This window comes from Polaromonas sp. AER18D-145, from assembly GCF_002379095.1.
Taxonomy (GTDB): domain Bacteria; phylum Pseudomonadota; class Gammaproteobacteria; order Burkholderiales; family Burkholderiaceae_C; genus Polaromonas.
The window spans coordinates 56619-97785 of the sequence record NZ_NBZV01000012.1 but is presented as its reverse complement, the minus strand read 5'-3'; the positions used below and the strand labels follow the sequence as shown (position 1 = coordinate 97785).

The following is a 41167-nucleotide window of genomic DNA, read 5'->3' as shown; positions in this document are numbered from 1 at the left end:
GCCACGGCCTTGGTCACCTCGGCGATGTTGCGCACCTGCGCCGTCAGATTCGAACCCATGGAGTTGACCGAATCGGTCAGGTCTTTCCATGTGCCGGCCACACCCTGCACGTCGGCCTGGCCGCCGAGTTTTCCTTCGGTCCCGACCTCTCGTGCGACACGTGTCACTTCCGAAGCAAACGAACGCAGCTGGTCCACCATGGTGTTGATGGTGTTTTTCAGTTCGAGGATCTCGCCCTTCACGTCCACCGTGATCTTCTTGGACAGGTCACCGGCCGCCACCGCGGTCGTCACCTCGGCAATGTTGCGCACCTGCGCCGTCAGATTCGAACCCATGGAGTTGACCGAATCAGTCAGGTCTTTCCATGTGCCGGCCACACCCTGCACGTCGGCCTGGCCGCCCAGCTTGCCTTCGGTCCCCACCTCGCGCGCCACACGGGTCACCTCGGCCGAAAAGGTACCGAGCTGCTCGACCATCTTGTTGATGATCATGGCCGTGCGCAAAAACTCGCCCTCGAGGGCCCGGCCTTCCGCCTCCAGTGCCATGCTTTTGGAGAGGTCGCCCTGCGCAACGGCGCCGATCACACGCGCGACTTCGCTGGTGGGGTGCACCAGGTCGGCAATCAGGGAATTGATGGACTCGGCCGACTCGCGCCAGAAACCGCTGGCATTGGGCACCCGGGCTCTTTCCCTGAGTTTTCCCTCCTTGCCAACGACGCGGCTCAAGCGGGCCACCTCTTCGGCCATGCTGACGTTTTCGGCAACCACGTCGTTGAATGCGTCGGCCAGCTTGCCGGGAAGACCGGTCCAGTCCTGCGGCAAGGCCGCTTTCACATCACCCTTGCGCAAGGCCACCAGGGCCGACAGAAAAACCCGGTGCTGTTCTGCCGCGGCCTCGGTTTCCGCGCAGGCGCTGTCGACCGCGGCGACGCTGTCCTGCCAGAAGCCCGACAACGCGGGGGGCTCCGGCCGTTGCGACGAGCGCTGGCCTGTCACTTTGCGTGTGTGGCGCGCCTTCAGCCTGCTGGCGGTAAAGCTGCTGACAGCCGCCAGCTGGTTGAATTCTGCAGCCAGCTTGCCGTAAATACCTTCCCACTCGGTGGGCAAACTGACTTTGGCATCGCCGCGACGCAAGGCACTCAGGGCCTGAAGCAATGTCTTGAGTTCGGTATCCCGCTCGACCAAGGGCCGTCCTGCTAGTGCCTCCATGGAAGTGTCCCTTTTTGAAGTAAATAAGTCTGGTTACCGCACCACGAATTTACCGTTCAGAACAAGGGGAGACAACAGAAGCAAACGCCATTTTCAAAAAAACACAACCAGGTGTTGGGTGGGGCCAGCAAACCTTCCAACTATGGAAAAAGGACTACAAAAAGAAACAGGCGGCTGATTTATATTGATTGATTTTTCTGAAAATTCTGGTGGGCACGGCAGGCCGTGGCCGCCATCAAGCATGCTGGCAGTCCCATGCAAAAAGAAGAAAGGCCGCCAGGCGATCGAGGGCGCAGGCTAGGGTACAGGCGCAAGCCTGACGTCGATGTAAAGCTCTTCCAGCGCACCGGTGTAGCCCTCGAAAGCGAGCAGTCGCGCTGCAGCTTCCGCACGCTCCCAGCGCACGATGGCCTGCTTTTCTTCCAGTGAGAGATCTGAGCCCGTCGCCTCGTCCTCCCGGGTCTTGGCCTGCACCCAGGCGCGGCGCGCCTGCGCCACCTCCTCCGGACTGCCGAGCTGCTGGACCAGGGCTCGGTCATACCGCTGCTCGATGAGGCGGCATTGTTCCTCCGGAAATCCCTCGTTGTCCACCAACCGTATGAGGTAATTCATCACATCCTCGTTTCCCGGGAAGCTGCAGGGACGTTTATCCATCACGGCAGGCCCGTTGCCGCCGTTTGCACAACACCCAGTGCTTGAATTTAGACGCCTTGTGGAGGGCGTGCAGCAAGACCCCTGTCAACTCTGACAGGGGTGGCCGGTAAACACGGACAATTTCTGCAGGCTAAAGAGCGACTGGGTTTGCAACAGGCGCCGCGCCTCGTGCGCGGTATTGGCCCGGCTATCTATCAGCCCGGGCGCGGCCAAACCGGCTAAAACGCCTGCGTTTTTAAGTAAAAATGGCCTCCAGCCCATATGGGACGGTCGCAGGAAGCTATGTTATTCATAGCAATGAAATGACGCTTCGGCGCAGCCGCCAACGTCAGGGCGCCGCGCAGTTCGCCATCATCTCCCCGAGCCGGACCGCTGCGCCCGGTGCCCAGTCCGGATTGAAGCGGCAGGGCCCCCGGGGAAACAGCATGACCACGGTGGAGCCGAGCAAAAAGCGGCCCATTTCGTCACCCTGCGCAAGCTCCACCGGCGGTTGCCCGTCGTAGCGCCACTCTCGGACCTGTTTCGTCCGGGGCGGGTTGACCACGCCGTGCCAGACCGTGGCCATGCTGCCAACAATGGTGGCGCCCACCAGCACCAGCACAAACGGCCCGCGCGCCGACGCGAACACACAGACCACACGCTCGTTGCGCGCAAACAGCCCGGGCACGCCGCGCGCCGTGGCCGGGTTGACCGAAAACAGCTCACCCGGCACGTAAATCATGCGCAGCAGGCGCCCGCCCATCGGCATGTGGATGCGGTGGTAGTCCTTGGGGCTGAGGTAAATGGTGGCGAAACTGCCGCCTTCGAACTGTGCGGCCAGCTCGCGGTCGCCGCCGACCAGGGCGGTGGTCGAGTAGTGGTGGCCCTTGGCCTGGAAAATCCGGTCGCCCTCGATCGCGCCGAACTGGCTGATCGCGCCGTCCACCGGACAGACCAGGTCGGCTGCAGCCAGCGGACGGGCGCCCGGCTTGAGCGCCCGCGTGAAAAATTCGTTGAACGTCGGGTAGCTGCCGAGGTCAGGGTTGGCAGCCTCGGCCATGTTCACGCCGTATTTGCCGACAAACCAGCGGATGATGCGTGTCGTGACCGCCCCGCCCTGCATGGAGGCAATGTGGCTGCCGAATTCCGTCAGAGCCTGCTTGGGCAGGAGGTATTGCAAAAATACATCAAATCGTTCGGACACGCGGGCTCACTGTGGTCTGGAGAAACGCCCATTCTATAGAGGCACGCCCTGCATCAGCCGGGCTGCAGCCGCAGCAGGCGGCCGCGCGGGCTGTCGGTCAGCACATAGAGCAGGCCGTCCGGTCCCTGCCGTACATCGCGAATGCGTTCACCGCCGCCATCGAGCAGCTTGTGCTCGCGCACGACCTGGCCCTTGAAAGGCGCGGTCAATTCGATGCGGTTGAGGTAGCCGAACTTCAGCGAACCGACAAACAGGTTGCCCTGCCAGGCCTGGCCATAACGCCCGCTCGTCAGAAACACCATGCCCGAAGGTGCAATGGACGGCACCCAGTAATGCAGCGGCTGCGCCATGCCGGCCTTGGCGGTGATGCCCTCGCCCATCTTGCCGCCACCGTAGTTTTCGCTGTAGGTGATGACCGGCCAGCCGTAGTTGCGGCCGGGCTGCGGCAGGTTGATTTCATCGCCGCCCTGCGGGCCGTGCTCGTGGGTCCAGTAGGTACCGTCTGGCGCCAAGGTTGCGCCCTGCATGTTGCGGTGGCCATAACTCCAGATTTCCGGCAAGGCACCCGCCCGCCCGACAAAGGGGTTGTCTTTCGGAACGGTGCCGTCCTTGTTGATGCGGATCACCTTGCCGTGGTGGTTGTCGAGTTTTTGCGCGTCCTGCATGCGCGAATAACGATCACCCAGGGTCAGGAACAACGTGCCGTCGGGCTTGCCGTCCTGGTGGGCTTCGACGATGCGGCAACCAAAATGCGCGCTGCTGGAAAACTTGGGCTTCTGGCTGAAAAGCACCTGCACGTCCTCGAGCCGGCTGTTGTCAGCGGCCAGGGTGGCGCGGGCCAGCGCCGTGCTGTTGCCGCCGCCCGAGGCAGCCGGTTCGGAAAAGCAGAAGTAGATCCGGCGGTTGACCGCAAAGCTGGCGTCCGTGATGACATCGAGCAGGCCGCCCTGCCCGCCGGCGTCAATGGCGGGCAGCCCGGGCACGGGCGGACCGAGCCAGCCATCGGCCTCCACCACACGCAGGCGGCCGGGCCTTTCCGTGACCAGGAAGCGCCCCTGCGGCAAAAAAGCCAGGGCCCAGGGGTTTTGCAGGCCCGTGGCGACGGCCTCCGGTCGAACCGTCTGCGCCTGTGCCTCCACACCTGAAAATGCTATCAAAACAGTAGCATACAGAGCAAACGACATAAGGGGTAAGTGCATATTTCACTCCTGGATTCAGACAAGAGATCTGCGCCAGGGAGGGCGCCGGTCCATGTGGCAATATGCCACTGTCGCCTTGCGGATATCGGCCTGTGGGTTTTCCCTGAGGAAGACGCTGCCTTTCAGCCTCAAAGACGCTAATTGTCGTAAATCGTTACAAATCAATGGCTTACCAACGCAATCTAGAAAAAACTTTAGCTTGACGTAGGACTTGTCCTTCAAGTACCCTTGCGGCCATGCGTATCCCCCTGCTCCTCACCTGCCTTCTGCTGGCTGCCACTGTGCAGGCTGCGCCCGGTCATTCTGGTGACGACATGGACAAATTCCTTGCCGACAAGGGTCTGCTCAACAGGATGGACCAGGTGCGGCAGTCGGTCAGCCACAAGGCCTCCGAGCTGGTGGTCAATGCCATGGGTTTCCTGGGTGTGCCTTACCGGCGTGGCGGCAACACGGCCGAGACCGGGGTGGACTGCAGCGGTTTTGTGAAAGCCATCTACGAGCAGACCGTGGGCTTGGTGTTGCCGCGCCGCGCCGAACAGCAGGCCGCCGCCACACAGAACATCGACAAAACCGAGTTGCAGCCCGGCGACCTGGTGTTTTTCAACACCATGAAGCGGGCCTTCAGCCATGTCGGCATTTATGTCGGCGAGGGCAAATTCATCCATGCGCCCAAGCCCGGTGCCGAAGTGCGGGTTGAAAGCCTGAGCGTCGCTTACTGGGCCCGCCGCTTCGACGGTGCGCGCCGCGTCCAGCGCACCGCCCAGGCCAACGCGACCGGCGAATAAGCGGCCGTCCGCGGCCCTCTTCTCGCCCTTCCTCGCTCTTCTTCTCTTTTCCGTCTTTTTTCCTGCCTGCCCTGCTTCGGCAGGCCGGCCTCAATCGGCCTTGACGCCGGCCTCCCGGATCACCTTCGCCCATTTGGTCGTCTCCAGCGCAATAAAGGCGTCGAACTCCTCCGGCGTGCTGCCAACACCGAAAGTCCCCATGGCATCGAGCCGCGCACGTGTTTCATCGCTGCGGATGATGCGTCCGACTTCGTCCGACATGCGCCGGACAATGTCCTTCGGGGTGGCCGCCGGTGCCAGCATGCCGGCCCAGGTGCTGCCGGTGAAGCCGGCAAAACCCTGCTCGATGAAGGTCGGGACGTCCGGTACCGCCGGCAGGCGGCGGTCGCTCGCGACGCCGATCAGCCGCACCCGGCCTGCCTTGCCCTGGTTGATCAGCCCGGTCGGTGCGTCAAAAAACAGCTGGATCTGCCCGCCTATCAAATCCGTCAGGGCCGGCACCGCGCCGCGGTAGGGAATGTGCACCATGTAGGTCTTGGTGATGGACTTGAGCAGCTCGCTGGTCAGGTGGGCGGCTGAACCGTTGCCGGAAGAACCGAAGCTGACTTTGCCGGGGTAGGCACGCGCGTAGCCAATCAGCTCTTTTGCCGTCTTGAAGGGGGCGTCGTTGTTGACGGCAGCCAGCAGCGGCGACACGCCCATCAGGGACACGCCGGTCAGGTCCTTGCGCGGGTCGTAGGGCAGCTTGGGGTACAGCGTGGTGTTGGCGGCATAGGCGGCAATCACCACGGCAAAGGTGCTGCCGTCAGCCGGCGCCTTGGCCAGCAAGTCCACCCCGATGATGCTGTTGGCGCCCGGCTTGTTGTCGATGGTCACGGTTTGCTGCAAGCGGTTCTGCAGGCCCACCTGCACAATGCGCGCCATCTGGTCGGTGAAGCCGCCCGGCGTGTAGGGCACGATGATGCGGATCGGCTTGTTCGGCCAGGCGCTCTGGGCCAGCAGGGGCGCGCAGACGGTGGCCGCCCCGGCCGTGATGGCCAGATTGAAGCGGCGGCGAGATACAACGCGGGGGAACTTGAGTTCAGACATGGCTTCTCCACAAGAGGAAACCCATTCTGGGCTATCTGTCCAGCGTCAACCCCAGGGTTTGCCCCGAAGACATGCGGCTGCAAGGCCCGGATGGACACCTGCGCGACACTCGGAATTCTGCAAAGCGGAACAGCGTCCCCCTAAAAAATCAAGACCAGCCCCAGACCAAGCGAAAGGCCTGAGTAGGCATATTCATAAATAAAGCCACGTATTGACTTGATAAGTTTGACCACGTATGGCATCGTGCTGCAATCTTTCGACCAGGAGTTGCACATGCCAAGGAAGAGCCCATTTTATATCGAGTTGTCTGTGGATGAGTCCACCGAGTTGAATCGTCGTGCCACCAGATATACGTTGCCTTATTTCGAAGTGTTTCGAGCCAAGATGATCTTGATGGCCGCCAAAGGCATGGACAACGACGAGATCGCCGCGCGGCTGGACACCCGACGCGAGGTGGTCAGCCAGTGGCGCCAGCGCTTCTTCAAGGAGCGATTGGCGGGCCTCCAGGAGAGGGTTCGCCCGGGACGCCCTCGGGTCTTTCCCCCCAGAGCTCACGGTTGAGATCCGGGCGCTCGCATGCGAGTTGCCCACAACATTGGGCTTGCCGCTGTCGCGACTCAGCGTCGCCGATGTGGCGCGATACGCGCAGCGCTCGGGTCTGGTAGCCAGCATCAGCGACAGCACGGTTTGGCGTTGGTTGCACGAGGACGCGATTCGCCCTTGGCGGCACCGTTGCTGGATCTTTCCGCGAGATCCGCACTTCCAGGTCAAGGCCGGGCGGATCCTGGACCTGTACGAGCGGCGCTGGCAAGGACAGGCACTGCGCTCCGACGAGTTCGTCATCTCCACCGACGAGAAGACCAGCATCCAGGCTCGCTTGCGTATCCATCCGAGTCTGCCCACCGAGCCTGGCAAGTCGATGCGCGTTGAGCACGAGTACGCGCGCGGTGGCGCCTGGGCGTACTTGGCTGCACTGGATGTGCATCGAACCAAAGTGTTCGGTCGCTGCGAAGCGACCACCGGCATCGCGCCCTTCGAGCGTTTGGTCGAACAAGTCATGAGCCAAGCGCCGTACAACACCGCTCGCCGCGTCTTCTGGGTCATGGACAACGGCTCGTCACATCGTGGCCCGGCGTCGGTGCGCCGCCTCACACAAGCCCATCCCACATTGGTTCCGGTTCACGGCCCAGTCCATGCAAGTTGGCTCAACCAGATTGAAATCTACTTCTCGATCGTGCAGCGCAAGGTGCTGACCCCGAACGACTTTGCTTGCTTGGAGGCGGTCGCCGAGCGGCTGGCGAACTTCGAGCGCCACTTCGAAGGCATCGCGCGTCCATTCGAGTGGAAGTTCACCCGCGCTAATCTCAATGCGTTGGTCGCACGCATGCGTGATCGATGGGCTCAAAGCCAGCCCCTGAAGCTGGCCGCGTGAGCAATACGTGTGCGAATTTCTGAAACGGACTTCTTAGCCAACGGATACGCCTCAGGGAGGTCCGCATGCCCAACAGATTCGGGCGCCTGATTTTGCAGCGCAAAGGTGCCGGCCTCAGGCAAGGCGTGTTGCCATCCCGCGTGAACACCAGACGCTGCCGTCCGCATCGACGATCAGCGCATCGAGTCCCGGTGTCTGCGCCACCCTGGCACGCCCGGCCTCGGCGCCGGCCACCATGATGGCCGTGCCCACGCCGTTGACCGCCTCCAGTCGCTCGCTGATCAGCGCCACCCCATGCGGCCCCCGGGTTGGGTAGCCGGTCCGGGGATCGAGGACGTGGTGCAGGCGCCGGCCCTGGTGCATCACGAAGCGTTCGTAATCGCCGGACGACGCGACGAAGCCCTGGGTCAGGGACACCACGCCCAGCAAGCGGTCGGGCTGGCGCGGGTCGCGCAGTCCCACCCGCCAGGGGCGTCCGTTCAACTGCCCCATCACCAGCACGTCGCCGCCGCCGTTGATCATCGCGTTGGCCATCCCGAATTCCTGCAGCTTGCGCATGCCGGCTTGCAGGATGGGGAGTTTGGCAATGCCGCCCAGATCCAGGCGCATGCCTCTTGTCGCAAGGTAGGCGGTGCCGGCGCGTTCATCAATCACCAGCCCCTTGGGATCGACCAGAGGCAATTGCTCCGCTATCTGTCGCGCAGAGGGGATGGACGGGTGGCCGGGATCGAAATTCCAGTCCCGCAGGGCTCCGACCGTGGCATCGAAATCACCACCACTGGCCTGCGCGGCCTGGCGCGCCATGAGCAGCACCCGCAGCAGCTCCGGCGGCACCGGCACCGGCTGCAGTCCGGCCGACAGATTGATGGCACTGAGCACGCTGGTGCTGCGGTAGCGGCTCATCATGTTCGCCTGCCGCGTCATTTCGGCGAACGCTGCTTTGGCCGCGGCAGCCAGGGCCGAGGTGTCCGGACCTTGCAGTGTCAGGTCCACGCGCGTCCCCATCAATGCCTGCGCGGACTGGTGCACGCCCGCTTTGGCCTGCACGGGCGCAACGAGCAGTCCAAAGGCCATGAGCGGCAAGGCCAATACCACGCGGCGCCGGCCGGGCTGAACGGGATTAGGGAGATGAGAACGCATGATGTCTCCCGCCAAGACAGATCAGCGCGACTGATCCACCATATACGCCACGGCGGCCTTGACCTCGTCGTCGGGCAGCGAGGCGGCGCCGCCCCGCGCCGGCATCTGGCCCTTGGCGCCCGTGAAACCTTCGAGGGCATGCTTGTACAGGACATCATCACCCTGGGCGATGCGTGGGCCCCAATCGGCCTTGTCGCCCGGCTTGGGCGCACCGGCTGTCCCGGCCGCATGGCACAGCGCGCAAGTCTTCCCGTATACCGTCTTGCCCAGCGTGTTTTCGGCGACAGGTGCGGCGGCGGGAGCAGGCGCTACGGTGGTCGCGGGCGCCGGAGCCGCGGCATCCTTTTGCCCGCAAGCGGCCAGCAGCGCCAAGCTCAATGTGGCCAACAGCAGGGTGGGTTTGTTCATTGCTTCTCTCCTGGAAATTGAATAGGCATAGTCATACGAAATTCGACAGACCGATATTCGCACACCGGGTCGTCATCGGCGTAGGTGCACCAGGGTTTTTACCGGCTGATTAATCTATATCAAACGAATCTTTTCATTCGTCGCTCAGTATTCACCTTGGTAGCGACAGTAATTCCAACCAAGTGTGCCTGTTCCGACAAGGCCATTCAACGAGGACCTTCTCATGAGCCAAGACAAACAAGTAAAACCCGCTGCAGAGGCAGGCATCGGCCGCCGCCGGTTCATCAATTCTGCTGCCCTGGTCGGCGTGGCAGGCCTGGCGGCCTGCACCGACAAGCCAACCAGCGCTTTTGCGCCCGCCGCTTCGGCGCCCGCTGCGGGGGGCAAGAGTGGCGACAATGCCACGCATCTGAAGCCGGGCGAGCTCGACACCTATTACGGCCTGTGGAGCGGCGGCCATACCGGCGACATGCGGGTGCTGGGCCTGCCCTCGGGCCGCGAGATCCACCGCATCCCCTGCTTTGTGCCCGATGCGCTGGTGGGCTGGGGCATCACCAATGAATCGAAGAAGGTGATGGGCACCAAGGCCGACGGCAGCCTCAGGTACACGGTGGGCGACTCCCACCACACCCATGCCTCCTACAAGGACGGCAACTACGACGGCCGCTACGCCTGGATCAACGACAAGATCAACAGCCGCATCGCGCGCATACGCCTGGACTATTTCGTCTGCGACAAGATCACCGAGCTGCCCAATGTGCAGGGCTTTCACGGCATCTTCCCGGACAAGCGCGACCCGGTGGACGAGAAGATCAACTACACCACGCGCGTGTTCTGCGGCGGCGAGTTCTCCATCCCCCTGCCCAACACCGCCACCGAAGACGCCAGCAAGTACCGCTCGCTGTTCAGCTGCGTGGACGCCGAAAGCATGGAAGTGCGCTGGCAGGTGCAGATCGACGGCAACTGCGACCTGGTCGCCACTTCCTATGACGGCAAGCTGGCCGCGGTCAACCAGTACAACACCGAGATGGGCGCCAAGTACGAGGACATGATGTCCGCCGAGCGCGACGCCTGCCTGTTCTTCAACGTGGCCCGCATCGAGGCCGCCGTCAAGGCCGGCAAGTTCAAGACCATTGCGGGCTCCAAGGTGCCGGTGGTGGACGGCACGCACGAGGCCAACAAGGACCCCAAGACCGCGCTCACGGCCTATGTGTCGGTGCCCAAGAACCCGCATGGCGTGAATGCCAGCCCGGACGGCAAATACTTCATTTGCGCCGGCAAGCTCTCGCCCACCGGCACCGTGATCGAACTCGCCAAGGTGCTCGACTGGTTCGAAGGCAAGCTGGAGAAGCTGGACTCGGTCATCGTCGCCGAGGTCGAGTTGGGCCTGGGCCCCTTGCACACCGCCTTTGACGGCCGCGGCAACGCCTACACCACGCTGTTCCTGGACAGCCAGGTGGTGAAGTGGAATGTGGAAGCCGCCATCAAGTTCCACAAGGGCGACAAGAGCGCCAAGTACGTGGTCGATCGCCTGGATGTGCATTACCAGCCGGGCCACATCAACGCCTCGCAGTCCGAGACCAAAGCGGCCGATGGCAAGTACCTGGCCGTGGGCTGCAAGTTCTCCAAGGACCGCTTCCTGCCGGTGGGCCCGCTGCACCCCGAGAACGAGCAGCTCGTGGACATTTCTGGCGAGAAGATGGTGCTGCTGGCCGACCACCCGGTGCGCGGCGAGCCGCATGACTTCATCATCTTCAAGCGCGATCTGGTGCGTCCCAAACAGGTCTATACGCTGGACGAGTTCCCGTTGGCCATCAAGGACCCCAAGGAATCCGGCGTGTTCCGCAACGGCAGGAAGGTCACCGTCAAGCTGACGTCGCAGGCGCCGGCCTTCAGCATGCGTGAGTTCAAGCTCAAGAAGGGTGATGAGGTCACGCTGATCCTGACCAACCTGGACAAGATCGAGGACCTGACGCACGGCTTCGCGATTCCCAACCACAACGTGAACTTCATCGTCAATCCGCTGGAAACCGCTTCGGTCACCTTCGTGGCCGACAAAGTCGGCGTGTTCTGGTGCTACTGCACCCACTTCTGTCATGCGCTGCACCTGGAAATGCGCACGCGTATGATCGTTGAAGCCTGATTTGACGGGTTGAACCTTGCAAGCGCCGCATCCGCGCGGCGCTTGTCCTTCAGGGAAGATATGTATTTGAGATGCCGACAGTTGGCAGCCAGGGGGTATGCCTGCCTGGCCGCATTTTTTCTCGTGCTCGCCATGTCGGCGGGCGGCGCGCGCGCAGGCGCCTATGAGGCGGCGCTGCCGCCCGAACTCAATACCGCCAGGGACATGTGCGCCCTGGTGCCTTGCGCCGAGGTATTCCCCGGCGCAACGAGTTTTTCCGAGCGCAAGGGCCAGCCGCCTTACGTGGAGGCCTACGACAACGCCAGCGCGCAAAAGAAACTGCTGGGCTATGTGATGCTGTCCACCGACATCACCGACACGCCGGCCTATTCGGGCAAGCCGGTGGTGACGCTGATCGGCATGGACAAGGCCGGCCGTTTCGTGGGCGTCAAGGTGCTCAAGCATTCCGAGCCGATTTTGCTGCTCGGCATTCCCGAGTCAGCGCTGCTGCGCTTCAATGCGCAATACATCGGCAAGTCGGTGGCCGACAAGATAGAAGTGGGACAGTCGCGCCCCGATGAAGGCGTGCTGGGCCTGGACGCGATTTCCGGCGCTACCGTCACCGTGATTGCGCAAAACCAGGTCATGATGGCCTCCGGCACGGTCGTGGCGCGCCAGGTCGGCATTCTGGCGCCCACCGTGCGGGAACCCGCGCGTTATCTTGTTGGCGGTAAGCGCTCCACATGGGACGAGTTGGTCAAGCAGGGAACCGTGCAGCGCCTGCGGGTCTTGCCCGAGCAGGTGGGGCTGGAGCGGGGGCCCGAGCCCTTCATCGAACTGTGGTTTGGTGACCTGAACCACCCGGACATCGGGAAAAGCGTGCTCGGCGAGAACAGCTGGAATAACCTGCGCATGCAACTCAAGGACGGGGAGCACGCGGTCTTCGTGATCCGCACCCGTGGCGCCGAGTCGTTCAAGGGTTCGGGTTTTGTGCGAGGTGGCCTCTATGACCGCGTGCAGGTGCGTCAGGGGGCTGATGCCTTTACCTTTCGCGACCTCGACGCATTGAACCTCTACGGCATCGAGGCGGCGGGTGCGCCATCGTTCAACGAATCGGTCATTTTCATCATCCGCTCGAAATCGTTTTCGCCTTCGTATCCATGGAAGCTCAGCTTCCTGGGTAACCGCGTCAATCGCGCCACCGGCGCACGCAGCTTCACCAGCTTTGACGCTCCTTACTGGCTGCCTGCGGCTACTCTGGAAGGTGGGCGGCCGAAGATTGAGGAGTCGGACGCACCCTGGGTGCGAATCTGGAAAGGGCGGGCTCTCGAGATTGCCTTGTTCGCACTATTGCTGGTCGTCGTGACCGTCGTCTACGCTTACCGCGAAAAACTCACGCGTCTGTCCACCCACAAGAACAAGTGGCCTGTCAACGCCTTCAAATACAGCGCTTGGGCCATCAGTATCGTATTTGTCGGTTTTGGTGTTATGGCCCAGCCGTCCATCACCCAGGTGCTGACCTGGTTCCACGCCCTGCTGTTCCAGTGGACCTGGTCGCTGTTCCTGTCGGACCCGTTCATCTTCCTGTTCTGGATCTTCATCATCGTCACTGTGTTCCTCTTCGGACGCGGGTTATTTTGTGGGTGGATGTGTCCGTTTGGCTCGCTTTCCGAGGCGATCTACAAGGTGGCGCGCGTCGTCGGATTCAAGCGCTTTCAGACAAAGTTGCCACAGGTGTGGCACGACCGCCTCAAGTGGCTGAAGTACGTGGTGTTCTTCGGCCTGATCACGGTGTCCATGTTCTCGATGGGATTGGCCGAGAAGCTCTCCGAGGTCGAGCCGTTCAAGACCACCTTCCTGGTCGGCATCAGCAACCGCACCTGGCCCTATGGCCTGTTTGTGGCTGTGCTGCTGGGTTTGTCGATCTTCATCGAGCGGCCCTACTGCAAGTACCTGTGCCCGCTGGGCGCGTCGCTCGCCATGCCCAGCACTTTCCGCTGGTTTGGTCTCAAGCGCAAGCAGGACTGCAATAGCTGCAAGGCCTGTGCCGTGGGCTGCGGGGCCCAGGCCATCGATGTCGACGGCCGCATCGATCACCGTGAATGCCTGCACTGCCTCGACTGCATGATCCTGTATACCGACACCAAAGGTTGTCCGCCGCTGGCCAAGGAGCGCAAGCGTCGTGAAAAGGACGGTCTGGAGATCACGCCGATTGGCGTCAATGGCTACTTCATTCCGATTTATCCGGCCAGCAGCTTCACCGAGCAGATCAGCGCCAAGGCCGCCAAGGGCCCGGACCCACGCATGCCCACGGACCCCGCCTTGCCTCCGCACAAGGCAGGCGTGCGCGGCCTGCAGTGGCTGTGGCTGGAATTGCGTGACCACCTGTGGCCCTGGAGCAGCGAGGGCTGGCACTCGCAGCGTGCGCTGCAGGTGGCCGGTTTCTCGCTGGCCGTGGCTGTCGGCGTGGCCTGGGTGATGACGGCGATGGGTACCCTGTCCTCGGGCGCCATCATTGGCTGGTGGTTTGGCTGGAGCGTCTACGAAGTGCTGATCCGCCTGTCGGGCCGGCGTTATGTGAAGGATGGCCCGTGGTGGCGTGATCAATATCGCGTGGCCGGCGTGATGGACATGGTGAGCTATGTGGGATTCAAGAACCTCCTGATCGGCGCGACGCTGTTCCTTGCGCTCAAGTCGCTGGGTTGGCTGATTTTATGAGGGGTGCGCTACGCCGCTTGGCGAGCATCGGCTTGCTGGGTCTGGTCGCGGCACATGCTGCCAGCGCTGCGACTGCAACGGTGCAGCCCGGACAGGATTTGCAGGCGGCCATCCGGGCTGCGGCGCCCGGCGATGTGATCGAGGTGCAACGCGGCTTCTACCGCGCCAACCTGCTGATTGACAAGCCTCTCACCTTGCGTGGCATCGGCCGCCCCACGTTAAGTGGCGGGCAGCAGGGCGACACCCTGCGCGTGACGGCACCCGACGTGACCATCGAAGGCCTGATCGTGCGCGACTCGGGCGATAGCCTCAAAGACCAGAATGCCGGCATCTATGTCTACCCCGGTGCGCACCGCGCGGTGGTACGGCATTGCGACCTCAGCTACAACCTGTTCGGTTTGTGGATAGAAAAGGCCAACGATGTGGTGGTCGAGTCCAACGTCATCACCGGTAAGCGCGAGTACAACTCCTCGCAGCGCGGCAACGGCGTGCAACTGTACAACACCACGGGCGCGCGCATCATCGGCAACAACATCAGTTTTGTACGCGACGCGCTTTACGTGGATGTTTCACACCACGCCATCTTCAGGGGCAACAAGCTGCACCACAGCCGCTACGGCACGCATTACATGAACTCCTACTACAACCTGTGGGAAGACAACGACAGCTACTACAACCGCGGTGGCCTGGCGCTCATGGAAGTGCGCGACCAGGTGGTGCGCAACAACCGGGCCTGGGGCAACTCGGACCACGGCATCATGCTGCGCACGATCCAGGATTCTCTGGTGGAGAACAACGTCGTCGCCGGCAACAACCGCGGCTTCTTCATCTACGATGTGGAATATGCCACCTTGAAGAACAATCTGATCGTCGACAACCACGTGGGCGTGCATCTGGCGGCGGGCTCCACGCGCAATGTGGTGGAAGGCAATGATTTCATTGCCAACCGGGAGCAGGTGCGTTATGTGGGTGCGCGCGACGAGGTGTGGGGCGCCAAAAGCGGTAACCACTGGGACAACTACCTGGGTTGGGATCGCGATGGCAATGGCATCGGCGATGTGCGCTACGAGGCCAACGACCTGGTCGACCGTCTCACCTGGCGCTACCCGAGCATCAAACTACTGCTGGCCAGCCCGGCGGTGCAGGCTTTGCGCTTGGTGGCCCACCAATTCCCGGTGCTGCGTGTTCCCAGCGTGGTGGACCCGAAACCTCGCATGCAACCGAACAACAAACAATGGAGTGAGTGGCGTGACAAGCACTATCCCGGTCAGTAATGCCCCCGTCACCGGCGGTCCCGCGATTCAAGCGCGTGGCGTGGCCAAGCACTATGGCGCCCTGCATGCTGTGGACGGCGTGGATCTGACGGTGCAGCATGGCGAGATCTTTGGCCTGATCGGTCACAACGGCGCTGGCAAGAGCACGCTCTTCAAAATGATGTTGGGGCTGATCGAGCCCAGCGCGGGCGAGATCCTGGTGGATGGCGCTTCGGTACGGGGAAACGACTTCCGCAAGGCCCGCCGTCACATCGGCTACCTGCCAGAGAACGTGGTTTTGTATGACAACCTGAGCGGCCTGGAGACGCTGCGTTTCTTCGCCCGGCTCAAGGGCGCACCCAGTTCGCAATGCGAGCCGACGCTGGCGCGTGTCGGCTTGTCGCATGCGGCAAAACGGCCGCTGCGGGAGTATTCCAAGGGCATGCGCCAGCGTCTGGGCTTCGCGCAGGCACTATTGGGCGCGCCACGGGTGCTGTTTCTGGATGAGCCCTCCAACGGGCTGGACCCGCAGGCCATACGCGACTTCTACGCCACGCTGCGCGGCTTGCGCGATACGGGCGTGACCATCATCATCACCTCGCACATCCTGGCCGAGCTGCAGGAGCGGGTGGACCGTCTCGCCATCATGGCCGCCGGCAAGATACAGGCACTGGGCAGCGTGCAGGACCTGCGCGACCAGATGCACATGCCGCTGGGCCTGGAGCTGCGTCTGGCGCCGGACGATGTGGCGCTGGCCCAGCAGGCGCTGAGCCAGCTCATTGGCGTGAGCAGCGTGGTCACCGACGACGGGCTGCGGGTCAGCTGCCCCCGTGCGTCCAAGATGGCGGTGCTGGGGGCGCTCGCCGGTCTGGGTGCCAAGGTGCTGGACTTGAACATCCGTGAGCCCTCGCTGGAAGACGTGTTTTTTGGATTTTCGGATTGAGGTGAAAGAAATGGAATGGTCCCAAATCCTGACCCTGGCCGCGAAAGAGTTTCGCGACCGCCTGCGCAACCGCTGGGTGCTGGCGGTGGCCCTGGTGTTCACGGTGTTTTCTTTGGTGATTGCCTACTTTGGCGGCGCCGCCCAGGGCCAGGTGGGCCTGCGCTCCATCGAATTCACCATCGCCAGCCTGGTCAGCCTGGTGATCTATCTGATCCCGCTGATCGCTTTGCTGCTGGGTTTTGACGCAGTGGTGGGCGAGCGCGAGCGTGGCTCGCTGGACCTGCTGCTGGCCCTGCCCATCACGCGCTTCGAAGTGCTGCTCGGCAAATACCTGGGTCTGGCAGCGGCCCTGACGCTCTCCACATTGGCGGGCTTTGGTCTGGTGGCGCTTCTGCTCTTCAAGCAGTATGGCTGGGCGGGGTTGTACCACTATGTTGGCTTCATGGTCAGTTCGGTGCTGCTGGGCCTGGCGTTTCTGAGCCTGGCGGTATTGATGTCGGTGATCGCGCGGGAGCGCACGCGCGCTTCGGGCCTGGCGATTGCGATGTGGTTCTTCTTTGTACTGGTATTTGACCTGCTGCTGCTGGGCGGACTGGTGGCCACAGGCGGCGCCTACGGTGGTGACGCTTTCGCCTATCTGTTGCTGCTCAATCCGGCGGATGTGTTTCGCATCCTCAATGTGTTTTCGCTCGAAGATGTTCGCACGCTGTATGGCCTGGCCAGCATCGTGCCACCCGCCCTGGCCAGGCCCTGGCTGATGGGCTCGGTCATGGTGGCGTGGATTGTTGTGCCGCTGGCTTTGGCAAACTGGAGATTCAGACCATGAAGTACACATGTTCCTGTCGCCGTACTGGCGGCGGTGATGCCTGCGGCGTACGCCGCCGATTGCTCGGTCTGGTCGCGCTGACCACCCTGAGTGCCCTTGCCGGGTGCGGCGAGCGCTCAGGCGGCGCGGGGGGGCTGGGGCCGATGGAAATCGACGCGGCCACCTCGTGCGAGCTGGATGGCATGCTGCTGGCCGACTACCCCGGTCCCAAGGCGCAGATCCGCTACGCCGGGCAGGAAGCGCCGGTCTTCTTCTGCGATACCGTGGAGCTGTTCAACACTTTGCTGCGGCCCGAGCAGGTACGTAAAGTGGCGGCGGTGTACGTGCAGGACATGGGCAAAGCCGACTGGGACCAGCCGCGCGGCCACTGGATCGACGCCAGAAGCGGCTTTTTTGTGCTGGGCAGCAAGCGCCATGGCTCGATGGGGCCGACCATCGGCAGCTTCGCGCAGGAGGTTGATGCCAGGAAATTCATCGAACAATGGGGCGGCAGGCTGCTGCGTTATGACGAGGTCAAACCCGGGATGGTGGATCTGAGCGGCGGCGCGCTGCATGACAGCAAGATGTAGCCCATGATGCTGCACAGGCTTGCACTCAGACCGCTGCACTTCGCCGGCCTCGCCACTCTGGTGCTTCTGGGTGGCCTGTTGCTGGCGCCGTGGCGTTCCCAGTCGCCGGATGATGCCGTGCTGGTTGAAACGGATGAAATCTGTGTGGTTGCGCCGCCCGTGCCCCATGATCCCAAGTCGGGGCTGGGCCTGCATGCGCCCCGACCAGTACCCGCCGATGCGCGCTGCCCGGTGTGCGGCATGTACCCGGCGCGCTCGCCCGAGTGGGCGGCGCAGGTCATTTTCGACAATGGCGACACGCAGTTTTTCGACTCGCCGCTCACTCTTTTCACCTATCTTCAAGATGTGGGTCGCTACACCCGTGGCCGCCAGGCCAGTGAAGTCGCGGCGAGTTACGTGACTGACGCCAGCAGCGGTGCATGGATCCGTGCGATGGACGCGGTCTACGTCAATGGCTCGTCTGCCCTCGGGCCCATGCGCGCTGGCAATCTCCCCGCTTTTTCCAGCGTCGCGCTCGCTCAGCGTTTTATCAGCGCACGCGGCGGCGTGCTGCTGGAGGTCGGGCAGATCAGCCCGCAGTTGCTGCAAAACCTCAATGGCGAGCGGCGCCATGCCCACGCCGAGTCGCCTCTCTGAAGTCTAGGACGACGCCAGAAAGTTCAGCGAACAGAGGGGAGGTATCCACGATTGTGACGGCTTGGTCACCACGCCTACGCCTATCCGAACCCACAAGGCAAAAAACCCGAACCGGTAAGGGCTCGGGCTTTGCAGGGTAGCTTGGTCTACTTGCGCGGCGGCGGCAGGTCGGTGCAGCTGCCGTGCGCCACTTCCGCCGCCATGCCCATGCTTTCACCGAGCGTCGGGTGCGGGTGAATCGTCTTGCCGATGTCCACCGCGTCCGCGCCCATTTCAATGGCCAGCGCGATCTCGCCGATCATGTCGCCCGCATGGGTGCCGACGATGCCGCCACCGAGAATCTTGCCATGGCCATGCGCCTCGGGGGAGTCATCAAACAGCAGCTTGGTGAAACCTTCGTCGCGGCCATTGGCAATGGCCCGGCCGGAGGCGTTCCATGGGAACAGCCCTTTCTTGACCTTGATGCCCTGGGCCTTGGCCTGGTCTTCGGTCAGGCCGACCCATGCAATTTCAGGGTCGGTGTAGGCCACGCTGGGAATCACGCGGGCGTTGAAAGCGGCACTGGCCAGTTCCTTGTTGCCCTGCAGCTCACCGGCAATCACTTCGGCGGCCACATGGCCTTCGTGCACCGCCTTGTGCGCCAGCATGGGCTGGCCGACGATGTCGCCGATCGCAAAAATGTGCGGCACGTTGGTGCGCATCTGGATATCGACCGGTATGAAGCCGCGGTCGCTCACACTCACACCGGCCTTGTCGGCGGCAATTTTTTTGCCATTGGGCGTGCGGCCCACGGCCTGCAGCACCAAGTCGTAGGTTTGCGGTGGCGGGACCGCCCCACCCGGCTCAGCAGTTTCAAACGTCACCTCGATGCCCTTGGCAGTCGCCTTGGCGCCGACGGTTTTGGTCTTGAGCATGATGTTGTCAAAACGCGGGGCGTTCATCTTCTGCCAGACCTTGACGAGGTCGCGGTCCGCGCCCTGCATCAGCCCATCCATCATTTCCACCACGTCCAGGCGCGCGCCCAGCGTGGAATACACGGTGCCCATCTCCAGCCCGATGATGCCGCCACCGAGAATCAGCATGCGTTTGGGAACTTCTTTCAGCGCCAGGGCGCCGGTTGAATCGACCACACGCGGATCTTCCGGCATGAAAGGCAAACGAACCGCCTGCGAGCCGGCCGCAATGATGCAGTTCCTGAACGCGATCGCCTGCTTCTTGCCGGTTTTTTCCTGTGCGCCACCGGAGGTTTCTTCCACCTCCACATGGTTGGCCCCGACAAAAGCGCCATAGCCGCGAACCACCGTCACCTTGCGCATCTTGGCCATCGCGCTGAGCCCACCCGTCAGCTTGCCCACGACTTTTTCCTTGTGGGTACGCAGCTTGGCGATGTCGAGCACCGGCTCGCCGAAGCTCACGCCAAGGCTGTCGAAATGTTTGACCTCGTCCATTACCGCGGCGACGTGCAGCAGCGCCTTGGACGGGATGCAGCCGACATTCAGGCAGACGCCGCCCAGGGTGGCGTACCGCTCGACAATGATGACTTTCAGGCCGAGGTCGGCGGCGCGGAAGGCGGCCGAATAACCGCCGGGGCCGGCGCCCAGCACCAGCAGGTCGCAGTCGAGGTCAGCCTGCCCGCCAAAGCTGGCGGCGGCTGGCGCGGCTACGGGTGCTGGCGCTGCTACTTTTTCAGGAGCTGCAGGCGCAGATGCAGCGGGGGCTGGCGCCTGTTTTTTCTCTGAAATGGGGGCAACGGCACCTTCGGCGTCCAGCGTCAGCACCACCGTGCCCTGTTTGACCTTGTCGCCCAGCTTGACCTTGAGCTCCCGGACCACGCCGGCATGGCTGGACGGAATTTCCATCGAGGCCTTGTCGCTTTCCACGGTCAGCAGGCTCTGGTCGACCGCGATGGTGTCGCCGGGCTTGACCAGCAGTTCAATCACGGTGACCTCGTCGAAGTCCCCGATGTCGGGAACGGTAATGTCTATCAATGCCATGTCTCTTGTCTCCGCTTGATTTACTTTTTCAGCTTGACGGTGAACAGTTCCACCGACCCGCCGGAGTTCTTGTCGAACTCGCAGCCCGCGTGCACGCCGGCCAGGGCCACTTCGCGCGCCGTTTTCGCCTTGCCCCAAGTGGCATGCATGGCCCCCAGTGCAAAGCTGCGCCCCGAACCGATGGCCCAGAACTCCTTGAACTCAAACACCTCACGGTAGCTGTAGAGCCCGTAAATGCCGGTGGCGTTGGCAATCAACGCGCTGAACTGGCTGGACTCGTAGGGGTCGTTGTCGTCTTCCTTGGTCTGCAGGAAAAAGGTGTCTTTCAGCACGGGATGCAGCTTGTGGAAGGTGTCGAACACCTCGTCCTTGCTGCCCAGCCGGAGCTGGTCCTTGGGAAGCGCCGCCATGGCCTTGCGCAGCACCGGAAAATGCGCCGCGGTGCCAGCCATGCCGATGTAGCTGCCGCCGGCCGGTGTCTCGACCCTGAAGATCTTCTCGTTGGCCTCGAAGCGGCTGCTCAGGCGCGTATCGCCGAAGGTGATCAGCGCGTCGGTGGCGATCACGGCCTGCCCGGCTTTCCTGACGGCGACCAGAGTCGTCATGCGGGGAATCCTTTCAAGCCAGGGCCGCGGGACTGGCTCTGCCAGACCGCAGGCGCAGCGGCCCCCGAGGGGCTGGAGCCTGCGGCTCCAAAGCTGCTTGTGCAGCTTTGGACAGGCGACAGAAGCGAAGCCTCTGGCGAGCGGCGGCCTGCAAGGCCTCGCGCATTACACGAAGTGAAAAGCGTGGGGGTCAAAGCAGTACCCGGCGAAAGTCACCCAGGATCTGGCCCAGGTAGGCGTTGAAGCGCGCGGCCGAAGCGCCGTCGATGACGCGGTGGTCCCAGCTCAGGGACAGCGGCAACATCAGGCGCGGCTGGAAAGCCTGGCCGTCCCACACCGGCGCGGTGCTCGACTTGCAGACACCGAGGATGGCGACTTCCGGTGCGTTGATGATGGGCGTGAAATAACGCCCGCCTATGCCGCCCAGCGACGAGATGGTGAAACACGCGCCCTGCATGTCGGCCGGGCCGAGTTTGCCGTCACGCGCTTTTTTCGCGAGTTCGCCCATCTCCTGCGAGATCTGCACCACACCCTTCTTGTCGGCGTCCTTGATGACGGGCACGACCAGGCCGTTGGGCGTGTCGGCGGCGAACGCCACGTTGTAATACTGCTTGAGCACCAGCTGGTCGCCGTCCAGCGAGGCATTGAACTCGGGGAATTTCTTCAGCGCCGCGACCGAGGCCTTGATCAGAAAAGCCAGCATGGTGATCTTGATGCCGGCCTTTTCGTTTTCCTTGTTCATCAGCACGCGAAAGGCTTCCAGCTCGGTGATGTCCGCATCGTCGTGGTTGCAGACGTGCGGAATCATGACCCAGTTGCGGTGCAGGTTGGCGCCGCTGATCTTCTTGATGCGGGACATGTCCTTGCGCTCGACCGGGCCGAACTTCGTGAAGTCCACCTTGGGCCAGGGCAGCAGGTCCAGGCCGGCGCCGCCGCCGGAAGAGGCCGGGGCTTTGGCGGCCTGCGCCTGGGTGCGTGCGTCGCCGGCCATCACCGCCTTGGTGAAGCCCTGCACGTCGTCCAGCGTGATGCGTCCTTTGGGGCCGCTGCCCTTGACCTCCGCCAGGGGAACGCCGAGTTCACGCGCGAACTTGCGCACCGATGGCGAGGCGTGCGGCAACTGGCCCGATGGTGCAGAAGGCTGGTGCGCGGGTAAGGCGGCGGCGGCAGCCCCCGGTGCCGGCGCGCTGGCCTGGCTGGCAGCGGGCGCTGAAGCTGCTGCGGCGGCGGGTGCCGCTGCCGGAGCCGGTGCCGAAGCGGCGCCAGGGGCGGCCGCGCCTTCCAGGATGGCGAGCAGGTCGCCAATGTTGATCTTGTCGCCGAGCTTGACCTTGAGTTCCCGGATCACGCCCGACACCGACGACGGAATTTCCATCGAGGCCTTGTCGGACTCCACGGTCACCAGCGACTGCTCGGCCTTCACCGTATCGCCGACCTTGACCAGCACCTCGATGACGGCCACGTCCTTGAAGTCGCCGATGTCCGGCACGCGGACTTCGACCGGGCCACCGGCGGCAGCCGGCGCGGCCGCGGATGCTACTGAATCAGTAGCTACGGGTGCAGGTGCGGCGGGGGCTGAAGCCTCATTTTGTTCGGGAACGGGAGCCGCAGCGGACGTAGCGGGCGCAGCCGCGCCCTCGCCTTCGAGCACCAGCACGACCGATCCTTGCTTGACCTTGTCGCCCAGCTTGACCCTGACTTCCTTGACCACGCCGGCCTGGCTCGAGGGAATTTCCATCGAGGCCTTGTCCGATTCGACCGTGATCAGCGACTGCTCCGCCTTGACGCTGTCGCCCGGCTTGACCAACAGCTCGATGACCGTTACCTCGTCAAAGTCCCCGATGTCGGGAACCTGTATGTCTACCAATGCCATGTTCTTGTCTCCAGTTCGTCCGTGTTTTTTTGCGCGTGGTGATCAGGCGGATCAGGCGTATAGCGGGTTGACCTTGTCGGCATGGATGCCGTACTTCTTGATCGCCTCGGCGACCTTGGCCACCGGCACGGTGCCTTCTTCGCTGAGTGCCTTCAGCGCGGCCACCACGATGTAGTGGCGGTTGATCTCGAAGTGCTCGCGCAGCTTGGAGCGGAAATCGCTGCGGCCGAAGCCGTCGGTACCGAGCACCTTGTAGGTGCGGCCCCGGGGAATGAAGGGACGGATCTGCTCAGCATAGGCTTTCATGTAGTCGGTCGAGGCGACCACCGGTCCCGTGTGCTTCTCGAGCTGCTGGCCCACGAAGGGAACACGCGGCGTGTCCAGCGGGTGCAGCAGGTTCCAGCGCTCGGCATCCTGGCCGTCACGCGTGAGTTCATTGAAGCTCGGGCAGCTCCAGACGTTGGCGGCGACGCCCCAGTCTTTTTCCAGCAGTTCCTGCGCAGCGATGGACTCGCGCAGGATGGTGCCTGAGCCGAGCAGTTGCACGCGCGACGCCTTCCCGGCCCGGCCCTTCGGCAGCCCCTGGCCGCCTTCCTTGAGCAGGTACATGCCCTTGACGATCTGCGCCTCGGTGCCGGGTGTCAGGCCCGGCATCGCGTAGTTCTCGTTGAGCAGCGTGATGTAGTAGAAAACATTTTCCTGGCGCTCGACCATGCGCTTGAGGCCGTCCTGCATGATCACCGCCACCTCATGGGCATAGGTCGGGTCGTAGCTGACGCAGTTGGGAATGGTGCCGGCCAGGATGTGGCTGTGGCCGTCCTCGTGCTGCAGGCCTTCGCCGTTGAGCGTGGTGCGCCCGGAGGTGCCGCCCAGCAGGAAACCACGCGCCTGCATGTCGCCGGCGGCCCAGGCCAGGTCGCCGACGCGCTGGAAGCCGAACATCGAGTAGTACACGTAGAACGGGATCATGATCCGGTTGTTCGTGCTGTAGGAGGTGGCCGCCGCGATCCAGCTGCTCATGCCGCCGGCCTCGTTGATGCCTTCCTGCAGGATCTGGCCCTTTTTGTCTTCCTTGTAGTACATCACCTGGTCTTTGTCGACCGGGGTGTATTTCTGGCCTGCCGGGTTGTAGATGCCGATCTGGCGGAACAGGCCTTCCATGCCGAACGTGCGGGCCTCGTCCACCAGGATGGGCACGACGCGCGCACCCAGCGCCTGGTCGCGCAGCAACTGCGTCAGGAAGCGCACATAGGCCTGGGTGGTGGAGATTTCGCGGCCTTCCGGCGTCGGCTCGATCACCGACTTGAAGGACTCCAGGGACGGCGCCGTGAAGCTCTCGTCGGCCTTGGTCCGGCGGTGCGGCAGGTAGCCGCCGAGGGCCTTGCGGCGCTCGTGCAGGTATTTCATTTCAGGCGTGTCGTCGGCCGGCTTGTAGAACGGCACCTCCGGCAGCTGGCTGTCGGGAATCGGGATGTTGAAGCGGTCGCGGAAGGCCTTGATGTCTTCGTCGGACAGTTTCTTGGTCTGGTGGACGTTGTTCTTGCCTTCGCCGATCTTGCCCATGCCAAAACCCTTGACGGTCTTGATCAGCAGCACGGTCGGCTGGCCGGTGTGGTTGACCGCCTTGTGAAATGCCGCATAGACTTTTTTCGAATCGTGGCCGCCGCGGCGCAGGTCGAAGATTTCCTCATCGGTCATCTTGGAGACCATCTCCAGCGTCTCGGGGTTCTGGCCGAAGAAATGCTTGCGCACATAGGCACCGTCGTTGGCTTTCATGGCCTGGTAGTCGCCGTCGGGCGTGTCCATCATGACCTTGCGCAGCGCACCGTTCTTGTCGCGCGCCAGCAGTGGATCCCAGTTGCTGCCCCAGATCAGCTTGATCACGTTCCAGCCCGAACCGCGGAACTCGCCCTCGAGCTCCTGGATGATCTTGCCGTTGCCGCGCACCGGGCCGTCCAGGCGCTGCAGGTTGCAGTTGATGACGAAGATCAGGTTGTCGAGGTTCTCGCGGGCCGCCAGGCTGATCGCGCCCAGCGACTCCACCTCGTCCATCTCGCCGTCGCCGCAGAACACCCAGACCTTGCGGTTCTCGGTGTTGGCAATGCCGCGGGCGTGCAGGTACTTGAGGAAACGCGCCTGGTAAATCGCCATCAGCGGGCCCAGGCCCATGGAGACGGTGGGGAACTGCCAGAACTCCGGCATCAGCTTGGGGTGCGGATAGCTAGACAGGCCCTTGCCGTCGACCTCCTGGCGGAAATTCAGCAGTTGCTCTTCACTGAGCCGCCCTTCGAGGTAGGCCCGGGCATACACACCGGGCGACACATGGCCCTGGATGTAGAGGCAGTCGCCGCCATGGTTGTCGCTTTCCGCGTGCCAGAAATGGTTGAAGCCGGCGCCGAACAGGCTGGCCAGCGAAGCAAACGAACCGATGTGGCCGCCGAGGTCGCCACCGTCGGCTGGGTGCAGGCGGTTGGCCTTGACGACCATGGCCATGGCATTCCAGCGCATGTAGGCGCGCAGGCGCTGCTCGATCAGCAGGTTGCCGGGAGAAGGTACCTCGTCGCTGGGCTCGATGGTGTTGACATAACCGGTGGTGGCCGAGAACGGCGTGTCGATGCCCTCCTGGCGCGCCTGCTCCAGCAACTGCTCCAGCAGGAAGTGGGCACGTGCGCGGCCCTCGTCGTTGCTGGGGCTGTTGGCAATGACGGCACTCAGCGCATCAATCCACTCGCGGGTTTCCTGGGCGTCCGTGTCCTGGACTTCGTTGGCAGCCTTGCCCAATGTGTCGGCACGTGCCTGTTCCGGATTTGCAGCCATGGTTTTGTCTCCTGCTGGTCGCTAGATTCCTAGCTGTTGATTTGGTGGCGTCAACATCACGTTAACGCAATTTGGATTCCAGGCTCCAGTTTCCCACAATTTTTCCAGTTTTTCAAATGGTGCTTTTTGTTTTCGTATTATGAAATTTTAATCATCCTGATCGGACAGACCCGACAGATGCGTCGCTGGCACCCGCCAGCGTCGGCACTGCGGTCATGGTCAGGGTGGCACACGGGCACGGAGGGAAGTCCCGTAAACTCGACATCCCGCCATGACTCAGCCCACACCCTCCACTTTCGACGCCCCTGAGGGCAGCGCGCCGCTGGCCCGCTGGCGGCGCTGGTGGCGCAAACAATCGCCGACCCGCCAGGACCGTTTCGTCACCCTCGGCCCCCTGCTGGCCGTGATGCTTTTCCTGGCCGCGGTGATTGCCGCGTTTGCCTACCTGCGCATCGAGGAAATCGACCGCGAGCAGCAGGCCGTCAAGCGTGATGTGGAGTACGCACAGCAAAGGCTGCGCCTGCGCCTGCTGGAGCGACAGGAGCAGCTGATGCGGCTGGGCCGCGATGTGTCCAACAAGGACGTGGACAGCGAGGAGTTCATTGCGCAGGCCGAATCCCTGGTCAACCAGTACCCCGAACTGCTGGCCGTGACCTGGATAGACGCGCGCCGCCGGGTCCGCTCTGCCTATGTCTCGCCGAGCGCGAATTCCTCGCAGCAGCAGGCGCCCGGCGAACAGCTCAAGCGCGGGGAAACGGAAAGCACCTTCGGCCTGGCGCGCGATTTGCGGCAACCGGTCTATTCGCGCCCGCTGACCGTCAAGGACGACCCCAGCTACAACGCCCCCAGCCTGCAACTGCAAGTGCCGCTCGACGACCAGGGCAAATTTGACGGCGTCATCATGGGCGAATATTCCATCGACGGCCTGCTGCGCTTTGGCGTGCCCAATGAAGTGACCGCCAAATACGCGGTGGCCCTGCTCGACGATCAGGGCAAGGTGCTGGCCGGCAACCTGCCGCCCCCCAGAAACACGGCGGCCAAGCTGCTGCCGATGTCCGACGAGGCGCAGGAGTATGAGATTCCGGTGTCACCGGTCGGCAATGGCTTGCTGCTCAAGGCCCAGGGCTACCGGGCCTCGCTCGGTGTGGTCGGCAGCGGTTTCTTCTGGCTCGTCAGCGCCCTGAGCGCGCTGACCGTCTGGATGCTGCTGGGCACCTGGCGCCACACGCGGCGACGCGTACAGGCGCAGGAAGCCCTGATCTCGGAGACCAACTTCCGCCGCGCCATGGAAAACTCCATGCTGACGGGCATGCGGGCGCTGGACCTGCAGGGCCGCATCACCTATGTCAACCCGGCGTTTTGCCAGATGACGGGCTGGAGCGAAGGCGAGCTGGTGGGCCGCACTGCGCCCTTCCCCTACTGGCCGGAGCAGGACCGCGAGATGCTCGCAGCGCGGCTGGACGATGAGTTGCACGGCCGCTCCACGCCGGGTGGTTTTGAGGTGCGGGTCAAACGCAAAAGCGGCGCGATTTTCGACGGCCGCATGTATGTCTCGCCGCTGATCGATCCGCGCGGCCAGCAGACCGGCTGGATGACTTCGATGACCGACATCACCGAGCCCAAGCGCATCCGCGAGGAGCTGTCCGCGTCGTACGAACGCTTCACCACGGTGCTCGAAGGGCTGGACGCGGCGGTGTCCGTGGCGCCGCTGGGCAGCGAGGAGCTGCTGTTTGCCAACAAGCTCTACCGCGCCTGGTTCGGCGGTGAAGTCGCCGGCCACATGAGCCTGATTGCCCAGGCCGGCGTGCCGGCCGTGACGCCGACGGACGATACCCTGGACGCGGTCGACGGCCTGGCCGGTTTCCCGACCGACACCCTGACCGCGGCCCAGACCGAGAATGCCGAAATTTTTGTGCCTGAACTCGGCAAATGGCTGGAGGTGCGCTCACGCTACCTGACCTGGGTGGACGGTCGCCTCGCACAGATGGTGATTGCCACCGACATCACGCCGCGCCGTCATGCCGAAGAGCAGGCCGCGCTGCAGGCCGAGCGGGCCCAGGCGGCCAGCCGCCTGATCACCATGGGCGAGATGGCGTCGAGCGTGGCGCACGAACTGAACCAGCCGCTGACCGCCATCAACAACTACTGCAACGGCATGGTCTCGCGCATCAAGGGACAGCAGATCAGCAACGAGGACCTGCTGGTCGCGCTGGAAAAAACCGCCAGGCAGGCGCACCGCGCCGGGCAGATCATCCAGCGCATACGCTCCTTCGTCAAACGCAGCGAGCCGAACCGCACCTCGGCCGACGTGGCCACCATGGTCAGCAATGCCATGGAGCTGGCCGACATCGAACTGCGCCGCCACAACGTGCGACTGAGCCACTACATCGCCGCGCGCCTGCCGTCCGTGATGGTGGACCCCATCCTGATCGAGCAGGTGCTGATCAACCTGATGAAAAACGGTGCCGAGTCGATCGCGCAGGCGCAGCGCACCACCGCGCGGCGCAGTGTGGAGCTGCGCGTGGTGCCCAAAACCATAGCCGAGCAGAACGTGATCGAGTTTTCGGTGCTGGATTCGGGCAAGGGCCTGTCGCCCGAAGTGATGGGCCGTCTCTACGAAGCCTTCTACTCGACTAAGGCCGAAGGCATGGGCATTGGCCTGAAGCTGTGCCGGAGCATCGTGGAGTCGCACCAGGGAAGAATGCAGGCCGAGAACCTCTACAATGGGAACGAGGTGGTTGGGTGCCGGTTTACCTTCTGGATCCCCGTGACACCCCTGCTGTCGTCAGCTCCGGCTGCCGCAGAAGCGCCCGCCGCCCCGACTGGCATTTCCTGACAGGGTTCTGAAACCGTTTAAGCAAAGGTTTGGCATGAGCTTGATTCCGAAAAAAGGTACCGTCTATGTCGTCGATGACGACGAGGGCGTGCGCGACTCGCTCCAGTGGCTGCTGGAAGGCAAGGACTACCGCGTTCGCTGTTACGACTCTGCCGAAACCTTTCTGAGCCGCTACGACCCGCGCGAAGTCGCCTGCCTGATCGTCGACATCCGCATGGGCGGCATGACCGGCCTGGAGCTGCAGGACCGCCTGGTCGAACGCAAGTCGCCCCTGCCCATCGTTTTCATCACCGGCCACGGCGACGTGCCCATGGCGGTGGACACCATGAAAAAAGGCGCGATGGATTTCATCCAGAAGCCCTTCCAGGAAGAAGCCCTTGTCAGCCTGGTGGAACGCATGCTGGACCAGGCCAAGGAAGCCTTCAGCGAACACCAGCAGTCCGCCAGCCGCGACGCCCTGCTGGCCAAGCTCACCTCGCGCGAGGCGCAGGTGCTCGAACGCATCGTCGCCGGCCGCCTGAACAAGCAGATCGCCGACGACCTGGGCATCAGCATCAAGACGGTGGAGGCGCACCGCGCCAACATCATGGAAAAGCTCAACGCCAACACCGTGGCCGACCTGCTGAAAATTGCCCTGGGCTCCAGCGCTCCCAAGGTCGTCTGACCGACCCTCCTTCACTCCTCTTTTTATAGCTGACGGCGCCCGTGGTTCAAGGACTGGCGGGCGTTTTTACTTGAAGACCAGAAACCATGACCGCTCACATCATTGATGGCATCGCCCTGTCGAAACAACTGCGCGCCGACGTCGCGAGGCGGGCCGCCGCCCTGCGCGCGCGCGGCGTCGTCCCGGGCCTGGCCGTGGTGCTGGTCGGCGAGAACCCGGCCAGCCAGGTGTATGTGCGCAACAAGGTCAAGGCCTGCGAGGACAGCGGCCTGCATTCGGTGCTGGAGCGCTACCCGGCGACCTTGAGCGAAGCCGATCTGCTGGCACGCGTGGACGCGCTGAACCGCGACCCGGCCATCCACGGCATCCTGGTCCAGCTTCCCCTGCCCGCCCACATCGATGCGCACAAGGTGATCGAGGCGATTTCGCCGGCCAAGGACGTCGATGGTTTCCACGTAGCCAGCGCCGGCGCCCTGATGGTCGGCCAGCCCGGCTTCTGGCCCTGCACACCCTACGGCTGCATGAAGATGCTCGAGAGCATCGGCTACGACCTGAAGGGCAAACATGCGGTGGTGATAGGCCGCAGCAACATCGTCGGCAAACCGATGGCGCTGATGCTGCTGCAGAAAAATGCAACGGTCACGATCTGCCACAGCGGCACGCAAAACCTCAAGGCCCTGACGCTTCAGGCCGACGTGGTGGTCGCCGCCGTGGGCAAGCGCAATGTGCTGACGGCCGACATGGTCAAACCCGGCGCGGTGGTGATCGACGTCGGCATGAACCGCAATGACGAAGGCAAACTCTGCGGCGACGTGGATTTCGACGGTGTGAAGGAAGTCGCCGGCTGGATCACGCCGGTGCCCGGCGGTGTCGGCCCCATGACCATCACCATGCTGCTGGTCAATACCCTCGAGGCTGCAGAGCGCGGCTGAATGACCCCCACGGTTGCTCGCTTCGCGTAGCGCCCTGCCCCCCGAGGGGGCCGCTGCGCCTGCGGGCCGGCAAAGCCGGACCCGCGGCCCCTGCTTGAAAAAGAAGGGTGCGGTCCTGGTGACGCAGGCTATGTGTCGCTGGCTTTTGTCGTCCGGCTCAGGCACCACAGCGTCCAGCCAGCTGCCAACCATTGGGCCAGGTACATCGCGCTGCCCAGGCCGTGCCAGAGCCTGAGGTTGCCGCCGTCAGCACGTGCATTGACAATGCGCGGCGCCACGCCGAACTCCACCAGCACCGCCAGCAGCAGGCCAGCCACTACATATTTCATAGCAGCTTGCGCAGGCGAGGAAAGGGCTGTAGCCTTTTTTTTATTCAAGGCCAGCAGCAGGAGCATGGCGCAGGCCACGCTGAGCCAGGTCTGGGCCGTGAACAGTTTCGCGGCCATGGCACCGGCCGCGGCGGGGCTGGGCAGGTGAATGAACAACATCGGCACCACGACAAAACCCAGACCGGTCAGGCTGCCCCACCAGAGGGCGGCCAATACGATGCTCAAGCGTGGCTTCATGGGCCAGGCTAGATGTACATCACCGCGATGATTTCGTAGCGCCTGATGCCACCGGGTGCCTGCACCTCGGCGGTGTCGCCTTCGTCCTTGCCGATCAGCGCCCGCGCAATCGGCGAGCTGATGTTGACCAGGCCCAGCTTGATGTCGGCCTCGTCTTCGCCGACGATCTGGTAGGTCACCTTGTCGCCGGAATCCTCGTCCTGCAGCTCGATGGTGGAGCCGAACACCACCTTGCCGCCGGCATCGACTTCAGACGGATCAATGATCTGCGCGGCCGACAGCTTGCCTTCGATTTCCTGGATGCGGCCTTCGATGAAGCCCTGGCGGTCCTTGGCGGCGTCGTACTCGGCGTTTTCGCTGAGGTCACCCTGGGCCCGGGCTTCGGAAATCGAGTTGATCACCCAGGGGCGATCCACGGTCTTGAGCTGGTGCAGTTCGGCCTTGAGCTTTTCCGCGCCTTTTTTTGTAATCGGAATGGTTGCCATGGTTCAAGTCCTCCAAAAGCGAAACCGCCACCAGTCACCTGGCGGCGGCGTCAAAAAATGATTGTCCTGGTGCCAGTTTAATGCAAATCGGGTGCAGTACCCATCAGCGCAGACCCTAGCAAGCGATGTCCCCATGGACGCACGGAGTTACACGAAGCGAACGAGCGATGGCAGCCTTCTCCCCAACAGCCAGGGCCGCGGATCTGGCTTTGCCAGTCCGCAGGCGCAGCGGCCCCCCCGGGGGGGCAGGAAGCTACACGAAGTGAGCGACCGTGGGGGTCACACCAGCTGCGCGTGCAGCTCCTGAACGGAATAAACCGTCAGGTTGTCCAGGTATTTCATGCCCTCCACCGCTGCTTCGGCGCCGGCGATGGTGGTGTAGGTGGTGACCCGCGCCAGCAGCGCCGAGGTGCGGATCTGCCGCGAGTCGGCAATCGCGTTGCGGCGTTCTTCCACGGTGTTGATGACCAGCGCAATCTCGTTGTTCTTGATCATGTCCACCACATGCGGCCGGCCCTCGGTGACCTTGTTGACCACGCCGCAAGGGATGCCGGCCGCGTTGATGGCCGCGGCCGTGCCCTTGGTGGCGACGATCTCGAACTTCAGCGCCGCCAGCGCACGCGCCACTTCCACGGCGCGCGGCTTGTCGTTGTTCTTGACCGTCAGGAACACCTTGCCGGAGGTCGGCAGCTTGGTGCCGGCACCGAGCTGCGACTTCACAAAAGCCTCGCCGAAGGTCTTGCCCACGCCCATCACCTCGCCGGTGGACTTCATCTCGGGGCCGAGAATGGTGTCCACGCCGGGGAACTTGACGAAGGGAAACACCGCTTCCTTGACGCTGAAATACGGCGGCGTGACTTCCTTGCTGATGCCTTGCGACGCCAGGGTCTGGCCGACCATGCAGCGCGCGGCCACCTTGGCCAGCTGGATGCCGGTGGCCTTGCTGACAAAGGGCACGGTGCGGGATGCGCGCGGGTTGACCTCGAGCACGTAGATCACGTCCTGGCCGTCCACATGCTGGATGGCGAACTGCACGTTCATGAGGCCAACCACATTCAGGGCCTGGGCCATGGCCGCGGTCTGGCGCTTGATCTCGGTCACCGTCTCGGCACTCAGCGAATACGGCGGCAGGGAACAGGCCGAGTCGCCGCTGTGCACGCCGGCCTGCTCGATGTGTTCCATCACGCCGCCAATGAAGGTCACACCTTCGGAATCGCGGATGCAGTCAACGTCACATTCGATCGCGTCGTTGAGGAAGCGGTCCAGCAGCACCGGCGAGTCATGGCTGACCTTGACGGCTTCGCGCATGTAACGCTCCAGGTCGCGCTGCTCATGCACGATTTCCATCGCGCGGCCACCGAGCACGTAGCTCGGACGCACCACCAGCGGGTAGCCGAGCGCCGCAGCCTTTTCAAGGGCTTCCGGCTCGGTGCGGGCGGTGGCATTGGGCGGCTGGCGCAGTTTCAGCTCATGCAGCAGCTTCTGGAAACGCTCGCGGTCTTCGGCCGCGTCGATCATGTCGGGCGAGGTGCCGATGATGGGCACGCCGTTTTTCTCCAGGTCCAGCGCCAGTTTCAAAGGCGTCTGGCCGCCGTACTGGACAATCACGCCCAGCGGCTTTTCCTTGTCGACAATTTCCAGCACGTCTTCTAGCGTCAGCGGCTCGAAATACAGACGGTCGCTGGTGTCGTAGTCGGTCGAGACGGTCTCGGGGTTGCAGTTGACCATGATGGTCTCGTAACCGTCTTCGCGCATGGCCAGCGCGGCATGCACGCAGCAGTAGTCAAACTCGATGCCCTGGCCGATGCGGTTGGGCCCGCCGCCCAGCACCATGATTTTTTTGTTGTCGGTTGGCTCGGCTTCGCACTCGCTGCCCTCGCCTTCGTAGGTCGAGTACATGTAGGCGGTGTTGGTCGCAAACTCGGCGGCGCAGGTGTCCACCCGTTTGTAGACCGGGCGCACACCCAGCGCCAGCCGTTTCTCACGGATGGCGGTGTCCGTGGTCTTGAGCTGTTTGGCCAGGCGCCGGTCCGAAAAGCCCTTTTGCTTGAGTGCGCGCAGCGTCGGCTCGTCGATGTTGTCCAGCGAGGTCGTTTCCAGTTCAAGCTCGATCTTGACGATCTGCTCGATCTGCACCAGAAACCACGGGTCGATCTTGGTCAGCGCAAACACTTCGTCGACGCTCATGCCCATGGCAAACGCATCGCCCACGTACCAGATGCGGTCGGGACCGGGCGCGCCCAGTTCCTTCTCGAGCACCTCGCGGTCCTGGGTTTTTTCGTTCATGCCGTCCACGCCGACTTCCAGGCCGCGCAGGGCTTTCTGGAAGGACTCCTGGAAGGTGCGGCCCATGGCCATGACTTCGCCGACCGACTTCATCTGCGTCGTCAGGCGGCTGTCGGCCTGTGGGAATTTCTCGAAGGCAAAACGCGGAATTTTTGTGACGACGTAGTCGATGCTGGGCTCGAAACTCGCGGGGGTCGCACCACCGGTGATTTCATTACGAAGTTCGTCGAGCGTGTAGCCTATGGCCAGCTTGGCCGCCACCTTGGCAATCGGAAAACCCGTGGCCTTCGAAGCCAGCGCCGACGAGCGCGAGACACGCGGGTTCATCTCGATCACCACCATGCGGCCATCAACCGGGTTGATCGAGAACTGCACGTTGGAGCCGCCGGTGTCCACGCCGATTTCGCGCAGCACGGCCAGACTCGCGTTGCGCAGGATCTGGTATTCCTTGTCGGTCAGGGTCTGGGCTGGCGCCACGGTGATCGAGTCGCCGGTGTGCACACCCATGGGGTCCAGGTTTTCAATCGAGCAGACGATGATGCAGTTGTCGGCCTTGTCGCGCACCACTTCCATCTCGTACTCTTTCCAGCCGAGCAGCGATTCCTCGATCAGCAGCTCGTTGGTCGGCGAGGCTTCCAGGCCACGCTTGCAGATGACTTCGAACTCTTCCGAGTTGTAGGCGATGCCGCCGCCGGTGCCGCCCAGGGTGAAGCTGGGGCGGATCACGGTCGGGAAACCCAGCGTCTTCTGCACCGTCCAGGCTTCGTCCATGCTGTGCGCGATGCCGGAACGGGCCGAACCCAGGCCGATCTTGGTCATCGCGTCCTTGAACTTCAGCCGGTCTTCGGCCTTGTCGATCGCTTCGGGCGTCGCGCCAATGAGTTCAACCTTGTACTTGTCGAGCACGCCGTTGTGCCACAGGTCCAGCGCGCAGTTGAGCGCGGTCTGCCCGCCCATGGTCGGCAGGATGGCATCGGGACGCTCTTTGGCGATGATCTTCTCCACCGTCTGCCAGGTGATGGGCTCGATGTAGGTAACGTCGGCCGTGGCCGGGTCGGTCATGATCGTCGCGGGATTGCTGTTGATCAGGATGACCTTGTAGCCCTCTTCACGCAGCGCCTTGCAGGCCTGCACGCCGGAGTAGTCGAACTCGCAGGCCTGGCCGATGATGATGGGGCCGGCCCCGATGATGAGGACGCTTTTGATGTCTGTGCGTTTAGGCATTCTTGTGTTTCTCCATCAATGCCGTGAAACGGTCAAACAAATACGAAATATCGTGCGGGCCGGGCGAGGCTTCGGGGTGGCCCTGGAAGCAGAAGGCCGGCTTGTCGGTGCGGGCCAGGCCCTGCAGCGTGCCATCGAACAGGCTGATGTGGGTCGGCCGCAGATTCGCCGGCAGGGTTTTTTCGTCCACTGCAAAACCGTGGTTCTGGCTGGTGATGCTGACGCGGCCGCCGTATTTGTCGTCAGTGGTCAGGTCTTTCACCGGATGGTTGGCACCGTGGTGGCCGAACTTCATCTTGAAAGTCTTCGCACCGCTGGCCAGGGCCATGATCTGGTGGCCCAGGCAGATGCCGAAGGTCGGGATGCCGGTCTCGATCAGTTCGCGCACGGCGGCAATCGCGTAGTCGCAGGGTTCCGGATCACCGGGGCCGTTGGCCAGGAAGATGCCGTCGGGTTTGAGCTTGAGCACGTCGGCGGCGGGCGTCTGCGCCGGCACCACCGTGATGCGCGCGCCGCGCTCGGCCATCATGCGCAGGATGTTTTTCTTCACGCCAAAGTCAAAGGCCACCACATGGAATTTCGGCGTGATCTGCACGCCGTAACCCGAGCCCAGCTTCCACTCGGTCTGGGTCCATTCGTAGGACTGTTTGCAGCTGACCACCCTGGCCAGGTCGAGGCCGGCCATGGCCGGTGCGCTGCGGGCCACGAGAACCGCTTGTTCAATCTGTTCAGGCGACACCTCCTCGCCCGGGGGCAGGGCCAGGATGCAGCCGTTTTGTGCGCCCTGGGTGCGCAGCATGCGTGTCAGCTGGCGCGTGTCAATGTTGGCGATCGCCACCGTGCCTTCCCTGACCAGGTACTCGGACAGGGTCATGGTGCTGCGGAAGTTCGACGCGATGAGCGGCAAGTCCTTGATGATCAGTCCGGCGGCATGGACTTTTTGCGCCTCCACATCTTCGGCATTGACGCCGTAGTTGCCGATATGGGGGTACGTGAGGGTGACGATCTGCTGGCAGTAGCTGGGATCCGTGAGGATTTCCTGGTAGCCGGTCATGGCGGTGTTGAACACCACCTCACCGACTGTGGAGCCCACCGCTCCGATGGAATTGCCGATAAAGACCGTGCCGTCTGCGAGCGCCAGAATGGCGTGAGGGGTATTTCCCTGTAGAGACAAAAGCACTGGGTTCTCCGGGTTGGTTACGGTTCGCCCAAGCGTGCACAAGAAACGTCTCCGAGAAGACTCTTGCGGGCTGCTTTTGTGAGGGTGTTGGCTTTGTGTGCGCTTGGGCGAAGCTGTGTTTTGAAAAGCCCCTGATTATAGCTTGAGGAGGACGGGGACTTATGCATGAAAGGCATGCAGTCCTGCCAGGAACGGGGTTGACCCGGGCTATCCGGCTGCCGCCAGCGAGCTCGCGTACAGGCAAATGGCCGCGGCAGCCGCCACATTGAGCGACTCCTCGCCGCCCGGCTGGGCGATGCGCACCTTCAGGCTGGCCCGGGCCATCAGGTCGTCGCCGACGCCCTGCCCTTCGTGCCCCATCGCCCAGGCACAGGGCATGGGCAGGGTTTGCTGGTGCAGGAAAGCGCCGTCATGTGAACTGGTTACGATGATGGGAACGGTCAAGCCGTCCAGCGCCTGCGGTTCCACACCCTCAAGCAGTTGAAGCCCGAAATGGGCGCCCATGCCGGCCCGCAGCACCTTGGGAGACCACAGTGCCGCCGTGCCGCGAAGCGCGATCACCTGGCTGAAACCAAAGGCCGACGCGCTGCGCAGCATGGAGCCGACATTGCCGGCATCCTGCACCCGGTCAAGAATCAGCGAGGGCGCCCCCGGCGACAGGGCCTTTGGCGCCGGCAGATCGACCACAAAACCCATGCGGGCCGGCGACTCCAGCCCACTGATCTCGGGCAGCAGGGCATCGGAGATCACTATGGTTTTGATAGCTGCCCGCGCCCATTCGGCGGTGGCCATAGGCCAGAATGACTCTGAAAATACAGCGATCGCCGGTGTCAGCCCGCGCAGCAGCGCGGCACGGCACAGGTGGTCGCCCTCCAGCCAGACCCGTCCCTGCTTGCGGTAGGCCGTGCTGTCCTGTGAGAGCCGGCGCAAATCCTTGACCAGCGCGTTGTCGCGCGAGGTGACAAACACAGGCGCCGCCGGCGCAGGCGTACTCAACGCAGGACCTCGGCCACGGGGCTGAAAGACCGGCGGTGTTGCGGACAGGCGCCATGCTCGCGCAGCGCAGCCAGGTGTTCGGCCGTGCCGTAGCCCTTGTGGCCGGCAAAACCGTATTGCGGGTATTCGAGATGGAACTGCTCGCACCAGCGGTCCCGGTGCACCTTGGCCAGGATGGATGCGGCGGAGATGGCCGGCACCAGCGCGTCGCCCTTGACGATCGCTTCGGCCAGCATGCTGAGCACCGGCAGCCGGTTGCCGTCGACCTGCACTTTGACGGGTTTCAGGCGCAGACCCTCGACCGCGCGTTTCATCGCCAGCATGGTGGCCTGCAGGATGTTGAGCCTGTCGATTTCCTCGACGCTGGCCTGGGCGATCGAGCAGCACAGCGCCTTGGCGAGGATTTCCTCGTAGAGCTGTTCCCGGCGCCGCGCCGTCAGCACCTTGGAGTCCGCCAGGCCCTTGATGGGCTGAAGGTCGTCCAGAATCACCGCGGCAGCCACCACCGGGCCGGCCAGCGGCCCGCGGCCGGCCTCGTCCACACCGGCCCACAGTCCGGGCGTGTCCCAGGAGAGGGTGACCTGTTCAGCCTTCAAGAATGTTCTGGATCGCATCGGTGGCCAGTTGGGCGGTATCGCGCTGCAGTTCGTGGTGCAGCTGCGTGAATCGTTGTTCGACAGCAGCTATTTTCTCGGGTGCGGAGATTTTCGCATCTATCCATTGCAGCACCGCATCGGCCAGCGCCTGCGGCGTGGCGGCATCCTGCAGCAGTTCGGGCACGACAAAATCACGGCACAGGATGTTGGGCAGGCCTACCCACGGCTGCAGCTTCTTGCGGCGCATGATCTGCCAGGACAGCCAGTTCATGTTGTAGGCAATCACCATGGGGCGCTTGAACAGCGCCGCCTCCAGCGTCGCGGTGCCGCTGGCAATCAGCGTGACATCGCAGGCCGCCAGCACCGTGTGCGACTGCCCGGCGACGATTTTCACCTGCGCCAGCATACCCGCGTCCTGCGCCGCCCGCTCGATCTGCTGGCGCAAGGCGGGCACCGCAGGAACTACTATTTTAATAGCAGGCTGCGCCCTCTGAACAAGGGCTGCAGCCCGAAAGAACCTTTTTGCCAGGTATTGGATCTCGGAGCGGCGGCTGCCCGGCAACACGGCCAGCACCAGATCGCCCGATGCCAGGCCCAGCTGTTGCCGGGCCGCCGCCTTGTCCGCCTGCATCGGGATCATGCCGGCCAGCGGGTGGCCCACGTAGGTGGCGGCAATGCCGTGTTGCGCCAGCAAGGCCGGCTCGAAGGGAAAAATGCACAACACGTGATCGACACTGCGGCGGATTTTTTCGACGCGGTCGGCGCGCCAGGCCCAGACCGAGGGGCTGATGAAATGAACCGTGCGTATGCCGGCGGCCTTGAGGTCGGCCTCGAGGTCGAGGTTGAAGTCGGGTGCATCGACGCCGATGAAAACATCGGGCCGCATCTGCAGCAGCCGTTCCTTGAGCTGCTTGCGGATGCCGACGATTTCGCGGTAATGCCGCAGCACCTCGACATAACCGCGCACCGCCAGTTTCTCACTGGGCCACCAGGGCGAAAAGCCGCGGCCGGCCATTTGCGGCCCGCCGATGCCGACCGCCGTCAGCCCGGGCCAGCGCGCATGAAACCCGTCAAGCAGCAGACCGGCCAGCAGGTCCCCCGAGGTTTCGCCGGCGACCATGGCCATGCGGGGAGCGTTTGTCGCAGAGGACTCGGCCGCCTCTGTACGGCCGGGCACAGGGGTTGGTACACCGGACATCGTCGCCTACCGGACGATGCCGCGCTGCGGTGAGGTGCCGGTCAGAAAGGCCAACATCGCCTGCACATCAGGCGCCGCTTCGGGATGCCCGACAGCCAGCTCTGCAATACGCGCCTTCGCCTGCTCCAGCGTCAGGTCCTCACGGTACAGGGCCTTGTGCATGCCCTTGACGGCCGCAATGCGGTCTGGCGTGTAGCCGCGCCGGCGCAAGCCCTCGTAGTTCATCGAACGCGCCTCGGCGGGCTGGCCCTGGCACATCACGAACGGCGGCAGATCGGCAAACAACAGCGAACACATGGCGGTCATGCTGTGCGCGCCCAGCCGGACAAACTGGTGCACGACGGTGAAGCCGCCCAGGATCACCCAGTCGCCGACATGCACATGGCCGGCCAGCTGCGAGTTGTTGGCGAAAATCGTGTGGTTGCCGACATCGCAGTCGTGCGCCAGATGCACGTAAGCCATGATCCAGTTGTCGTCGCCGACCCGCGTCACCCCGGTGTCGCCGGGCGAGCCGATATTGAAGGTACAGAACTCGCGGACGGTGTTGCGGTCGCCGATGACCAGTTCGCAGGGCTCCCCCGCATACTTCTTGTCCTGCGGAATGGCCCCCAGCGAATTGAACTGGAAAATGCGGTTGTCGCGCCCTATCGTCGTGTGGCCCTCGATGACGCAATGCGCGCCAATCGTCGTGCCGGCCGCGACCTTGACGTGCGGGCCGATCACGGTGTACGGCCCCACGCTGACACTGCTGTCGAGCTGGGCCTGGGGATCAACCAGCGCTGTGGGATGGATGCCTGTCACGGAAAAACCTTCTCTTGCCGGGACAGATCAGGCGATGGTGCGCATGGTGCACATCAGCTCGGCCTCGCAGACCATGTTGTCGTCGACCCGGGTCACCCCCTTGAACTTGAACACGCCGGCCTTGAGCCGCTCCAGCGTGACTTCCATGATCAGCTGGTCGCCGGGCTCCACCGGCCGCTTGAAGCGCGCGCCATCAATGCCGGCAAAGTAATACACGGTCTTGTCATCGGGCGTCACACCCTGCATGTCGAAGGCCAGCAAGGCGGCGGCCTGCGCCATGGCTTCGAGCATCAGCACACCCGGCATCACCGGCCGGTGCGGGAAGTGCCCGGTAAAAAACGGCTCGTTGATCGTGACGTTCTTCAGCGCCTTGATGCGCTTGCCTTTTTCGAGTTCCAGCACACGGTCCACCAGCAGGAAGGGAAAGCGGTGCGGGAGCTGCTTGAGAATTTGGTGAATGTCCATCATGATTTTTCTTCGGTCTTTCCAGAGGCTTTGTCAGTCGTTTGCTCGAGCGCCTTGAGACGTTCACGCAAAGCGTGAAGCTGCTTGAGTGTGGCTGCATTTTTTTCCCACTGCGCATTGTCGTCGATGGGAAACAGCCCGGTGTAATGCCCCGGCTTGTGAATCGAGCGGGTCACCACCGAAGCGGCGGAGATATGCACATGGTCGGCCAGGCTCAAATGCCCCAGCACCACCGCACCGCCGCCCACGGTGCAATGCGCACCGATGGTGGCACTGCCCGCCACCCCGGCACAGCCGGCCATGGCCGTGTGTGCGCCCACGCGCACGTTGTGGCCGATCTGCACCAGGTTGTCCAGCTTGACGCCGTCTTCGATCACGGTGTCCTGCAGCGCGCCCCGGTCGATGCAGGTGTTGGCACCTATCTCGACATCGTTGCCGATGCGCACGGCGCCCAGCTGTTCGATTTTTTCCCAGCGGCCGGCATGCGGCGCGAAGCCGAAACCGTCGGCGCCGATCACGGCACCCGGGTGGACAATGCAGCGCTCGCCGAGGGAGCAGCCGTCCGCCACCGTCACGCGGGCCGACAGGCGTGTCCCGGCGCCGATGTGGACATGGCTGCCGATCACGCCGTGCGCGCCCACCTCGACACCGGCGTCCAGCACCGCATGGGCGCCAATGCAGGCAAAAGCGCCCACCGCCACCCCGGCTGCCAGGCGGGCCTGGGGGTCGATGAAGGCGCTGGGGTGGATGGCGGGCCCGCCGGTCGCACTGGACGCGCCGACATGCGCATGCTCACGCTTCCAGAGCTGGGTGATGCGGGCAAAGTAGACATACGGGTCATCGACGATGATGCAGGCGCCGCGTTGCATGGCCGCCTCGGCGGCGCCCGGCCCCACCACCACACAGGCGGCGGCGGACTGGGCGAGTTTGCCCTGGTATTTCGGGTGGCTGAGGAAAGTCAGCTCGGCCGCACTGGCCGATTCGAGCGGGGCGAGCCGCTCGACCAGGACATCCGGGTCTCCCACCAGCCGGGCGTCAAATTCACCCGCCAGCGCTGCAACAATGTCCCCGAGTCTGAGCGTCACACCTGGCGTGTCCCTGGATGCAGGCTTATCTGGCGGCGTTGAGCGCCCTGATCACCTTGTCGGTGATGTCGTGCTTGGGGTTGGCGTAAACCGCTTCCTGCAGGATGAGGTCGTACTTCTCAGCTTCGGCAACGGTCTTGACGACCTTGTTGGCGCGCTCAATGAGTTGCTGCAACTCTTCACTTTTGCGCGCGTTGAGGTCTTCCTGGAATTCGCGGCGTTTGCGCTGGAATTCCCGCTCCTGCTCCACAAGCTGCTTCTGGCGGGCCACCCGCTGGCTCTCCGACAACGTGGGGGCCTCGCGGTCAAACTTGTCAGCCGCTGATTTGAGCTGCGTCTCGAGGGCCGCGATATCCTTCTCACGTTTGCCGAACTCCTGCTCCAGCTTGGCCTGGGCCG

Annotated in this window: 35 protein-coding genes (1 of these 35 running past the window's edge); 13 read left to right on the top strand and 22 right to left on the bottom strand. The window is 63.4% G+C overall.

Features of this window, described 5'->3' with window-relative positions; translation table 11 throughout:
- The 4 genes from B7G52_RS08745 to B7G52_RS08730 all read right to left on the bottom strand — a co-directional run.
- Positions 1 to 1208: HAMP domain-containing protein (locus B7G52_RS08745; protein ID WP_170954719.1), on the bottom strand; the 1208-nt coding region annotated here is incomplete at its 3' end.
- Between the two features lie 297 nt (positions 1209 to 1505).
- Positions 1506 to 1820, bottom strand: coding sequence for a hypothetical protein (locus B7G52_RS08740; RefSeq protein ID WP_141397410.1), 315 nt, complete (start codon positions 1818 to 1820; stop codon positions 1506 to 1508).
- A 370-nt stretch (positions 1821 to 2190) separates the two neighbouring features.
- Positions 2191 to 3045, bottom strand: coding sequence for an archaetidylserine decarboxylase (asd, locus tag B7G52_RS08735; protein WP_096697221.1), 855 nt, complete (start codon positions 3043 to 3045; stop codon positions 2191 to 2193).
- Between the two features lie 53 nt (positions 3046 to 3098).
- Positions 3099 to 4229 carry a PQQ-dependent sugar dehydrogenase gene (locus B7G52_RS08730; protein ID WP_371329002.1) on the bottom strand — a complete coding sequence of 377 codons (1131 nt, stop codon included), beginning with the start codon at positions 4227 to 4229 and terminating at the stop codon, positions 3099 to 3101.
- Between the two features lie 251 nt (positions 4230 to 4480).
- Between B7G52_RS08730 and B7G52_RS08725 the strand changes: the two genes are divergently transcribed.
- On the top strand, positions 4481 to 5029 hold the full coding sequence (locus B7G52_RS08725; protein WP_096697219.1) for a C40 family peptidase: 549 nt from the start codon (positions 4481 to 4483) through the stop codon (positions 5027 to 5029).
- Between the two features lie 90 nt (positions 5030 to 5119).
- On the opposite strand, the gene B7G52_RS08720 is transcribed toward B7G52_RS08725, so the two are convergent.
- Positions 5120 to 6118: a tripartite tricarboxylate transporter substrate binding protein gene (locus B7G52_RS08720; protein ID WP_096697218.1), complete on the bottom strand. Its 999-nt coding sequence runs from the start codon at positions 6116 to 6118 to the stop codon at positions 5120 to 5122.
- 225 nt (positions 6119 to 6343) lie between these two features.
- Between B7G52_RS08720 and B7G52_RS23780 the strand changes: the two genes are divergently transcribed.
- Complete coding sequence (locus tag B7G52_RS23780) at positions 6344 to 6679, top strand: helix-turn-helix domain-containing protein (protein WP_205853040.1); 336 nt, start codon at positions 6344 to 6346, stop codon at positions 6677 to 6679.
- 1 nt (position 6680) lies between these two features.
- Positions 6681 to 7550 carry an IS630 family transposase gene (locus tag B7G52_RS08715; RefSeq protein ID WP_256387721.1) on the top strand — a complete coding sequence of 290 codons (870 nt, stop codon included), beginning with the start codon at positions 6681 to 6683 and terminating at the stop codon, positions 7548 to 7550.
- A gap of 114 nt (positions 7551 to 7664) precedes the next feature.
- On the opposite strand, the gene B7G52_RS08710 is transcribed toward B7G52_RS08715, so the two are convergent.
- A complete protein-coding gene (locus B7G52_RS08710; RefSeq protein ID WP_096697217.1) occupies positions 7665 to 8690 on the bottom strand; it encodes an FAD:protein FMN transferase in 1026 nt (341 codons plus the stop codon).
- A 21-nt stretch (positions 8691 to 8711) separates the two neighbouring features.
- Positions 8712 to 9098: a cytochrome c5 family protein gene (locus B7G52_RS08705; RefSeq protein ID WP_096697216.1), complete on the bottom strand. Its 387-nt coding sequence runs from the start codon at positions 9096 to 9098 to the stop codon at positions 8712 to 8714.
- A gap of 223 nt (positions 9099 to 9321) precedes the next feature.
- On the opposite strand from B7G52_RS08705, the gene nosZ reads away from it, so the two are divergent.
- The 7 genes from nosZ to B7G52_RS08670 are packed head-to-tail and all read left to right on the top strand — an operon-like array spanning position 9322 to position 18165.
- The gene (nosZ, locus tag B7G52_RS08700; RefSeq protein ID WP_096697215.1) at positions 9322 to 11241 is read left to right on the top strand and encodes a TAT-dependent nitrous-oxide reductase; all 1920 of its coding nucleotides are present in this window, start codon (positions 9322 to 9324) and stop codon (positions 11239 to 11241) included.
- A 60-nt stretch (positions 11242 to 11301) separates the two neighbouring features.
- Positions 11302 to 13938 carry a NosR/NirI family protein gene (locus B7G52_RS08695; RefSeq protein WP_096697214.1) on the top strand — a complete coding sequence of 879 codons (2637 nt, stop codon included), beginning with the start codon at positions 11302 to 11304 and terminating at the stop codon, positions 13936 to 13938.
- Positions 13935 to 15212, top strand: coding sequence for a nitrous oxide reductase family maturation protein NosD (locus tag B7G52_RS08690; RefSeq protein ID WP_096697213.1), 1278 nt, complete (start codon positions 13935 to 13937; stop codon positions 15210 to 15212). Before B7G52_RS08695 ends, B7G52_RS08690 begins: the two co-directional genes overlap by 4 nt.
- A complete protein-coding gene (locus B7G52_RS08685) occupies positions 15187 to 16134 on the top strand; it encodes an ABC transporter ATP-binding protein (RefSeq protein ID WP_240523371.1) in 948 nt (315 codons plus the stop codon). The genes B7G52_RS08690 and B7G52_RS08685 overlap by 26 nt, the downstream gene beginning before the upstream one ends.
- 10 nt (positions 16135 to 16144) lie before the next feature.
- Entirely contained in the window at positions 16145 to 16960 is an 816-nt protein-coding gene (locus B7G52_RS08680) for an ABC transporter permease (RefSeq protein WP_096697230.1), read from the top strand.
- Positions 16957 to 17529 (top strand): nitrous oxide reductase accessory protein NosL, encoded by a 573-nt coding sequence (locus B7G52_RS08675; RefSeq protein ID WP_096697212.1) that lies wholly within the window; start codon positions 16957 to 16959, stop codon positions 17527 to 17529. Before B7G52_RS08680 ends, B7G52_RS08675 begins: the two co-directional genes overlap by 4 nt.
- A 3-nt stretch (positions 17530 to 17532) precedes the next feature.
- Complete coding sequence (locus B7G52_RS08670; protein WP_240523370.1) at positions 17533 to 18165, top strand: nitrous oxide reductase accessory protein NosL; 633 nt, start codon at positions 17533 to 17535, stop codon at positions 18163 to 18165.
- Between the two features lie 146 nt (positions 18166 to 18311).
- Here B7G52_RS08670 and lpdA read toward each other — a convergent pair whose 3' ends face one another.
- The 4 genes from lpdA to aceE form a co-directional block, all read right to left on the bottom strand.
- Positions 18312 to 20159: a dihydrolipoyl dehydrogenase gene (gene lpdA, locus B7G52_RS08665; RefSeq protein ID WP_096697211.1), complete on the bottom strand. Its 1848-nt coding sequence runs from the start codon at positions 20157 to 20159 to the stop codon at positions 18312 to 18314.
- 20 nt (positions 20160 to 20179) lie between these two features.
- Positions 20180 to 20764 carry an MFS transporter gene (locus B7G52_RS08660; protein WP_096697210.1) on the bottom strand — a complete coding sequence of 195 codons (585 nt, stop codon included), beginning with the start codon at positions 20762 to 20764 and terminating at the stop codon, positions 20180 to 20182.
- 190 nt (positions 20765 to 20954) lie between these two features.
- Entirely contained in the window at positions 20955 to 22637 is a 1683-nt protein-coding gene (aceF, locus tag B7G52_RS08655; protein WP_096697209.1) for a dihydrolipoyllysine-residue acetyltransferase, read from the bottom strand.
- 51 nt (positions 22638 to 22688) lie between these two features.
- Positions 22689 to 25454: a pyruvate dehydrogenase (acetyl-transferring), homodimeric type gene (gene aceE, locus B7G52_RS08650; RefSeq protein ID WP_096697208.1), complete on the bottom strand. Its 2766-nt coding sequence runs from the start codon at positions 25452 to 25454 to the stop codon at positions 22689 to 22691.
- A gap of 271 nt (positions 25455 to 25725) precedes the next feature.
- On the opposite strand from aceE, the gene B7G52_RS08645 reads away from it, so the two are divergent.
- From B7G52_RS08645 to folD, 3 genes are all read left to right on the top strand, one after another.
- Positions 25726 to 28290, top strand: a complete 2565-nt coding sequence (locus B7G52_RS08645; protein ID WP_096697207.1) for a PAS domain S-box protein — start codon at positions 25726 to 25728, stop codon at positions 28288 to 28290.
- Positions 28291 to 28324: 34 nt separating this feature from the next.
- Positions 28325 to 28954: a response regulator transcription factor gene (locus B7G52_RS08640; protein ID WP_096697206.1), complete on the top strand. Its 630-nt coding sequence runs from the start codon at positions 28325 to 28327 to the stop codon at positions 28952 to 28954.
- 86 nt (positions 28955 to 29040) lie between these two features.
- Complete coding sequence (gene folD / locus B7G52_RS08635) at positions 29041 to 29886, top strand: bifunctional methylenetetrahydrofolate dehydrogenase/methenyltetrahydrofolate cyclohydrolase FolD (protein ID WP_096697205.1); 846 nt, start codon at positions 29041 to 29043, stop codon at positions 29884 to 29886.
- A 128-nt stretch (positions 29887 to 30014) separates the two neighbouring features.
- Here the strand turns inward: folD and B7G52_RS08630 are convergent, their stop codons facing one another.
- The 11 genes from B7G52_RS08630 to B7G52_RS08580 all read right to left on the bottom strand — a co-directional run.
- A complete protein-coding gene (locus tag B7G52_RS08630) occupies positions 30015 to 30452 on the bottom strand; it encodes a DUF4149 domain-containing protein (RefSeq protein WP_096697204.1) in 438 nt (145 codons plus the stop codon).
- 8 nt (positions 30453 to 30460) lie between these two features.
- Positions 30461 to 30937 (bottom strand): transcription elongation factor GreA, encoded by a 477-nt coding sequence (greA, locus tag B7G52_RS08625; RefSeq protein WP_096665416.1) that lies wholly within the window; start codon positions 30935 to 30937, stop codon positions 30461 to 30463.
- Between the two features lie 279 nt (positions 30938 to 31216).
- Positions 31217 to 34447, bottom strand: coding sequence for a carbamoyl-phosphate synthase large subunit (gene carB, locus B7G52_RS08620; RefSeq protein WP_096697203.1), 3231 nt, complete (start codon positions 34445 to 34447; stop codon positions 31217 to 31219).
- Positions 34440 to 35627, bottom strand: coding sequence for a glutamine-hydrolyzing carbamoyl-phosphate synthase small subunit (gene carA / locus B7G52_RS08615; RefSeq protein WP_096697202.1), 1188 nt, complete (start codon positions 35625 to 35627; stop codon positions 34440 to 34442). The genes carB and carA overlap by 8 nt, the downstream gene beginning before the upstream one ends.
- Before the next feature lie 207 nt (positions 35628 to 35834).
- The gene (locus B7G52_RS08610) at positions 35835 to 36623 is read right to left on the bottom strand and encodes an RNA methyltransferase (protein WP_096697201.1); all 789 of its coding nucleotides are present in this window, start codon (positions 36621 to 36623) and stop codon (positions 35835 to 35837) included.
- Positions 36620 to 37237 carry a ribonuclease HII gene (gene rnhB / locus B7G52_RS08605; protein WP_096697228.1) on the bottom strand — a complete coding sequence of 206 codons (618 nt, stop codon included), beginning with the start codon at positions 37235 to 37237 and terminating at the stop codon, positions 36620 to 36622. Before rnhB ends, B7G52_RS08610 begins: the two co-directional genes overlap by 4 nt.
- Positions 37209 to 38339: a lipid-A-disaccharide synthase gene (gene lpxB / locus B7G52_RS08600; protein ID WP_141397411.1), complete on the bottom strand. Its 1131-nt coding sequence runs from the start codon at positions 38337 to 38339 to the stop codon at positions 37209 to 37211. Before lpxB ends, rnhB begins: the two co-directional genes overlap by 29 nt.
- An 84-nt stretch (positions 38340 to 38423) precedes the next feature.
- Positions 38424 to 39218 carry an acyl-ACP--UDP-N-acetylglucosamine O-acyltransferase gene (gene lpxA, locus B7G52_RS08595; RefSeq protein WP_096697199.1) on the bottom strand — a complete coding sequence of 265 codons (795 nt, stop codon included), beginning with the start codon at positions 39216 to 39218 and terminating at the stop codon, positions 38424 to 38426.
- A 27-nt stretch (positions 39219 to 39245) separates the two neighbouring features.
- On the bottom strand, positions 39246 to 39686 hold the full coding sequence (gene fabZ, locus B7G52_RS08590; RefSeq protein WP_096665436.1) for a 3-hydroxyacyl-ACP dehydratase FabZ: 441 nt from the start codon (positions 39684 to 39686) through the stop codon (positions 39246 to 39248).
- Positions 39683 to 40768, bottom strand: coding sequence for a UDP-3-O-(3-hydroxymyristoyl)glucosamine N-acyltransferase (lpxD, locus tag B7G52_RS08585; protein ID WP_096697198.1), 1086 nt, complete (start codon positions 40766 to 40768; stop codon positions 39683 to 39685). The genes fabZ and lpxD overlap by 4 nt, the downstream gene beginning before the upstream one ends.
- Before the next feature lie 25 nt (positions 40769 to 40793).
- A protein-coding gene (locus B7G52_RS08580) for an OmpH family outer membrane protein (protein ID WP_096697197.1) crosses the window boundary here: on the bottom strand, positions 40794 to 41167 show its 3' portion. 133 nt of this gene lie beyond the right edge of the window; the window shows 374 of its 507 coding nt (coding positions 134-507); its start codon lies off the right edge, out of view; its stop codon occupies positions 40794 to 40796.

What these genes read in the sequence shown, in the direction of transcription:
- B7G52_RS08740 (WP_141397410.1), bottom strand. Translation starts at nt 1,820, where the DNA reads ATGAATTACCTCATACGGTTGGTGGACAACGAGGGATTTCCGGAGGAA.
- B7G52_RS08730 (WP_371329002.1), bottom strand. Translation starts at nt 4,229, where the DNA reads ATGTCGTTTGCTCTGTATGCTACTGTTTTGATAGCATTTTCAGGTGTG.
- B7G52_RS08725 (WP_096697219.1), top strand. Translation starts at nt 4,481, where the DNA reads ATGCGTATCCCCCTGCTCCTCACCTGCCTTCTGCTGGCTGCCACTGTG.
- B7G52_RS08720 (WP_096697218.1), bottom strand. Translation starts at nt 6,118, where the DNA reads ATGTCTGAACTCAAGTTCCCCCGCGTTGTATCTCGCCGCCGCTTCAAT.
- B7G52_RS08710 (WP_096697217.1), bottom strand. Translation starts at nt 8,690, where the DNA reads ATGCGTTCTCATCTCCCTAATCCCGTTCAGCCCGGCCGGCGCCGCGTG.
- B7G52_RS08705 (WP_096697216.1), bottom strand. Translation starts at nt 9,098, where the DNA reads ATGAACAAACCCACCCTGCTGTTGGCCACATTGAGCTTGGCGCTGCTG.
- nosZ (WP_096697215.1), top strand. Translation starts at nt 9,322, where the DNA reads ATGAGCCAAGACAAACAAGTAAAACCCGCTGCAGAGGCAGGCATCGGC.
- B7G52_RS08695 (WP_096697214.1), top strand. Translation starts at nt 11,302, where the DNA reads ATGTATTTGAGATGCCGACAGTTGGCAGCCAGGGGGTATGCCTGCCTG.
- B7G52_RS08690 (WP_096697213.1), top strand. Translation starts at nt 13,935, where the DNA reads ATGAGGGGTGCGCTACGCCGCTTGGCGAGCATCGGCTTGCTGGGTCTG.
- B7G52_RS08680 (WP_096697230.1), top strand. Translation starts at nt 16,145, where the DNA reads ATGGAATGGTCCCAAATCCTGACCCTGGCCGCGAAAGAGTTTCGCGAC.
- B7G52_RS08675 (WP_096697212.1), top strand. Translation starts at nt 16,957, where the DNA reads ATGAAGTACACATGTTCCTGTCGCCGTACTGGCGGCGGTGATGCCTGC.
- B7G52_RS08670 (WP_240523370.1), top strand. Translation starts at nt 17,533, where the DNA reads ATGATGCTGCACAGGCTTGCACTCAGACCGCTGCACTTCGCCGGCCTC.
- lpdA (WP_096697211.1), bottom strand. Translation starts at nt 20,159, where the DNA reads ATGGCATTGATAGACATTACCGTTCCCGACATCGGGGACTTCGACGAG.
- B7G52_RS08660 (WP_096697210.1), bottom strand. Translation starts at nt 20,764, where the DNA reads ATGACGACTCTGGTCGCCGTCAGGAAAGCCGGGCAGGCCGTGATCGCC.
- aceF (WP_096697209.1), bottom strand. Translation starts at nt 22,637, where the DNA reads ATGGCATTGGTAGACATACAGGTTCCCGACATCGGGGACTTTGACGAG.
- aceE (WP_096697208.1), bottom strand. Translation starts at nt 25,454, where the DNA reads ATGGCTGCAAATCCGGAACAGGCACGTGCCGACACATTGGGCAAGGCT.
- B7G52_RS08645 (WP_096697207.1), top strand. Translation starts at nt 25,726, where the DNA reads ATGACTCAGCCCACACCCTCCACTTTCGACGCCCCTGAGGGCAGCGCG.
- B7G52_RS08640 (WP_096697206.1), top strand. Translation starts at nt 28,325, where the DNA reads ATGAGCTTGATTCCGAAAAAAGGTACCGTCTATGTCGTCGATGACGAC.
- folD (WP_096697205.1), top strand. Translation starts at nt 29,041, where the DNA reads ATGACCGCTCACATCATTGATGGCATCGCCCTGTCGAAACAACTGCGC.
- B7G52_RS08630 (WP_096697204.1), bottom strand. Translation starts at nt 30,452, where the DNA reads ATGAAGCCACGCTTGAGCATCGTATTGGCCGCCCTCTGGTGGGGCAGC.
- greA (WP_096665416.1), bottom strand. Translation starts at nt 30,937, where the DNA reads ATGGCAACCATTCCGATTACAAAAAAAGGCGCGGAAAAGCTCAAGGCC.
- carB (WP_096697203.1), bottom strand. Translation starts at nt 34,447, where the DNA reads ATGCCTAAACGCACAGACATCAAAAGCGTCCTCATCATCGGGGCCGGC.
- rnhB (WP_096697228.1), bottom strand. Translation starts at nt 37,237, where the DNA reads ATGCGATCCAGAACATTCTTGAAGGCTGAACAGGTCACCCTCTCCTGG.
- lpxB (WP_141397411.1), bottom strand. Translation starts at nt 38,339, where the DNA reads ATGGTCGCCGGCGAAACCTCGGGGGACCTGCTGGCCGGTCTGCTGCTT.
- fabZ (WP_096665436.1), bottom strand. Translation starts at nt 39,686, where the DNA reads ATGATGGACATTCACCAAATTCTCAAGCAGCTCCCGCACCGCTTTCCC.